Origin of the sequence: Streptomyces diastatochromogenes (assembly GCF_002242805.1) — a bacterium.
Taxonomy (GTDB): Bacteria; Actinomycetota; Actinomycetes; order Streptomycetales; family Streptomycetaceae; genus Streptomyces; species Streptomyces diastatochromogenes.
Genome location: NZ_MCGQ01000009.1, coordinates 1 through 57,671, shown reverse-complemented (window position 1 = coordinate 57,671; position 57,671 = coordinate 1). Strand labels below are relative to the sequence as shown.

Below are 57,671 nucleotides of genomic sequence, written 5' to 3'. Positions count from 1 at the left end.
GCCTCGGGCTTCGACGTCGCTCCGGTGCTGGGCCCGATCCACGGCGTGCTGTTCATCCTCTACGTGATCTTCTGGGCGGACGCCTGGAACCGCACCAAGTGGGCCAAGGGCAAGGCCGCCCTCTACTTCGCCTACTCGATCATCCCGGGCGGCGGCTTCATCATCGAGCGCGCGCTGCGCCGTGAGGCCGAGGACGCCGTCATCGCGGCCCGCGCCCGCAAGGAAGAAGGGGCCGTCGCATGATCGTCGCCTTCTCCGTGACGCCCCTCGGCGTCGGTGAGGACGTGGGGGAGTACGTCGCCGACGCCGTCCGCGTGGTGCGCGAGTCGGGCCTGCCCAACCGCACCGACGCCATGTTCACCTCGATCGAGGGCGAGTGGGACGAGGTCATGGACGTCGTCAAGCGCGCCGTCGCCGCCGTGGAGGAGCGCGCGCCGCGCGTGTCGCTCGTCCTCAAGGCCGACATCCGGCCCGGCGTGACCGACGGGCTCACCTCCAAGGTGGAGACGGTCGAGCGGCACCTGGCGCCGTAGCGCCGGCCGCATCCCCGTGAACCTCGGCCCTGTGTGGGGGCCGGGGTTTTCCCAACCGCTTTCTTTGAGCGGTCGCTCAAAGATGGGTACTTTCCCTCCCAGACGATTTGAGCAGTCGCTCAAACACCACTCTGACGTGGGGGAACACCATGGGTCTCTACATAGAGACGCATATCCGCACCGACCTGGACGATCTCTGGGCGCGCACTCAGGACCCCGCCCAGCACCAGCGCTGGGACCTGCGGTTCATCGAGATCGACCACCTCCCGCGCGCGGAGGGCGAACCGCAGCGCTTCCGGTACGCCGCGCGCGTGCTGCCGTTCCTCAAGGTGTCCGGCACCGGAGTCACCGCGGGCGAGACGGAGCGCCCCGACGGCACCCGTACCTCCGCCCTGCGCTTCGTCTCCCCGCACCCCCTCTCTCTGCTCGCGGAGGGCAGCGGCTACTGGCGCTACGTGCCCGACGCACAGGGCGTCCGCTTCCTCACCGGCTACGACTACCGCCCCCGCTGGGGCGCCTTCGGCGCGCTCGCCGACCGGCTGCTGTTCCGGCCCCTGACGGGCTGGGCCACCGCCTGGTCCTTCGACCGGCTGCGGCTGTGGCTGGAGCGGGGCATCACCCCCGAGCGGGCCCTGGCCAACTGGCTGGCCGAGCTGGCGGTGCGCGCGCTGGTGCTCACGGCGTGCCTGGCCGGTCTGGGGCGGGAGTCCGGCATCCGCGTCTTCGGCCCGTTCGCGGCCACCGTGGCCTTCCTGTGCCCGCTGCTGCTGATGGTCGCGCTCTCGCTCGCCCTCCTCAAGGCGCCGCTCGCCTGCACCCCGGCCGCCCGCCGCTGCCTGCGCACCCCGGTCACCCACGCACGCGCCCCCCGCCTCCTGGCCGCCCTGGAGAAGCACGGGTGATCGCGAACGTGCCGCACGCCGGCACCTTCGGCCGTGAGACGGTGACCTCTGTGCGCACCTTCGACCAGCCCGGCCGCTCCCGCCCCTTCGACCCCCGGACGGTGATCGACCCGGTGCGGGAGGAGGCGCGCGCATGAGCCCGGAGACGGCCAAGGCCCAGGAGACCAAGACGAGACTCCTGGAGGGCGCGCTGCGCACGCTCACCGAGCAGGGCATCGCCAGGGCATCGGCCCGTACGGTGGCCTCGGCGGCCGGCGTCAACCAGGCGCTGGTCTTCTATCACTTCGGCTCGGTCGACGAACTGCTCGCCGCCGCCTGCCGCTACGGCGCGGAGACGTCCGTGGCGCGGCATCGCGGCCGGCTCGCCGCCGTCACCTCTCTCTCCGAGCTGCTCGCCGTCGGGCGGGAGATCCACGAGGAGGAACGGGCGGGGGGTCAGGTAGCCCTCCTGGGCCAGCTGCTGGCGGGCGCCCAGACGCATGCGGCTCTGGGGCCGGCGACGGCCGCCGGGCTCGATCTGTGGATCGGGGAGATCGAGCAGGTGTTGCGGCGTGTGCTGGTGGCTACGCCGTTAGGCGGGTTTGCTGATCCGGCGGGGCTTGCTCGTGCCGTGGCTGTGTCCTTCGTCGGGATCGAGCTGTACGAGGGGGTGGACGAGGGTGGTGCCCATGCTGCCCTTGATGCTTTGGAGCAGCTCGGTGCGTTGGTTGCTGCGCTGGAGGATTTGGGGCCGGTTGCTCAGCGGGCGGTGCGGCATCGGCTGCGCCGGGCTGGCGGGTCGGCGCCGTAGGGGTGCCTGTCGTGTCTTGGGTGCGGGTGCGTGGTGGCTTGTCGCGCAGTTCCCCGCGCCCCTAGGTGGGCTGCCCACACCCGGCACATCAAGGTCAGCCCCCCGACGCCAGTGCCATCCCCAGCGGTGTTCGTTCGTACAGGACCTGGTGGCCGTACCGGCGTGCCGTCAGTAGGCCCGCGTCGCGTAGGACCGTGAGGTGGGTCGATACCGACGACGGGGCGAGGCGTAGGCGGTGGGCCAGGGCTGTGGTGGTCGCGGGGTCGTCTAGTGCGGTCAGGACGGCGGCGCGGTTGGGGCCGAGCAGGCGTACGAGTGCCTGGGGGGTTCGGTCGGCGGGCTCGGCCCAGAGACCGGCGATGCCCCGGGCGGGGTAGACGACCGTGGGCTGCCACGGGGGGTCGAAGCCCGTGATCACGTCGGGCCAGGAGAAGACGCTCGGCATCAGGACCAGGCCCTGGCCGCCGAGGTCGCGCGCGTACTCGCCGTGCAGCGGGAGCGTCAGCGTCCGGCCGTCCCAGGACAGCCGTGCGTCGAGTTCCGGCAGCAGGGTGCCGAGTCCCACCTCGGCCAGCCGCCGTGAGTGGAAGGCCACGTCCGCCTCCAGCAGCGCCCGCAGCCGGGGCCACTCCGGCTCGACCAGCACCCGCCAGGCCTCCTCCAGCGCGTCCGCCAGCTCCCGCACCATCCGTGCCGGATCCGCGAGCCACGCCCGGCCCCGCGCCGACTCCCGCGCGCCCGGGGTGCAGGCGAGCGAGCGGGCGGTGTCGTCCCGGGCCGCGTCCGGGTCGGCCCCGCGTACGGCCGCGATCTCCTCCTCGAAGCCGGCCGCGGGACCGATCGGCGGTGGCCCGAGCCAGTCGGGCGAGTGTCCCCGCCGCGGCATCAGCAGCCACAGCGGTGTCAGGTCCAGCCCCGCCGCCGTACGGATCCGGCGCAGCCAGGGCACGTGATAGCCCTGCCGGTCGGGCCGCTTCAGCGTCCGCACCGCCTCCTGCGTCTCCCACAGCGGTGAGACGGCGAACCGGCAGCGCAGGAAGTCGTCCTCACCGAAGTGGAGCTGCGAGGGCACGGCAGTCCTTTCGGAGGGGCGGAACATTCGGCCTGAGCCGAAACTCTACGGTGCTCGCCGTCGGCCCGGGCACGCTGCGCGGCATGTCCGCATCCTCCGAGGCCACGGCGTCCGCGCGCGCCGGTTACGGCCGCGTCCTCGCCGTGCCCGAGTTCCGAGCCGTCTTCGCCGCGCACATCCTGTCCATGCTCGGCGTGATCATCAGCGAGATCGCGCTCTCCGTGCTCGTCTACGACCTCACCCGCTCGCCCCTCATGAGCGCCCTGACCTTCGCGCTCGGCTTCCTGCCCTACGCCGTCGGCGGCACCCTGCTCGCCTCGGTCGCCGACCGCTTCCCGGCCCGGCGCGTGCTGGTGACGTGCGACCTGGTGTGCGCGGGGTGCGTGGCGCTGATGGTGGCCCCGGGGACGGACATCGGCGTGCTGCTCGCGCTGCGCTGCGGCCTCGCCCTCGTCGCCCCGGTGTTCGCCGGCACCCGCATGGCCACGCTCGCGGACGTCCTCGGCGACGGCGAGCCGTTCGTGCTGGGCCGCTCCCTGCTGCGGATCGTCGCGCAGAGCGCGCTGCTCGTCGGATACGGCCTCGGCGGCCTGCTCCTCACGGTCGTCAGTCCACGGCACACCCTGCTGATCACCGTCGGCACCTTCCTCGCCTCGGCCGCCCTGCTGCGCCTGGGTACCCGCCGCCGCCCCGCCCGCGCCCGGCAGACGCGGGATCCGCTGCCCGGCGCCCGCCACCTCCTCGCCGACCGGCGCATCCGCGTGCTGCTCCTCCTCTTCTGGGTGCCGGCGATGTTCTCCGTCGTCCCCGAGGCGCTGGCCGCCCCCTACGCCGACACGCTCGGCGCCGGGTCCACCGGCCTCGGCCTGCTGATGTGCGCGCTGCCCGTCGGCACGGTGGCCGGCGAGCTGTACGCCGGGGCGCGGCTGCGTCCCGTGGCCCGGGAGCGGATCGCGCTGCCGCTGGTCTGCCTGACCCTGCTGCCGTACCTCGGCTACGCGCTGCACCCCGGCCTCGGGCTCTCCCTGCTGCTCCTGCTGCTGTCCGGGGCGGGATCGGCGTACACCCTGGGCCTGGACCAGTGGTTCGTGCGGGCCGTGCCCGAGGAACTGCGCGGTCGGGCCATGACCCTGCTCAGCGCCGGACTGATGACGATCCAGGGCGTCGGCATGGCGCTGGCGGGGGTCGCGGCCCAGGTCATGGGGGTGCGGGCGGCCGTCGTAGGGGCCGGTGCGCTGGGCGTGCTGTGCTGCGGCGGGCTCGCCCTGGCCTGCCGGGCGACCGAAAGCCGAGACAGGGCTGAACGGGATATGACCGGCGGGTAGGGTCTGATGACGTGCCGAAGCCTCTCAGCCTCCCCTTCGACCCCATCGCCCGTGCCGACGAGCACTGGAAGCAGCGCTGGGGAAACGTGCCCTCGATGGCCGCGATCACCTCGATCATGCGGGCGCAGCAGATCCTGCTGGCCGAGGTCGACGCGGTGGTCAAGCCGTACGGCCTGACCTTCGCGCGCTACGAGGCGCTGGTGTTGCTCACCTTCTCCAAGGCCGGTGAGCTGCCGATGTCCAAGATCGGCGAGCGGCTGATGGTGCACCCCACGTCCGTGACGAACACCGTGGACCGGCTGGTGAAGTCGGGGCTCGTCGCCAAGCGGCCCAACCCCAACGACGGGCGCGGCACGCTCGCCGTCATCACCGACAAGGGCCGCGAGGTGGTCGACGCGGCCACCCGCGACCTGATGGCGATGGACTTCGGCCTCGGGGTGTACGACGCCGAGGAATGCGCGGAGATCTTCGCGATGCTGCGCCCGCTGCGGATCTCGGCACACGATTTCGACGAGGAGTGACCCGGGGCAAGATCTCCCGGAACGGACGGTTACGCTCGACCGCATGAAGAAGAGCGTGCTGACCCGCTACCGCGTCCTGGCCTACGTCACCGGTGTGCTGCTGGTCCTGCTGTGCCTGAGCATGATCGCCAAGTACGGGATGGATGTCGACGGCGCCGCCGACTTCACCCGGGTCGTCGCCATCGCGCACGGCTGGCTGTACGTCGTGTACCTGGTCTTCGCCTTCGACCTGGGCTCCAAGGCGAAGTGGCCGGTCGGCAAGCAGCTGTGGGTGCTGCTGGCGGGGACGATCCCGACGGCCGCCTTCTTCGTCGAGCGGAAGATCAGCCGCGAGCTGGACGCCAAGGTCGCCGACCCGGCCCCGGCCGTCGCCAAGGTCTGACCTCCACCGGCCAACACCGCCGTACGGGTGCCGTACAGGTGCCGTACGGCGGTTGCCCATCGACATTTACTAGGACGTCCTAGTAAATTCGATGGTATGGACGCTCACGCCATCGAGGAGGGCCGCCGACGCTGGCAGGCCCGATACGACGCCGCGCGCAAGCGCGACGCAGACTTCACCACGCTCTCCGGTGATCCCGTGGAGCCGGTGTACGGGCCCCGACCGGGCGACACGTACGAGGGATTCGAAAGGATCGGCTGGCCCGGGGAGTACCCCTTCACGCGCGGGCTCCATCCGACCGGCTACCGCGGGCGTACCTGGACGATCCGCCAGTTCGCCGGGTTCGGCAACGCCGAGCAGACCAACGAGCGCTACAAGATGATCCTCGCCGCCGGTGGCGGGGGTCTGTCCGTGGCCTTCGACATGCCGACCCTGATGGGACGCGACTCCGACGAACCGCGCTCGCTGGGCGAGGTCGGGCACTGCGGGGTGGCGATCGACTCGGCCGCCGACATGGAGGTCCTGTTCAAGGACATCCCGCTCGGTGACGTCACGACGTCGATGACGATCAGCGGGCCCGCCGTACCCGTCTTCTGCATGTACCTGGTCGCCGCCGAACGGCAGGGTGTGGACCCCGGGGTGCTCAACGGGACCCTGCAGACCGACATCTTCAAGGAGTACATCGCGCAGAAGGAGTGGCTCTTCCAGCCGGAGCCCCATCTGCGCCTCATCGGCGACCTCATGGAGTACTGCGCCGCCGGCATCCCCGCCTACAAGCCGCTGTCCGTCTCCGGGTACCACATCCGCGAGGCCGGGGCCACGGCCGCACAGGAGCTGGCGTACACGCTCGCGGACGGGTTCGGGTACGTGGAGCTGGGGCTCTCCCGCGGGCTCGACGTGGACGTCTTCGCCCCTGGGCTGTCCTTCTTCTTCGACGCCCACGTCGACTTCTTCGAGGAGATCGCCAAGTTCCGTGCGGCCCGGCGCATCTGGGCCCGCTGGATGCGGGACGTGTACGGGGCGAAGAGCGAGAAGGCGCAGTGGCTGCGGTTCCACACGCAGACCGCCGGTGTCTCGCTGACCGCGCAGCAGCCGTACAACAACGTGGTGCGTACGGCCGTGGAGGCGCTGTCCGCCGTGCTCGGCGGGACCAACTCGCTGCACACCAACGCCCTGGACGAGACGCTGGCGCTGCCGAGCGAGCAGGCCGCGGAGATCGCGCTGCGTACGCAGCAGGTGCTGATGGAGGAGACCGGGGTCGCCAACGTGGCGGATCCGCTGGGTGGTTCGTGGTACGTCGAGCAGCTGACGGACCGGATCGAGGCGGACGCGGAGAAGATCTTCGAGCAGATCAGGGAGCGGGGGCTCAGGGCTCACCCGGACGGGCGGCACCCGATCGGGCCGATCACCTCCGGGATCCTGCGCGGGATCGAGGACGGCTGGTTCACCGGGGAGATCGCGGAGTCCGCGTTCCGGTATCAGCGGGCGTTGGAGAAGGGTGAGAAGCGGGTGGTGGGCGTCAACGTCCACACCGGGTCGGTGACCGGGGATCTGGAGATCCTGCGGGTCAGCCATGAGGTGGAGCGGGAGCAGGTTCGGGCGCTGGGTGCGCGGAAGGCTGCGCGGGACGAGGCGGCGGTTTCCGCGGCGCTGGACGGGATGCTTGGCGCTGCGCGGTCCGGGGCGAACATGATCGAGCCGATGCTGGATGCGGTGCGTGCCGAGGCGACCCTCGGGGAGATCTGTGGGGTGCTGCGGGAGGAGTGGGGGGTGTACACGGAGCCGGCCGGTTTCTAGGCGCCGTTGCTCGGTACGGGCGTACCAGGGGGCTCCGCCCCTGGTACGCCCGGCCTATGTGGACGGGTCAGGAGTCGTCAGGCCCGTCAGTAGTACCCGGGTGAAACTGTGTACCCATTCCTCGTCCGCCGGCTTGCCGCTCACCAGGGTGCGGTGGACCACCGCGCCCGCGACCATGTCGAAGATCAGGTCACCCGTGCGGGCGGATTCCGCGGCGTCGGGTTCCGGGGGGAGTTCGCCGCGGCACTGGGCGCGGGCGCGGCCCTCCAGGACCAGGCGCATCTGGCGGTCCACGATGGAGGCGCGGATGCGTTCGCGCAGGGCGTCGTCGCGGGTCGACTCCGCGACCACCGCCATCAGGCCGCTGCGGGCCTCCGGGCGGTCCAGGATGGCCGCGAACTGCAGGACCACGCCCTCGATGTCGGCGGCCAGGCTGCCCCGGTCGGGCATCTCCAGCTCGTCGAAGAGTTCGGCGACCGCGTCGACCACCAGTTCGTGCTTGCCGGCCCAGCGGCGGTACAGCGTCGTCTTCGCAACCCCGGCCCGCGTGGCCACGTCTCCCAGCGTGAGCTTGGACCAGCCGAGCTCCACCAGTGCCGCACGGGTGGCCGCCAGGATCGCGGCGTCAGCGGCGGCGCTGCGCGGGCGTCCGGTACGGCTGGCGGGGGTGCGGCTCTGCATCCCACGACCATAACCGGCCGTTTCTGTGAGGCCGTGAGGGAGATCACCGGGGCGTGGTGTCGCGGGGGCCCCGCATGCCATTACGCTACGACTCGTAGCGAAAGCTCGTGAGGGACGTACACGGGCGACGATCACCGGCGTGGGGTGGGGACCCCGGCGCCCACCACATCGCTTTTTCATTCATGCGCGGGAACGGGGGAGGATAGACGCATGCAGCCACGGAACATGTCCACGAGCGGCGTCGTCGACCTCGCCGCGGTAAAGGCGGCCCAGGAGGCCAAGACCAAGGCGGAGCAGGCGCGCGCCGAAGCCGCCCGGCAGGGCGGGGCGGGGGCCGTCTCTCCGGCCGATCTCGTCATCGATGTCGACGAAGCCGGTTTTGAGCGCGATGTCCTGCAGCGCTCCGCCGAAGTCCCCGTCGTCATCGACTTCTGGGCCGAGTGGTGTCAGCCCTGCAAGCAGCTGAGCCCGGTCCTGGAGCGACTGGCGGTCGAGTACGACGGGCGCTTCCTGCTCGCCAAGATCGACGTCGACGCCAACCAGATGTTGATGCAGCAGTTCGGGGTCCAGGGGATCCCCGCCGTGTTCGCGGTCGTCGCCGGGCAGGCGCTGCCGCTCTTCCAGGGGGCCGCCGGCGAGCAGCAGATCCGGGAGACCCTGGACCAGCTGGTGCAGGTCGCCGAGCAGCGCTTCGGGCTGACCGGTCTGGTCGTCGACCCGGACGCGCAGCCGGGCGCCGCCGCCGAGCGCGAGGTGCCGGCCGGGCCGTACGACGCCCTGCTCGAAGCGGCCGTACAGGCGCTCGACGCGGGCGACTTCGGCGGGGCCGTCCAGGCCTACAAGAACGTACTGAGCGACGACCCGGCCAACACGGAGGCCAAACTGGGCCTCGCGCAGGCCGAGTTGCTCCAGCGGGTGCAGGGCATGGACCCGCAGCAGGTGCGCAAGGAGGCCGCCGAGAAGCCGGGTGACGTGGACGCGCAGATCGCGGCCGCCGACCTCGACCTGGTGGGCGGTCATGTCGAGGACGCCTTCGGGCGGCTCATCGAGACCGTGCAGCGCACGGTGGGTGACGACCGGGACGCGGTGCGGCGCCGGCTGCTGGAGCTGTTCGAGGTCGTGGGCCCCGAGGACCCGCGGGTGGTCGGGGCGCGCCGCGCCCTGGCCCGCGCCCTGTTCTGACCAGTTACTAAACGCCACGGCTTGTGATGCCGGGGTGAAAGATTTGCCGACGTGGCGTCAGGGCGGCTGCGCTTTACCAAATCTTGGTAATCGCAGCCGCTGTTACTCGCAGTAAATCAGAGCCGTTGATCTGTCTGGTTTCGTCCAGGGATCAACGGCTTTGCTCTGCCCCTGGATGCGACCGAGTGTTGCCCTCCGAGACCGGCGGGTCGTTGTTCGGTTATCCGGCCGTTACTAGCGAGTAACGAACCCCCTTGTGCCGGGCGCGAGAATGCACCACGATCGGCGACGCTCGGTCCATTCCCGTACCCCGACAGCCGGTCGGGTCACGGGAGACTCTGGGTCCCCACCGAGCAGAGCCGGCGGCAGTGGCGCCGGCTCTAGGACAGGGGGGTCTTCGCCGGACCGGCGAAGCCTGTCCAGAGGTTGTGCGTGATGCGTGTCAGGCGCGACCAGTGGTTGTCGCTCGGGGGTGATCGCCGGTGATTCGGGCGCGGTTCGCGCCTCCGAGTACGGGCGCTCTCCTTCCCGAGGACGTAGCACTTCTCCCATCCCTGCCTGGCTGAGCCGCCGACTGGGGCGAGTCCGGGCCAGGAGATGTACGTCCGAGAAGGAGGAAATATGGAGTCCCAGGTGCGTGGCGGGACCAGATGGAAGCGGTTCGCTGTGGTCATGGTGCCCAGCGTCGCCGCAACGGCCGCGATAGGTGTCGCCCTCGCGCAGGGCGCTCTCGCTGCTTCGTTCAGCGTTTCGGGTCAGTCGTTCAAGGTGACGGCGCAGTCGCTCCACGGTGACGGCTTCGCTCAGTACGGGGCGATCGACCAGGGCTACACGATGTCCGGCGGCAAGACGGCTCACGCCGTCGCGGTCTCGGCGTTCAAGAACGCCACGATCCAGAAGATGTGCCAGTCGGTCGTCACCCCGGACATCCCGCTGCTCGGCGATGTCACCCTGCGGCTGGAGGCGGGTGACAGCTCCGACAAGGACAAGCAGGTCCAGGCTGACAACCTGTACATCGACGTCGAGGACCTGCAGGCCGACGCCACGTTCCACGGCCTCGACATCGGCGTGGCCGCCAAGGACGCCAGCAAGGGTCCGGGTATGAAGGGCAACGGCGAGCAGGCCAACCCGTTCGGCTTCGCCCAGCAGGCCGACTCGGTGGACCTGACCGACGTGAAGCAGACGGCGTGGGCGACCACCGCCGGAACCTTCAAGCTCAGCGGTCTCCACATGTCGCTGAAAAAGGGCAGTGGCAAGGGAATCGAGTGCTACTAAGCACTCGGTGATCGGGCGGGGGAGCCTACGGCACCCCCGCCCGTCCTGACTCCGGCCGCGTCTTCACGCGCGGCACACATCACCACCACAGCAACGCCGCACCAGGGAGCTGTTTTCCATGAGCGCCGAGACTCCTGCCGCCGAAGCCGGCCAGTTCACCCGCCGGAGGCTGCAGTTCCGCGCATGGCGGGGCACCCGTCCGTTCTGGGCCGGGCTGTTCGTCCTGCTCAGCGGTCTTCCGATCATGTACTTCCCGTACTTCCATCTCCAGATCGGTCATCTGACGCTGGCGATGGCGACCACGGCGGGGGCCGGCTCCCTGATCATCGGCGTGCTGCTCATCGTGCTGGGCGTCAGCCTCTGGTTCCAGAAGCACGTACGGACGTTCGCGGGAGTCGCCGCGATCCTGCTCGCGCTGGTGTCCCTCCCCGTGTCCAACTTCGGCGGCTTCATCATGGGCTTCCTGCTCGCCCTCGTCGGCGGAGCGATGGCCGTGGCGTGGGTGCCGGGCGCGCCGCCGCAGCCGGAGCCGCCGGCCGGGCCCGGCCCGGGTGAGGGCGCAGCCCCCGAAGCCGCACCGCTGCCGCGTCAGGCCGCGGACGGGGTGAGCGAGTCGTACGACCTGTCAGGGACGAGCCCGGCCAACGAGGCGAACGGGAGGCACAGTGCCGGCTGACGAGGTGGCCCACGGGACCGACGTGGACGGGTCCCGTACCAGAACCGGGCCACGCCACGCGGCACCCAAGAAGCCGCTGTTCACCAGGTTCCACATGCCGGGCGGCAAGGCGATCGCCTCCGTGGCGATGCCCACGGCGGTCATCGTGGGCATGGGTTTCACGTCGACCTTCGCCCTCGCCGACAACGGCAGCACGCCGTCGACGTCCAACAGCCAGAAGGCCGCCGACTACAAGGACTGCGTCACGGCACTGGACGACTCCAAGGACGCCTCGGCCTCGCCGTCGCCGTCCGCGAGCGAGTCCACCGCCACGGCCACGCCGACCCCCACGGCGTCCGCCGGCACCCAGGACGGCAAGGACACGGGCAAGACCTCTTCGTCGGATTCAGGTTCCGGCGACCAGGCCACGCCCAAGCCGACGGCGACCTCCGGCTCCTCCGACTCGGGTTCGGACTCCGGCTCCTCGGGCTCCGGTGGCGGCAGCACGGCCACGCCGACCCCGTCGGCGTCCCAGAGCAGCGGCGGCACCATCCTGGACACCATCGGCGACACGATCGGTGACATCGGTGACGTCCTGACCGGCGGCAAGAAGGACTCCGGTACGTCCGCGAGCCCGACGCCGTCCGCGTCCGAGTCGTCGTCACCGGCCACGTCGTCCTCGTCCGGCACGTCCGGCTCCTCGGGCACGGGCAGCGCCTCCGACACCGTCAAGGACACCGCGACCAAGGCCGCCAAGACGGTCGAGGACACGGTCAAGGACACCACCGGCACCGTCTCCAAGACGGCCGAGGACGCCACCAAGGCGGCCAAGGACGCGGCCGAGTCGGCCACGCCCAGCCCCTCCGCCAGCTCCTCGACCTCCGCGGACGACTGCCCGGCGGCCACCGACGACGAGAGCGGCGTCGACAACAAGGTGCCGGTGGCGGACGACCCCTGGTACCTGAACGCCAGCTCGCTGCTCCTGAAGGGCGCCGACTACCAGGGCATCGTCGAGGTGAAGACGGCCGACGGCACCAAGAAGAAGGTGCTGAAGTACGTCATCTCCGGCGGCACGGACATCGGTGACCTGCACCAGACGGTCAACGACAAGCAGTCCGGCAAGACCTACCACGTGCAGGCCTCCAAGGGCTCGACGTCCACCATCCGCAACGGCGACACCGTGATGTACACCCAGAGCATCTCGGGCAACCTGTTCGGCCTGATCCCGGTGACGTTCAGCCCCGACAGCCCGCCGCCCCTGAACATCCCGCTGATCTACTTCACCAACGTGAAGGTGGTCCAGGCGGCCCAGTTCGGTGGCGACCTCCACGTGCCCGGCATGCACGTGTACACGACCGACTGAGCAGCCGTTCAAGCCCGTTCGGGAGCCGCACGCCGTGGCCCGGTCCTCCGCTTGTGGAGGGCCGGGCCACGGCCTTTGTGACCCTTTACAGGCTTCACACCTTCCTCATAGTGTGCTCTTGCCGTGGGCATGACCAGCCCCGGTACGGGGGCACCACACCAGGAACAGCACAGCCGTGACGCGAAGTTACGGCCTACAGGTGTGCACATCCCCCGCCCACCGAGTGAGGGGGACCTCGCGCTCCATGTTCAGTCATGTCAGCCGCCCGGTGCGCCGGGCGGCCTCGGTCGCGGCGGTGCTCGCCACGGCCGCCGTCCTCGCGATGACGACGGCGAAGGTCGCACCGACCTCGCCCACCGCACCCGGAACGGCAGCACACGCGACACGCCCCGAGCGGGCACCGCTCCTGCAGCAGGCCGCCGGCACCGGTACCGGGATGTTCCCGCTCCTCGCCCGTGCCAAGGACGGCCACCTCTACGACTACGAGCCCACCGGCACCGGCGGCTTCGAGCCCAGGTTCGACCTCGGCGGCGGCTACACCGACGCGACCGCCCTGGCCCAGGCCAACATCTCCCGCAACCTCACCGGCACCGACCTGTACGCCGTCATCGACGGCACGCTCTACTACACGGCCGAGCGCGGCGCCGACACCAAGGTGCTCGGCACCGGCTGGGACGCCTACGACCTCCTCGTCTCCGCCGACAACCTGGCCGGCACCGCCCACCCCGACCTGCTCGCCCGCGACAAGGACGGCGCGCTCTGGCTCTACCAGGGCAAGGCCGACGGCACCCTGACCGCCAAGGTCCGTGCCTCCGCCTCGGGTTGGGACGCCATGAACGAGATCACCGGCCGGGGTGACTACACCGGCGACGGCAAGGCCGACATCATCGCGCGCAGCAGCACCGGGACGCTCTACCTCTACCCGGGGACCGGAAACGCCACCGCGGACGCCGTGTTCGGCACCCGGGTCACGGTCGCGGCGGTCGGCGGCACGGCGTGGAGCACCTACGGCGACCTCGTGTCCGTGGGCGACAACGACGGTGACGGCAAGGCGGATCTGACCGCCGTGGACAAGCTGGGCATCGTGTGGCTCTACAAGGGCACCGGGAAGTCCTCGGCCCCCTTCGCCGCCCGTACCCAGATCGGCGCGATGACCTGGTCGGGGTACAACTTGCTCTTCTGAGCAGCCGTCACCCTCCCTTTTCTTTTTCGCAGAACGTTTCTTTTCAGCAGAACGGCTGATTTCCGTATGCGCTCACACGCGTCTCAGAACCGGCGCAGACGCCGGAACGGGGCCCGGCCTCCAGGCATCTGGAGCGGGCTGCTCACCACCGCCACCGCGCTGAGTACCGCCGCCGTCATCGCGGTCACCGGCGGCCACCTTCCCGACATCGTCCAGCCCGTCGCGGCCACCGCGGACACCCCGGGCACCACCCCTGCCGACCTCAAGCAGGCCGCACAGCTGCGCGAGGACCAGTGCCGCCTCAACTACGTCCTGCGCAAGGCCGGTCCGGCCATGAAGGAGGTGGCACGGACCGGCCTCTACGGCACTCCTGAGCAGCTGCACACCGCGGCGAACGCGGAGTACTGGACGGACACGCCGCTCTCCCTGGCCTACGACAAGGACAAGGCCGGCTCGGACGCCAAGCTGACCGAGCTGCACGCCCGCCCCGACGCCTGGGAGAAGTCCCTCGCGGTCGCCACTCCGCCCCCGCCCTACACGGTCACCGGGTTCCAGTGGGTCGAGCCACCGACCCCGTTCGACAAGATCGGCCTCAACGGCTGGATCGCCGACCAGTTCTGGAAGGACGAGGGCGACTTCTACGCCGACGTCCAGCCCACGGCCAGCAAGGACTCCGTCGACGCGGCCACCACGGTCTACAAGGCCCGTTACTCACCCGACAGCACGGCCGACTACGACGACCGCCAGGCGTGGGAGTCCCTGCAGTTCATGCACGGCATGTACGCCGACGACGCGCGTATGTTCCTGCAGTACGGAGGCTTCCCGACCAGCGCCCCCGACCCGGACTCGATGGAGTTCCGGATCGACGTGGAGAACCTCAAGTCCCGGTTCGCCTCCTGCACCTGGAGCAACCCGCAGGACCCGCACTCGGTGCTGGGCGAGGAACTCGGGGTCGCCGCCACGGAGTGGCAGAGCGAGCTGGACGGCCAGAAGGCCCAGCGCAACGCCATCCTGGTGTCCGAGGCGCAGGCGAACACGGACCTGAAGGCGGCCTCGCAGGCGCTCGGTGAGGCGCTCGGTCAGTCCCTGATCGCCGCCCGGCTCACGGACTGGCAGGCGTACTGGACCAAGCAGAAGGCGGCCGACCACCCGAACGACTACCCGACGAAGGCGGAGTTCGACAAGGTCAAGAAGTGGATCACGGACGCGCAGGGACGCGCCTCCGGTCGTCTCTTCGTTGCCTCCCGTGCCGCCCTCGATGCCAAGAACGCCGCTGCCGACGTCAGCAAGGCGCAGGACGAGGCGTACGCCATCGCCGACAAGGCCGGGCTGCCGCGCGGCCGGGGTCTGATGTACGGCCAGCAGGCCGCCCAGATCGCCAAGGCGTCCGCGGCCGCGGCCCAGGCCGCCGCGAAGGCGACCGACACCGCCTTCCAGGCCACCCGTGCCTCGGCCGGTGACAGCAAGACGCTGAACGACCTGGCCAACACCCAGGCGCACGCCACGAAGGCCGAGTTCCGGCGCAAGGCCGCCCAGGAGGCCGAGGCCCAGGCGAAGGCCGCCGCCGAGGGCGCCGCGGCGCAGGCCAAGGAGGCCGCCCAGCACGCCTCCGACGCGAAGGCCGCCGAGAACAAGGCCAAGGCCGCCGAGCAGACCGCTAAGGACGCGGCCGCCGACGCCGACGCCAAGCGGCAGAAGGCCGAGTCCGAACGCGACTACGCCAAGGCGCAGAAGGACCTCGCGGCCGCCGAGCGGCAGAAGGCGAAGGACGCCGACGCGCGGGCCCAGTCGCAGCGCACGGTCGCGGCCGACAGGCTCTCCGACGCGCAGGCCGCGGGCCGGACGGCGGCCGACAAGAAGGACGCGGCGGTCGCCGCCGAGGGCCGGGCCGCGGACGCCCGGGCCGACGCGCGAAGGGCCGCGCAACGGCGCGACAGCCTGGCGGCGAAGGCCGACGCCGCGGAGGCCCTGCTGGCCGCGGTGGACAGCACCGGGGACTCCATCGAGGCGCGCGACGCGGCAACCAAGGCCCGCAAGGCGGCCGACGACGCCACCGACGCGGCGACCGCGGCCCGCAGCGCGGCCGACGACGCCACCGAGGCGGCCACCAACGCCCGAGAGGCGGCCACCAAGGCCGAAGGCGCGGCCAAGCGCGCCCAGGCCGCGGCGGACGACGCCAAGGCGGACGTCAAGGTGACCGAGGCAGCGGTGAAGAAGGCCCACGCGGCCGCCGCCGACGCCATCGACGCCTCCGCCGCCGCCAAGTGGAACGCGATCACCGCCAAGGCGGAGGCGGAAACCGCGCAGAAGGCGGCCACCAAGGCCCGGGGCGACGCCACGGTGTCCCGCTCCGAGGCCAACCTCGCGGGCGCCGACTCGATCCGCGCCGCGGGGCACGCCTACGCCACCGCGCAGGCCGCGGCGGCCGCCCGTGACTCGGCGGCCCGGGTGGTCAAGCCCGCCAACGACGCCATCGAACTCGGCTCCCCGTACGCGGAGACCGACTCCTCGGCGGGTCTCGCCGTGCTGACCGGTCAGGCCTCGAAGACGGCCGCCCAACAGCAGGCGGCGCTGGCCAAGGCCAAGGCCGCCCAGGCGGCCAAGGCGGCGGCCGAGGCCAAGGCGCAGGCCGCGAAGGCGGACGCCGACGCCAAGGCGGCGGCCGAGGCTGCGGCGAACGCGGCCGACTACGCGGCGCAGGCCGCCGGCTCCGCGGCGGACGCCCAGGCGTCGGCCGACGCGGCGGACGCGTCCGCGAAGGCGGCCAAGAAGTCCGAGGCCAACACCGTCGAGTACGACAAGCAGGCCAAGGAGGACGCGGAGGCGGCACAGACGGCCGCCGACTCCGCCGGCGACTACGCCACCCAGGCCGACGCGGAGGCCGACGACGCCGAGCGGGACGCGGCCAGCGCCCGCAGCGCGGCGAGTGACGCGGAGGGCGACGCCGCCAGTGCGCGGGGCGTCGCCGACCAGGCCGAGAAGGACGCGACCACCGCGGAGGCGGCTGCTGCCAAGGCCCGCGACCTCGCCGTCGAGGCCGCCCAGGACGCCATCCGCACCCAGCAGGCCGACTTCGAGGACGCGGAGGAGCGGGGCCGCACGGCCGACGGCGGCGGCACCGGTGTCGAGGGCGTCGTGATGAAGCCCAGCGGCGACACGCTGGTCGACATCGATCCACAGAGCGACTGCGTGGGCACCGGATCGGGTCCCAACGCGGGCTGCGACATCGACCTCAAGTACCACGTGTACGGCGAGATGGACTTCTACCTGGAGACCTGCTCGCTGCCCGGGGTCGAACGCAGCAAGTGCGGCGCCGGCCTCAAGCACGACTACCTGACGAGCATGCCGCTCGATGTGAAGTTCGAAGAGAAGAAAGTCCACATCAACGGCTACAAGCTCACCGAGCAGATCCTCAAGTCCGTGGCCCTGGCCGCGATCGACGACATCGTCGGCTGCTCCAAGGGCAAGATCAGCAGCTGTGCGTGGCTCGTGGGGAGCATCGTCATCCCCGGCCTGCTCGGGAAGATGGCCGAGGCCGCGATCGCGGTGCGCATGGCGCTGCGGGACGGCACCAGGATCAGCACGGCACTGTGGGGGCTGCGCGGCTCGGGACTGGCCGCGGCCGCGATCGCGCAACTGGAGAAGCTCGGCGGCAAGGCCCTGCTGACCAAGTGCTTCCCCGCGGGGACCAAGGTCGCGACGGCCGACGGGCCCAAGCCCATCGAGGACATCGAGGTCGGTGATCGCGTCTGGTCGCAGGACCAGGCGACCGGCAAGAAGTCGCTGCAGCCGGTGCTGAAGCTGTTCCACCGGACGGTGGCGTCCCTGGTCCGGATCAGAACCGCTGACGGTCAGGTCGAGGCAACCGACTCGCACCGCTTCTGGGTGCGGGAACGGGGCTGGGTCGAGGCCGGGGAACTGCGGGCCGGAGACACCTTCGAGACCCGGGACGGCGGCTCCACGCAGGTCCTCGGCACCTCTGTGGCCGAGGGACCCGTCCGGGTCTTCAACTTCGAGGTCGAGAACAACCACACGTACTACGTGTACGCGGGGTCGCAGCCGGTCCTGGTGCACAACGACTGCGTCCAGGCGGTCCTCGACGATCTCGTCCACGAAGGCGACCACATCGTCCTCGGCGTCAACCCGTTCTCCGACGACCTGGCCAAGAAGACCCTGGAGAACACCGGGGCGAGGACGTTCAACGGTGACCCCTTCGGCATGGAGATACCCGAAGGAATGGGTATGGGCCGGGGACGGCCGGTCTGGACGGTCGGTGTCGCGCGAGCGGTGGAGAATCCGAACATCGAGCTCTCGGTGACGCTGGACGGTGTGAAGGGTGCCAACACGGCGAACGAGGCGCTTGACGCCCTGCTGGCCCGGGGCGAGACGATCACCTCGGGCGACTGGGCGACCATCTCGAAGTCCGGCTACGGAACCGCGTGGGAGATGACCGAACTGCGCCGTGCGGTGCGCCTGGAGAAGCGCCCGTGGTCCTCGATCAAGTGGTACATGACCAACGAGGAGGGCCAGGTCGTGAGGGTCTTCCCGGAGCGGTTCAAGTACGCCAACGGCGAACCGGTGCCGGAATAGAAGGGAGGATTGCGGCCATGCCAGATTTCATCCGCGAGGGTCGGCTGTTCAGAGTCGTGGGATTCCATCCCTCCCACCGGCAGCTGTTCCTGACCAGCGAGCCGCTCGCCGTCGACCGGACCACGTCACAGGTGGAGGTCTACATCGGCCATGTCCGGTTGATGTTCCTCAAGCCCATCTACCGCGACGGCCTGCACATCCGCCGGGCCGGCGCCGAGGAGTTCGCCGTGCTGCGGGAACGGCACGGGCTCGAACCGGGCGATGCGGAGTACACCTGGATGCTGGAGCCGAACGGCGACAGCTTCGTCATCGGCAGCAACCCGAGCTGGCGCGAGGCCGAGTACAAGCTGATGGCTGACCGGGAGGAGCTGTACGACACCTCCAAGCCCTGGCCCCCGGACTACCCCGTGGAGTCGGGCACCGTCGGCTGACGGATGAACCACCGAGGGCGCCCCCTGTCACAGGGGGCGCCCTCACTGTCGTACAAGACCCTTGCGGGGAGCGTTACTTGGTCTCGCCGCCCACGTGGTGGACCCGGACCATGTTGGTGGTGCCGGGGACGCCGGGGGGCGAGCCGGCGGTGATGATGACCGTGTCGCCGGGGTTGAAGCGGCCCAGCTTGGCCAGCTCCTGGTCCACCATGTCGACCATCTCGTCGGTGCTGTTGACGAACGGCACGACGTTCGGCTCGACGCCCCAGCTGAGGGTCAGCTGGTTGCGGGTGTCCGCGTCGGTGGTGAAGGCGAGGATCGGCTGGGACGCGCGATAGCGGGACAGACGCCGGGCGGTGTCGCCGGACTGGGTGAAGGCGATCAGGCCGCGGCCGCCGAGGAAGTCGGCGATCTCGCAGGCCGCGCGGGCGACCGAACCACCCTGGGTGCGCGGCTTCTTGCCGGGGACCAGCGGCTGCAGGCCCTTGGAGAGCAGCTCCTGCTCGGCCGCGGTGACGATCTTCGACATGGTCTTGACGGTCTCGACCGGGTAGGCGCCCACCGAGGACTCCGCCGAGAGCATGACCGCGTCGGCACCGTCCAGGATCGCGTTGGCCACGTCGGAGGCCTCGGCGCGGGTCGGCCGGGAGTTGGTGATCATCGACTCCATCATCTGGGTCGCCACGATCACCGGCTTGGCGTTGCGCCGGCACATCTCCACCAGGCGCTTCTGCACCATGGGGACCTTCTCCAGCGGGTACTCGACGGCGAGGTCGCCGCGGGCCACCATGACGGCGTCGAACGCCGCGACGACTTCCTCCATGTTCTCGACCGCCTGCGGCTTCTCCACCTTGGCGATCACCGGGACCCGGCGGCCCTCCTCGTCCATCACGCGGTGGACGTCCTGCACGTCCTTGGCGTCCCGGACGAAGGACAGGGCGACCATGTCGCAGCCCATGCGGAGGGCGAAGCGCAGGTCCTCGATGTCCTTCTCGGACAGCGCCGGGACGTTGACGGCCGCGCCGGGCAGGTTGATGCCCTTGTGGTCGGAGACGACACCGCCCTCGATGACGATCGTCTTCACCCGCGGACCCTCGACGTCCAGGACCTTCAGCTCGACGTTGCCGTCGTTGATGAGGACCTGGTCGCCGCGCGACACGTCGCCCGGCAGCCCCTTGTACGTCGTGCCGCAGATGTGCTTGTCGCCCGGCACGTCCTCGGTCGTGATGACGAACTCGTCACCCCGCTCCAGCTCGACCGGACCCTCGGCGAAGGTCTCCAGGCGGATCTTCGGGCCCTGCAGGTCGGCGAGGACACCGATGGCCCGGCCGGTCTCCTTCGAGGCGGCACGGACGCGGTCGTACCGCGTCTGGTGCTCGGCGTGGGTGCCATGGCTGAAGTTGAAGCGGGCCACATTCATGCCGGCCTCGATCATCGAGACGAGCATCTCGTGGGAGTCGACCGCGGGGCCGAGAGTACAGACGATTTTCGAACGGCGCATGGGGGCGATCCTATCGGTTTGTTTCGCTGCGGAATATTCCGTCTGGCGGAAGATACAAATGGGCGGACATGCGCTCAGGCGTGTTACTGCCGTGTATTACTCAACTCCACTGCTCAGCTGTACCGCCTTTTGCTCAACTGACCACGCGGCGGAGCCGCATATTGTTACTGCCCGACCAGCGCGTACGTCTGTGTGGCGATCTCCAGTTCCTCGTCGGTCGGCACCACGGCGACCGCGACCCGCGCGGACTCCGGCGAGATCAGCCGCGGCTCGTCGCCGCGTACGGCGTTCAGCTCGCCGTCGACCGCCAGGCCCAGGCCCTCCAGGCCCGCGATCGCCGCCTCCCGCACCGGCGCCGCGTTCTCGCCGACGCCGGCCGTGAACGCGACCGCGTCCACCCGGCCGAGTACCGCGTAATAGGCGCCGATGTACTTCTTGATCCGGTGAATGTAAATGTCGAAGGCGAGCGCGGCCGCTTCGTCACCCTCGTCGATCCGGCGGCGGATCTCCCGCATGTCATTGTCCCCGCACAGGCCGAACAGACCGCTGCTCTTGTTGAGAAGAGTGTCGATCTCATCCATGGACATTCCGCCAACACGCGCCAAATGGAAGATGACGGCGGGATCCAGGTCGCCGGACCGCGTCCCCATCACCAGGCCCTCCAGCGGCGTCAGCCCCATGGAGGTGTCCACGCACCGGCCCCCCTCGACCGCCGACGCCGAGGCGCCGTTGCCGAGGTGCAGCACGATCACGTTCACCTCCGCCGGGTCCTTGCCCAGCAGGCGTGCCGTCTCCCGGGAGACGTACGCGTGCGAGGTGCCGTGGAAGCCGTAGCGGCGGATGCGGTGCCGGTCCGCGATCTTCGGGTCGATCGCGTAGCGGGCCGCGGACTCCGGCATGGTCGTGTGGAACGCCGTGTCGAAGACGGCGACCTGCGGCAGATCGGGGCGCAGCGCCTGCGCGGTGCGGATGCCGGTGAGGTTGGCCGGGTTGTGCAGCGGCGCGACCGGGATCAGCCGCTCGATCTCGGCGAGCACCTCGTCGTCGATGACGGTGGGCTCGGTGAAGAACATGCCGCCGTGCACCACCCGGTGCCCGATCGCGGCCAGTTCCGGCGACTCCAGGCCCAGACCGTCCCGGCCCAGCTCCTCGGCCACCGCCTTGAGGGCCGCGTCGTGGTCGGCGATCGGGCCGGTGTGCTCGCGGGTGTCGCCCGTGGTGAGGCAGGTGTGCTTGAGCCGGGAGGTCTGCTCGCCGATGCGCTCGACCAGACCCACCGCCAGCCGGCTGCTGTCCCGCATGTCCAGCAGCTGGTACTTCACCGACGAGGAGCCGGAGTTGAGAACGAGGACACGGATGGGGGAGGTCACTGCTGGGACGCCTTCTCGCTCGGGTTCTGGGCCTGGATCGCCGTGATGGCGACGGTGGAGACGATGTCCTGGACGAGTGCGCCCCGGGACAGGTCGTTGACCGGCTTGCGCAGCCCCTGCAGGACCGGTCCGACGGCGATCGCGCCGGCCGACCGCTGCACGGCCTTGTACGTGTTGTTGCCGGTGTTGAGGTCGGGGAAGATCAGCACGCTGGCCTGCCCGGCGACATCGGAGTCCGGCAGCTTGGTCGCGGCGATGGACGGCTCGACGGCCGCGTCGTACTGGATCGGCCCCTCGATCTTCAGGTCGGACCGCCGCGAGCGCGCCAGCTCGGTCGCCTCGCGCACCTTGTCGACGTCTGCGCCCGAACCCGACGTACCGGTGGAGTACGACAGCATCGCGATCCGCGGCTCCACGCCGAACTGCGCCGCCGTGGCCGCCGACTGGATGGCGATGTCCGCCAGCTGCTGGGCGTTCGGGTCCGGGTTGACCGCGCAGTCGCCGTACACCAGCACCTTGTCGGCCAGGCACATGAAGAAGACGGACGACACGATCGAGGACTCCGGCTTGGTCTTGATGATCTCGAAGGCGGGCCGGATGGTGGCCGCCGTGGAGTGCACCGAGCCCGACACCATGCCGTCGGCCAGGCCCTCCTGGACCATCAGGGTGCCGAAGTAGTTGACGTCGGAGACCACGTCGTAGGCCAGCTCCACCGTCACGCCCTTGTGGGCGCGCAGCGCCGCGTACTGCTCGGCGAAGGCGTCCCGCAGGTCGCTGGTGGCCGGGTCGATCAGCTGGGTGTCGCCGAGGTCGATGCCCAGGTCGGCGGCCTTCTTGCGGATCTGGTCGACCGGACCGAGCAGGGTCAGGTCGCACACCCCGCGGCGCAGCAGCACCTCGGCCGCGTGCAGCACCCGCTCCTCGGTCCCCTCCGGGAGAACGACCCTTCGCTTGTCCGAGCGGGCCTGCTCCAGCAGCTTGTGCTCGAACATCATCGGGGTGACCCGGTCGCTGCTCGGCGCCGAGACCCGGCGGGCCAGCTCGGCGGTGTCGGCGTACCGCTCGAACAGGCCGAGCGCGGTCTCCGCCTTGCGCGGGGTGGCCGCGGTCATCTCCCCCTCCAGGGAGAAGAGCTGCTCGGCGGTGGGGAAGCTGGTGCCGGAGACCGAGATCACCGGGGTGCCCGGGGCGAGCCGGGCGGCCAGCGTGAGGATCTCCTCGCTCGGCACCTCGTTCAGGGTGAGTACCACGCCGGCTATCGGCGGGGTGCCGGCACTGTGCGCGGCCAGCGAGCCGACGACCAGATCGGCCCGGTCGCCCGGGGTCACGACCAGGCAGCCCGGGGTCAGGGCGCTGAGGAAGTTCGGCAGCATCGCACCGCCGAAGACGAAGCCCAGCGCGTCCCGGGCGAGCCCGGAGTCGTCCCCGAGCAGCACCTTGGCGTCGAGGGTCTGGGCGATCTGCGCGACGGTCGGAGCGGACAGCGCGGGCTCGTCGGGCACCACGTAGCAGGGCACCGGCAGGCGGTCCGCGAGCCGTACGGCGATCTCGTCGCGGTCCTCGCGGCCCACCCGGTTGGTGACCACGGCGAGGACGTCGCAGCCCAGCCCGTCGTACGCGCGATAGGCGTTGCGCGTCTCGGCGAGCACGGACTCGGCCGTCTGCCCCCGGCCGCCGACCACCGGGATCACGGACGCGCCGAACTCGTTGGCGAGGCGGGCGTTCAGGGACAGCTCGTCCGGCAGCTGGGTGCCGGCGAAGTCGGTGCCGAGGACGAGGACGACGTCGTAGTCCCGGGCCACCAGATGGAAACGGTCGACCAGCGCGGAGACCAGTTCGTCCGTGCCCTGTTCCGCCTGGAGCGCGGACGCCTCCAGGTAGTCCATGCCGTAGACGGTCGCCGGGTCCTGGGAGAGGCGGTAGCGCGACCGCAGCAGTTCGAACATCCGGTCGGGCCGGTCGTGCACGAGCGGACGGAACACACCCACCCGGTCGACCTGCCGGGTCAGCAGCTCCATGACCCCGAGTTCGACGACCTGCCGGCCGTCGCCGCGGTCGATCCCGGTCACGTACACGCTGCGCGTCACGTGTGCACTCCGTTCCCTGTGTCTCGGCAGAGATGACTCGTCTGCGATGTCGTCTGCGATGTCTCGTCTACGGCATAAAAATCGCCCACCAAGGTGAGCAGAACCCTCTTGACAATACCCCCGGTGCCGGATAAGGCGCCCGTCAGGACTTCACCGCTCCGGCGGACGTGAAACAATCGGCACTGGCTCACCGGCACCGACAGCGAGCAGGAGACACAGCACGATGCGCATCGGAGTTCTCACCGCAGGCGGCGACTGCCCCGGCCTGAACGCCGTGATCCGGTCGGTCGTGCACCGAGCGGTGGCGCAGTACGGCGACGAGGTCATCGGCTTCGAGGACGGCTACCGGGGTCTGCTCGACCGCCACTACCGCTCCCTCGACCTGGACGCGGTCAGCGGCATCCTGGCCCGCGGCGGCACCATCCTCGGCTCCTCCCGCCTGGAGCGCGACCGGCTGCGCGAGGCCTGCGAAGGCGCCGCCGACATGGTCGAGGAGTTCGGCATCGACGCGCTGATCCCGATCGGCGGCGAGGGCACGCTGACCGCGGCCCGCATGCTCTCCGACGCGGGCCTGCCGGTCGTCGGCGTCCCCAAGACCATCGACAACGACATCTCCTCCACGGACCGCACCTTCGGCTTCGACACCGCGGTCGGCGTCGCCACCGAGGCGATGGACCGCCTGAAGACCACGGCCGAGTCCCACCAGCGCGTGATGGTCGTCGAGGTGATGGGCCGGCACGCCGGCTGGATCGCCCTGGAGTCCGGCATGGCCGCCGGCGCCCACGGCATCTGCCTGCCCGAGCGTCCCTTCGACCCCGCCGACCTGGTCAAGATGGTCGAGGAGCGCTTCGCCCGCGGCAAGAAGTTCGCGGTCGTCTGCGTCGCCGAGGGCGCCCACCCCGCCGAGGGCACCATGGACTACGGCAAGGGCGAGATCGACCAGTACGGCCACGAGCGCTTCCTGGGCATCGGCACCGCGCTCGCCTACGAGCTGGAGCGGCGCCTCGGCAAGGAGGCCAAGCCGGTCATCCTCGGCCACGTCCAGCGTGGCGGCGTCCCGACCGCGTACGACCGTGTCCTCGCCACCCGCTTCGGCTGGCACGCCGTAGAGGCCGCACACCGCGGGGACTTCGGCAAGATGACCGCGCTGCGCGGCACCGACGTCATGATGGTGCCGCTCGCGGAGGCGGTCACCGAGCTGAAGACGGTCCCGAAGGACCGCATGGACGAGGCGGAGTCGGTCTTCTAACCGTTCCGGCCTCTAACCGTTCCGGCTTCTAACCGTTCCGGCTCTCGACCGCGGTCCAGAAGATCTCGACGATCTGGTCGATGAAGTCCCGGCCGGACACACTGGCCTCCTTGGTGCCGCCGCCCCAGCTGAGGGTGGCGGCCATGTGCCCCTGGTAGTCCTCGTGCAGCTCCTGCAGCACGTCCTCCAGGACCCCCCGGTCCAGGGGCGCAACCTTCGCCACCGGGCGCACATAGGCCTGCCAGCGGGTGGTCACCGCGCTGTGCAGCAACTCGGCGAGCTTGGTCTCGCGGTCCGTGACGGTCACGAAGTCGGGCAGGGACAGCTGCAGCACGTCCGCGAGCACGGCCGACTGGCGCTCGTTGCCGCGCCATGTCCCGCTGTCCTCCATGTGCAGGTACCCGGGCAGGTCCATGCCGACGGCACGGGCGACGTCCTCCGGGGCGATCCCGCGTGAGACGCGGTGCTCGCGCAGGGTCCGCGGCCGGCCGATCAGTTCGCCCGGCGAACACCAGAGCACGCCCGCGAGAGCGGTGAGTTCGGGGTTGCTGGGCGCGGCGGCGCCGCGCTCCCACGCGGCCACGAGGTCGGGCGTGACATAGGGCATCCCGTACGACGCACGCATCCCGTAGGCGACGTGCTCGGGCCCCATGCCGAGGGCGGCACGGAGCCTGCGGGCGGCCGGGGCGTTGAACGGGGGAGTCGAGGGGTTCGGTTGGGCTGAGGGCTGGCGCACTCAGCACAAGGTAGGGAGCTACCCATGAGTTGACTACAGGCCGTTCCGACAGGATCACTAATTGTAGGAACGTACGGTTCCGGCCGTTCGGTATGTTCCGGCCGTTCGGTAGGTAACGGACGGATCACCCGTTCCGGCTATCCCTTGACCGCGCCACCGAGTGCGAACCCACCCCCCAGCCGGCGCGCCACGAGCACATACAACAAGATCACCGGCGTCGAGTAGATCACGGAGAAGGCGGCGAGCTGCCCGTACGCCACCATTCCCCGGTTGCCGAAGAAGTCGTTGATGCTGACCGAGGCCGGCATCTGGTCGGGGGCTGAGCAGGGCAGTTCACACGTACGTGTGATGTTCGGGGTCCAGGGGCTTTCATATACAGATGGCGTTTGTATATTCGTCGTGTGGCTGTGGACAGGAAAGTTCGCCGGTTCTCGGGCGGCGTGTACGACCTTGGGCTGCACGTGGTGTGGTGCTCGAAGTACCGCCGTCCGGTGCTGGATGGACGGGTCGCGTCACGCCTTGAGGAACTGATCCGGGCCAAGGCCGACGAACGGGGGTGGGGGATCGTGGCGCTCGAAGTCATGTCCGACCACGTCCGCCTGTTCGTCAAGCACGATCCGAAGTCATCGGCCTCGTACGTCGCGAACCAGTTCAAGGGCTTCACCTCCCGCGTCCTGCGCGAGGAGTTCCCGCACCTGCGGTCGAAGCTTCCGACCCTGTGGTCGTCGTCGTACTTCGCTGCCTCGGTGGGCGCGGTGAGCGCCGAGACGGTGCAGCGGTACATCGACACCCAGTGGGAACGCCCCCGGAAGATGGGGGGCGGCTTGTGATCCGCGCGTACAAGTTCCTGCTGCGGCCCACGGCTCGTCAGGCGGTCGCGCTGGGCGAGATGCTGCGGGATCACTGCTCGCTGTACAACGGCGCCTTGCAGGAGCGCCGGGACGCCTGGCGGCACAGCTCGAAGACGAGCATCAAGTACGGGGACCAGTCGGCTCAGCTGAAGGAGATCCGGGCGTTCGACCCGGAGCGTCAGGGCCGCTGGTCGTTCTCCTCCCAGCAGGCGACCCTGCGCCGTCTCGACAAGGCATTCCAGGCGTTCTTTCGGCGAATCAAGGCCGGGCAGGCGCCGGGATATCCCCGCTTCAAGGGCGTCGGGCACTTCGACACCGTGGTGTTCCCGAAGGACGGCGACGGCTGCCGCTGGGACTCCACCCCGCACGACCCGCACACCCGCGTGCGTCTCCAGGGCGTCGGGCACGTCCGGGTGCACCAGCACCGGCTCGTGCAGGGCCGGGTGAAGACGATCAGCGTCAAGCGCGACAGGAACCGCTGGTACGTGGTCCTCTCCTGTGACGACGTCCCCGCCGAGCCGCTCCCGTCCATCGACGCGGTCGTCGGCATCGACATGGGCACCACGCACTTTTTGTCCACATCGGACGGCGAGCACGTCGCCAATCCCAAGTTTCTCGACGCGGCGGCCGTCGAGCTGGCCGACGCGCAGCGGCACTTGGCGACCTTCCCCAAGCGCACCCGGCAGCGCACCAAGAAGCACCGCGCCGCAGCCCGCAAGGTCGCCAAGCTGCACGCCAAGATCCGCAGACAGCGCCTCGACTTTCACCACAAGACCGCGCTCGCCCTGGTCCGCGACCACGACGCGATCGCACACGAGCGGCTGAACACGGCGGGCATGACCCGTGCACCCAAGCCCAAGCCCGACCCCGAGACGCCAGGCGTCTTCCTGCCGAACGGCGCCGCCGCGAAGGCCGGGCTCAACCGCAGCATCCTCGACGCGGGTTGGGCGCAGTTCCTCGGAATCCTGGCGAACAAGGCTGAAAGCGCCGGTCGCCTCGTGGTTCCGGTGGATGCGCGCAACACCTCCCGCACGTGCCTCGCATGCGGGCACGTCGCGAAGGGGAACCGCGCCACCCAAGCGAAGTTCGAATGCGTCACGTGCGGCTTCACAGCGAACGCCGACCACGTCGGCGCGACGAACGTCCTCAACAGGGCCGGGCTGGTCCTCTGCAAGGTGGCCTAACCACCGATACAGGAAGCCCGCGACTTTAGTCATGGGTGGAGTCACGAAGTTCTTCATCAGCCGAAGCCGAGGATGAGCCCGTCGGGCACTTTTGCCCCCCCCAGATCCGCCTGCGGGTTCACGGAAGACGGCAGCACCCAGGCGAGGGACAGCGCGAACGCAAGGGCCACGGCGAGCAGTCCGGCGTCGGCGGCGAGGCGAGGGGCGGTTACTGGCCGGAGCCGGTGCCGCCAGCGGTGAGGGCGGTTGCGGCGAGGGTGAGTGCGATGAGGGTGGCGGCGGCGGGACGTTGGCTTGGGTGACGGCTGGGCGGCCTGAAGACAGGCGGAGACCGGCCGAGGAACCTCTCCCGCTGAGGTGTTCGGCCCGAGACAGGAGGGGCGTTCGGTGCGACCTTGACCCTGCGGTCGCCATGGGGGTGCGGTCAGCAAGGTGCCCGCGTCTTCACGACTCGTGAGCGACAGCCGCCCTCACTACCGATCACTGCTGATCTTCTCGTAGTGGTCGCACAGGGCGTTCAGGGCGCGGGCCAGACGCCGGGCGTGGCCGGCGGCTCCGCCGTACCGGCGGCTCGGTTCGGCCTGGAGCCGACTGCGTGCGTCGCCGATACAGGCGAGCGCGCAGTAGCGAGGGATGCTTTCCTTGTCCAGCTTCTTGGCTGCTACCTCGACCTCTGGGATGAGCAGCTCCAGTTGGCCGCGTACCGCCAGGGTCAGCGTTTCGATCTCGGCGCCGGACAGGGGCAGTACGTTCGGGACGGCATCCGGGTCCAGCAGGATGTTCACGGTCTCGCGCATCGTCGCGAGGTCCAGCGGGACTCCCTGACCGTGATCTGCCACGGCAGCCGATCGGGTTGTAGCTTTCATGGTGTCGGCGCTCCCTCGAAGCGTTGGCCACGCCCCGGGGCCCTGCCAGGCCGCCGGGGTCTTGAGGCTTCGACCGTAGAAGCGCCAGTGCGGTACTACCGACCGTAATCCGGTCGCTACTCTCAGGCAGCGAGCAGGCCGACCTTCACCGCGAGTTCCGATGCACGGCGACGACGAGGAGCCTGCGTCGACTCGACCTGTTCCAGGAGGATCGCCCGCGCGTAGCCGTTGTACCGGATCGTCTCCGGTGCGGCCTCGTACGCCTTCTCCAGCGAGGCGACTGCCACGTCCGGCTGGTTGTCGAGGTGGTAGCCGCGGGCCTCCTCGATCCGGTGACGGGCACGGCGGGGACGGGACTGGATGGTCGTCTGATCGGCGCGGGCCGCCTGCCGCACAGACTCACCGCCCTGATGCAGCTCCACAGCCACAGTAACCGCGTGCGCGCCCATGACGGCCTGGCTGAAGCTGGTGACCGGGTGGTAGTAGTCGGCCGGCAACCGCGCCGCCATGTCGTTGGCCTTGTCCCAGTGCCGCCATGCCGTTCCGGTTTCGTGTCGCCGGGCGGCGGTGTAGCCAAGTTCGAACTCAAGGGCTCCCGCGATGGCGAGGACGTCGTCCGAGGCATCGGGCAGCAGGGGCTCAAGGAACCGCACTGCCTCCGTGTTGACGGCGTCGGCAGTGTCGTAGTGCCTCGGCCCCGAGTCGCGGTGTGCTTGCGCCAACAGCCACGAGGCGACGCCGATGGCATGGGGGTCTTCGCTCTCCTGGGCGGCGATCATGCAGCGTTCGGCGACGCGCCACAGCAGGGACGAGTCGGGCTGGTAGGCGATGAAGAACTGCGAGAGCGAGTATGTCTGGGCGAGCTGGGCTTGCGCGGCGCGTCGGTCAGCTGCGCTGTCGGCATGCCGGACAAGGGCTTGTGCGTCGCGGATCAGGTCGGGCAGCAGTTTCCCGATCGCCTCGCGATGGTTCTTCGACGCGTGCCGTGCCTTCCATGCAGCGTGCAGCCGGGCCTCAAGATGCGCCACCGGTGGCGGCTCGACGCCGGTGCTGAGCGGGAAGCTGTCGACGGCGGCCTTGACGGCCGCGAGGCGTGGATGGCCGGGGCCGATGAACAGGTCCACGTGTGTGTCGGAGCGGCCAGTCAGCTCGGCCAGGTCCGCGACGCGCAGAGCTTCAGCGATGCGCAGCACCGTGTCGAGACCAGGTGTCTTCTGCTGGCCGTTCTCGATTTTCCGCACAGTGTGCTCCGACAGACCGATGAGACCACCGAGTTGAGACTGGGTCATCCCACGGCGCTCGCGGAGGATTTGCACCCTCTGACCGAACCGCAGCGGATCGGTGTACGGGCCCGGAGTAGCTTCTGAGGACATCACGGCCTGCCCCTCTCAGCAGCATCGTCACTGTCAGGGTAGGGGTAGAGGCCGTCTCATGTGACGGCCCAGCCGTGCTTGTACGTCCCCGGTTATGCCGGTAGTTCGGCGGCGCGGGTGCGGGCTTGGACGGCTCGGTCCGGGGCGTTGGCGCGGGTGAAAGCCTCGGCGGCCTGGAGGTAGGCGGAGCGGGCTTCGGCGGGGCGGTGAGCGGCGTTGTGGACGTGGGCCAGGTTCTCGAGGGTGCGCCCCTCGTCGTACCAGTTCTCGAACTCCCGGAGGATGTCCCGGGACTTGCCGTACGCCTTGATCGCTTCCTCCGTCCGGCCCATCTGCCTCAGGGTATTTCCGAGGTTGTTCCATACCCTGCCCTCACGGTGGCGGTCTCCGGCGGCTTGGTGCAGGTTGCGGGCGCGGGTGTGGGCGTCGATCGCCTCCTCGGTCCGGCCCACCTGCCTTAGGGCGTTGCCGAGGTTGTTCCACGCCCCGGCCTCGAGGTGGCGGTCTCCGGCGGCTTGGTGCAGGTCGCGGGCGCGGGTGTGGGCGTCGATCGCCTCCTCGGTCCGGCCCACCTGCCTCAGGGCGTTGCCGAGGTTGTTCCACGCCCCGGCCTCGAGGTGGCGGTCTCCGGCCGCTTGGTACAGGTTGCGGGCGCGGGTGTGGGCGTCGATTGCTTCCCTCGTCCGGCCCGCCCCCCGCAGGGCCAAGCCGATGTTGCCCCACGCAATCGCCTCGCCCAGCAGGTCCCCGGCCCGGTGGGTGGCATCCCGCGCTGCTTCCGTGGCGGCGGTCCAGTCGTCGAAATACCGCCGCCAGTACAGGTACATCCCCAGGCACTCGGCCAGCCGCACCCCTGCGTCCGCGAACCGCTCCTCTTGTGCCCATCCCGCTGCCGCCACGAGCCCCGCCCGCTCCCTGTCCAGCCACGCCAACGCCTGCGCCCTGTCCATGAATCGCTCCGGCTCTGCCATCCCCGGCAGCCACCGCAACCGGCGATCGGCCGCAGCCGCCCAGCGGACGTAGAACTCCAGCACCCGCTCCCGTGCCGCCTCCCCCTCCTCTCGCAACCTTGCATCCCCCGCCACCACACCCGCCCCGAACACCCGCACCAGGTCATGCAGCCGCCACCGCATGTCGGGAGCTGTCCCGTCGGAGGGCCGAACCGGTGTGACGATATGTGCGGCGGCTAGGTCCTCCAGCAGCAAGAGCACCGCTTCCGTTTCGACGTCGGCCAGAGCGGCGATCGCCTCCGTGCCTGTCTCCGCAACCGGAGCAAGACAGAGCAGCCGCAGCAACCGGGCCTGCTCCGGTGGTAGTCGGCGATACGACGTCTCCAACACAGGCCGAATCACGAGTGACCGCCCGTACAGGTCTGTGCCCGGGCTCCCGTGGTCGAGAACAGCGGTCGGGTCCCCGGCATCCCGGATATCGGCCACCAGAGAGTCGATGCCCCGATGGCGACGCCGGCGCAGCATCCCTACCGCGATCTGAAGCGCCAGGGGCAAGTGGCCACAAAGATCGGCCAGTTCGTGCAGGGCGTCGGGCTCGCACCCCGGACGTTCGTCGCGTTCGTCGGTGTCGTGCAGGGCGCGGGCCACCAGGGCAACCGAGTCGTCCGAGGCAAGAGTTTCGAGGTCGATGAGCCGCACCGGAAGAGCATCGGGACGGTCCCGGGACGTGATGAGTACCCGGTGATGGTCCGTACCGGGCAGCAGCGGCACGTACTGCGACGGATCCGACGCGTTGTCCAGGATCAGCAGCATCCGGTCTTGCCGTTCGGCGAGGAGCGCCCGGTACGCGTCGTACTGGCGCTCCGTCGTCGGCGGCAGATCTCGGTCCCGTACGCCGAGTGCGTCGAGGAGCGCCAGAACGGCCTGATCAGCTGTGACCGGGTCGTCGTCGTACCCGCGCAGGTCCACGAACAGAGTCCCGCCCGGGAACCAGCCCTCCGCACGCGCCCGATGCGCCGCCTCCACCGCCAGCGCGGTCTTGCCGATGCCGCCCATGCCGGTGACGGCGAAGATGAGGAGCGGGAGTGCGGTCGTATCGGACTCGCCGGGTGCGAGGTGGGGGAGCAGGCGGTCCAGTTCCGCCGACCGGCCGGTGAAGCCCAGCGGGCGGGGCGGCAGGGTGGCGGTCGCGCGGGGAACCGGGCCGTGGATCGTGCCCTTACCGGCCTCCGACCTGCTTCCCGATGACGGGCCCGTAGAAGGTCCCGCCCCGGAAGTCGATGTGGTCGCCCCCGGAACCCGCTTGGGGACCCTCCTCGGAGTCGCCGGAACCCCCGTCGCGAGGCAGATGCTTGCGCAGCACCGCCACCGTCACCGAAGCCGCCTGCGCCGCCGCCCGCTTCTGCGAGCCGCCGGCGTCGGCCTTGCGCTTGTTCGCGTCCGCGCGGTCGCTGATGCCTCGGATGACCAGGGCGTCCAACTGTCCGTTGAAATGGGCCGCGTTGGCCGCTCCGGACCCCTCCATCTCGATCGCACCGGCGTCGTTGTAGTGCGACTCGATGTGCCGTGCGATGTCGGACTCGGAATCGGCCAGTACGACGTCACCGGTCGCGATCGGCGCGAAGTGCACCTCCACGCCCTCCAGGTCCCGCGCCGCCGAACGGGCCGCCTGCTCCAGTGCGTGGGAGCTGGGCAGGGCCTTGGGGCGGACCTTGAAGCCTTCGTCTGTCTGCTTGCCGCTGTGGATCTCGTACACCTGGGTGCCGACGACGACGTCACCGATGTTGATGTCGTCCTTCAGACTGCCGGCCACCCCCACGAAGAACACAGCCTGTGGATGCAGCCACTCGATGAGCTGTGTCGCGAGCGCCGCGGCGCGCTCGGCGCCCACACCCAACTCGCTGACCGCGACCTGCCAGGGGCTGTCGGGCAGCCTGCCGATCTCGACGCGGGTTCCTTTCGGGTGGACGCGTTCCTCGCGGTCCTCGATGTACGCCCGCACCGCCGTGTACTCCAGCGCCAGTGCGGTCAGGATCAGAACAGTCGGCTTCGTCTGCGGCACACTCTTAAGGTACTGCCGGGGGAAGGGGCGCGAGTGGCGGAACGGGACGTAACGGTGGGGCAGTTGCTGCTCACCGAGTACCAGACGATCAAGGACGAGCAGAAGACGCGGATCGGGTTCCGGGACAATCTGCTGTACGTCACCCTCACCGTCGTGGCTGCCGTGATCGCCGCCGCCGCGCAGGCCAAGCAGGCCGCGATGTTGCTGGCGCTGCCGCCGGTGTGTGTGGTGCTCGGGTGGACGTATCTCGTCAATGACCAGAAGATCTCGGCCATCGGGGCCTATGTGCGGGGGGAGTTGGGGCCTCGGCTCGCTGAGATGGTTCAGGTGGAGGGGGGTGAGGTCTTCAAGTGGGAGGTCGCCCATCGGGGGGATGCGCGGCGGGTTTCGCGGAAGGTCATGCAGTGCGTGATCGACCTGCTGGCTTTCTGCGTCGTGCCGTTGAGTGCGCTGATCGTGTACTGGGTGGGGGATGACGCCTCGACCGGGTTGGTGATTCTCTCCGTTCCGGAGGCGGTCTCGGTGCTCGGGCTGGGGGTGTACATCGTTCAGTACGCCCTGCCGTTCAGGAGTGGAGGCCGGGCGGGGTGAGCGATCACATCCACTTCCAGGACGGGGAGTTCAGAGGGACGGTCATCGGGAAAGCGGAGTACCTGCAGCAGGCTCCGGCGCCTACGGCGTTGGATGCGTTGCCTGCGAGAGCGGCGGGGTTCACGGGTCGCGAACGGGAGATGGCCCGACTGCGCGATGCGCTGAACCCGGCGGCCGGTCCGGGTGAGCCTCAGGCCGTGCTCGTCACCGCAGTGTCGGGGCTGGGCGGCATCGGCAAGACCGTGCTGGCGGTGGAGGCGGCGTACGCGGCTCGGGCGGAGGGGTGGTTTCCGGGTGGGGTTCTCTTCGTGGACCTCCACGGTTACGACGATGCTCCGGTTACGGCGAACCAGGCACTCCAGTCACTGCTGCGGGCTCTCGGGGTCGAGTCGAAGCACATTCCGGCTACGGCGGATGAGCGGGCCGTGCTTTATCGGTCGCGGCTGGCCGAGCGGGACGCGGTGCTGATCCTGGCCGACAACGCGTCCTCGCCGGATCAGGTACGGCCCCTGCTTCCGGGCGGGACCCGGCACCGGGTCATCGTCACGTCCCGGGACCGCCTCGCTCAACTCGGCGCCAGACGGGTGCCCTTGGAGCAGCTCACGCCCGATGGTTCGTACGACCTCCTCGACCTCTCCCTGAGGATCGCCGATCCGGACGACAGACGTGTCGCCGACGACGCCGAGGGCGCCGGGCGGCTTGCCCTTCTGTGCGGGCATCTTCCGCTGGCCCTGCAGATCGCCGCAGCCCTGTTGGCGGAGGACCAGGACAAGCCACTTTCGGAACTCGTCGACGAACTCACCGAGTCCCGGGACCGCCTCGACCATCTCGACGACGGCGAGCGCAGCATCCGTGCCGCCTTCGACCTCTCCTACCGCCGTCTGCCACCCGAACAGGCCCATCTCCTGTGCCTGCTTGCTCTCGCGCCGGGGCCCGAGGTGAGTGACGAGGTCGCCGCCGCGCTCGTCGGGGCCGAGGCTCCTCCGCTGCGGGACATAAGGGCGCTGGCCCGCGCGCACCTCGTGGAGCGGGGGAGCGGGCGTGGGCGGTGGCGGTTGCATGACCTGGTACGGGCGTTCGGGACTGGTGTGGTGGCGGGGGATGCGGGTTTACGGGACGAAGGGGAGGCGGCGCGAGAGCGGGTGCTGGCGTTCTACCACCGGTGGGCGTACGCGGCCGATGACCGGTTGCGGTGGCTGCCGGGGATGGCGGAACCGGAGCGGTTCATGGACCGGGGGCAGGCGCTGGCGTGGCTCGACGGGGAGCGGGCGGGGCTGGTGGCGGCGGTGTTGTGGGCGCGGGAGGAGCGGTACGCGGCCACGTCAGTGCAGCTGGCTCTCTGCCTGACGGAGTATCTCGACAGGCGTCGGTACTTCGACGACAAGATCACCATCACCCGTGTTGCTCAGGACGCGGCTCACCGCGCCGGAGACCGCGTTGCCGAGGCCTCTGCCTGCACCAGCCTTGGCATCGCCCTGGAGGAGGTGGGCCGCGTGGAGGAGGCGATCGAGGCACACATCCGTGCCCGCGACCTCTTCCAGGCCGTCGGACACCGCCTTGGTGAGGCCGTGGCGTGGAAGAACCTCGGCATCGCTCTGCGGGAGACGGGTCGGGTCGAGGAGGCGATCGAGGCTCATATTCGTGACCGTCACCTGTGCCAGGCCGTCGGGGACCGCCACTTGGAGGCCGGTGCGTGGAATCACCTCGGCAACGCTCTGCGGGCGGCGGGGCGCGTGGAGGAGGCGATCGAGGCACACGTCCGTGCTCGCGATCTCTTCCGGGCGGTCGGGGACCGCCAGCGCGAGGGCACGGCATGGATGAACCTCGGGAATTCCCTGCGGGCGGCGGGGCGTGTGGAGGAGGAGACCGAGGCGTACGGCAAGGCCCTGGACATCGCCCGGGAGAGCGAGGATTGGTACGGAGTAGGCCTGACTCTCGAAAACCTCGGCCTCGGCCTCGCGGATGGCCCCCAGGCCGAAGACGCCCGCACCTACTGGCTTCAGTCCGCCGACGCCTACACCAGCGCCAACGCCCCAACCGAAGCCGCCCGAGCCCGCGCCCAAGCCGAAGCCCTCACCGCCCCTGAGAAACCCACCGATAAACCAACTCCGGCCTCCCCACCTGCCCATAAACCGGCTCCCGCCCAGCCCTCCCCGCCTCCACCAGGTGCTCCAGATACCGCCGAGCAGTGATCCGCGAAATCCCCACCGCCTCGGCAACCCCCGCCGCCGTAAGCCCCGCCGAAGCCTCCCGAAGCACCCCCGTGACCCGCTCCAAAGTAGGCCCGCTCAACCCCTTGGGAAGCGCCGCAGGCGAAGGTGCCCGAAGCGCGCCCAGGGCCCGGTCCACCTCGTCCTGCCCGCTCGCCTCGCCCACCGCCGCATGGAACTCGGCGTACCGCACCAGCCGGTCCCGCAGCGTGGCGAAAGTGAAGGGCTTCAGGACGTACTGGACGACCCCCAGGGAGACGCCCTCCCGCACCACGGCCAGGTCCCGCGCCGACGTCACCGCTATCACGTCCGCGTGATATCCGGCCGCCCGCAGCGACCGCGCGAACTGCAGCCCGTGTACGTCCGGCAGGTGCAGGTCCAGGAGCAGCAGGTCCACCGGCGTGCGGTCCAGGATCCGCCGTGCCTCCGCCCCTGTGTGTGCCTTGCCCACCGCCACGAACCCCGGCACCCGGCCGACGTACATCACATGCGCGTCCGCGGCCACCGGATCGTCCTCGACGACGAGAACCCGAATGGGTTGCGAAACAGAACCCGCCATCAGCCGCCACCCACCGATGTGCGCAACGGCAACCGCACCTCGAACACCGCTCCGCCCTCCTCGGCCTCCGCCACCGTCAGCGTCCCGTCGAGCCGGGCGACCGCCTGCCGGACCAGGGCGAGGCCGAGGCCGCGCCCGCCGGGTCCCGCCGGCTTCGTCGAGAACCCCCGTTGGAATACCAGGTCGGCATGGGCGGGGTCGACCCCCGGTCCCGTGTCGGACACGCGCAGCACCAGTTCGGCGGCCGAGGCGTACGCCGTCACGGTCACCCGGGCCCGCGCACTGCCCTGTGCCGCGTCCACCGCGTTGTCGATCAGGTTGCCGAGGACGGTCACCAGGTCCCGCGCCGACAGCTCGGGCGGGAGTACGCCGTCGTCGAGCCGGCTGTCCGCCGAGACCACCAGCTCCACGCCCCGCTCGTTGGCCTGGGCCGTCTTGCCCAGGAGCAGTGCGGCCAGTACAGGCTCGCTCACGGCGGCCACCACCTGGTCGGTGAGGGCCTGGGCCAGCTCCAGTTCCGCCGTCGCGAAGTCCACGGCCTCCTCGGCCCGGCCCAGCTCGATCAGCGAGACGACCGTGTGGAGGCGGTTCGCCGCCTCGTGGGCCTGGGAGCGCAGGGCCTGGGTGAAGCCGCGCTCCGAGTCCAACTCGCCCATCAGAGATTGGAGTTCGGTCACGTCTCGCAGGGTCACTACCGTGCCCCGACGCTCTCCGCCCGACACCGGTGAGGTGTTCACGACCAGCACCCGGGACGCCGTCAGGTGCACCTCGTCCACGCGTGGCTCCGACGACAGCAGTGCGCCGGTGAGCGGTGCCGGCAGGCCCAGGTCCGCCACCGACCTGCCGATGACGTCCTCCTCCTCGCCGACCCCGAGCAGCTCCTGGCCGCCGTCGTTGATCAGCGCCACCCTGAACTGCCCGTCCAGCATGAGCAGCCCCTCGCGGACCGCGTGCAGCGCCGCCTGGTGGTAGTCGTGCATCCGGCTCAGCTCGGTCGCGTTCATGCCGTGGGTGTGGCGGCGCAGGCGGGCGTTGACGACGTACGTGCCCACCGCGCCCAGGAGCAGCGCGACGCCGGCCACTCCGAGCAGGGCCGTGACCTGGCCGCGGACCCGTGCGCTGATCGCCTCCACCTTGATGCCGGCGCTGACCAGGCCGATGACCCTGCCGTTCTCCTCCACCGGGGTGACCGCGCGGACGGACGCGCCGAGCGTGCCGGTGTAGGTCTCGGTGAAGGTGCGGCCGTGCTGGGCGGGGCCGATGCGGCCGAGGAAGTGCTTGCCGATCTGCTTCTCGTCGGGGTGGGTCCAGCGGATCCCGGACGGGGTCATGATCGTCACGAAGTCGACGTTCGCGTCCCGCATGACCTGCATCGCGTAGGGCTGGAGGTCCTTGGTGGGGTCGGGGGTGTGGATCGCCGTGCGGACGGAGGGGGAGTCCGCGATCGAGCGGGCCACGGCCGTCGCGTGGCGGGCCGCCGCGTCCTCGGCCTGCCGTTCGTCGCTGACGTAGGTGAACAGCGCGTACCCGGCCACGACCACCGCTATCAGCACGGCCTGCATGGCGAACAGCTGGCCGGCCAGGCTGCGGGGGCGGGGGAGGGACGGGAAGCGCATGTCAGCAGTGTGCCTCTCGGGTTAAGCATGAACTAAATGAACGGAAGGGTGACCGCCCTCACAGAGCGGGAGATAGTCACGGCATCCCCCACAACCCCCGGACGTGAGCCGCACGCCGGTGATGCCGACGAAGACGTCAAGGAGGGCAGCCGTGGCCGCCAGTTCCCCCGATACGGCACCTGCCGCACCCCGCGTGAAGCGGGACCGGACCCACTACCTGTACATCGCCGTCATCGTGGCGGTCGCGCTCGGTATCGCCGTGGGGCTCATCTGGCCCGATGCCGGAGTCGAGCTGAAGCCGCTGGGCACCGGCTTCGTGAACCTGATCAAGATGATGATCTCGCCGATCATCTTCTGCACGATCGTGCTCGGCATCGGTTCCGTACGGAAGGCCGCGAAGGTCGGTGCCGTCGGCGGTATCGCCCTCGGCTACTTCCTCGTGATGTCGCTGGTCGCGCTGGCCATCGGGCTCGTCGTCGGCAACGTGCTGCACCCGGGTGACGGGCTGCACATCACCAACGCCATCAAGGCGACCGGACACGAGCAGGTGTCCCCGGACGCGCTGCCGCCGGTCGACTTCGTGCTGTCGATCATTCCGACGACCTTCGTGTCCGCGTTCACCGAGGGCCAGGTGCTGCAGACCCTGCTGGTCGCGCTGCTCGCCGGGTTCGCGCTGCAGGCCATGGGGTCGGTCGGGCAGCCGGTGCTGCGGGGCATCGAGCACATCCAGCGGCTGGTCTTCCGCATCCTGTCCATGGTCATGTGGGCCGCGCCGATCGGTGCCTTCGGTGCCATCGCGGCCGTCGTCGGCTCCGCGGGTCTGGACGCGCTGAAGAGCCTCGCTGTGCTGATGCTCGGCTTCTACGTGACCTGCTTCCTGTTCGTCTTCATCGTGCTCGGCACGCTGCTGCGGGTCGTCGCCGGACTGAACGTCTTCACGCTGTTCAAGTACCTGGCCCGCGAGTTCCTGCTGATCCTGTCGACCTCCTCCTCCGAGTCCGCGCTGCCGCGGCTCATCGCGAAGATGGAGCACCTGGGCATCAGCAAGCCGGTCGTCGGCATCACCGTGCCGACCGGCTACTCCTTCAACCTCGACGGCACCATGATCTACATGACCATGGCGTCGCTCTACATCGCCGACGCCCTGGGCACCCCGATGTCGATCGGCGAGCAGATCCCGCTGCTGCTCTTCCTGCTGCTCGCCTCCAAGGGCGCGGCGGGCGTCAGCGGTGCGGGTCTGGCCACCCTGGCCGGCGGTCTCCAGTCGCACAAGCCCGCGCTGGTCGACGGCGTCGGCCTGATCGTCGGCATCGACCGCTTCATGAGCGAGGCCCGTGCACTGACCAACTTCGCGGGCAACGCGGTCGCCACGGTGCTGATCGGTACCTGGACCAAGGAGATCGACAAGGGCCGGGTGCGGCAGGTTCTCGCGGGTGAGCTGCCGTTCGACGAGACGACGCTGCTGGACGAGAACGAGGGCGCGGCCGCTGAGCTTCCCGAGCCCCGCGAGGACGGGGAGAAGGAGCTGGCGAAGGCCTGATCCCTGAGAAAGCTCCGGACGTCCGGCCCCGCCTGAACCCGGGCCGGGCGTCCGGGTACCGCCGCCGGGCGGCTGGGTCTCCCCCGTTGACCCAGCCGCCCGGCTTCCCTGTGCGCTACGACCCCTCACTCACCTTGGCCACCAGCTCGGTGGCCGTGGAGGCGGGCACGCCCGCTGCGGTCAGAACCGTGACCGTGGCCGCGCGGCCCGCCTCCTCCGCTGTCACCAGCCCGTCGTTCACCGCTTCCGTCACCGCGAACAGCATCTGCTCGTGCACGTACGCGAGGGCCGACGCGGGCAGCGGGGAGCTGAAGACGCCCTCGTCCAGGCCGTGTTGGAGCAGCCGCACCTTGTTCTCGCGCAGGGGCGCCAGGCGTTCGCGGATGCCCTGCACGGTGACCGTGCGCTGGGCCAGGGCGACCAGCAGCCGGTAGCGGTCGGCGATCTCCCAGATCGCGAGCACCGAGCGGGCCACCGCCTCCGCCGGGTCGGCCACCCCCGCCCGGGCCCCCGCGTCCGCCTCCGCCAGCGCCTGGACCGCCCCGTCGACGAGCGTGCTGATCAGCGCCTCACGGCTCGGGAAGTGCCCGTACACCGTCCGCCGTACGACCCCTGCGGCGCGCGCGATCTGGTCCATGGAGGCGTCGGGATCGCGCAGCAGCTCGGCGAGGGCGACGTCGAGGATGCGGCGCCGGTTGGCGTCGGCGCGGCTGGAGCTACCGGTGGTCATGGCAGTCATTCTGCACACCCCTCCTCGACTTGCACAGTGCTGTGCAACGACGTACATTGCACATGGCTGTGCAATTGCACGGTGCTGTGCAAGCCTCGTCGCGCTGTGAGGAAGGCGATCCCTGCCATGCGACTCGTCATGAACGAACCGGTCGACAGGACGGACCGGCCCTACGCCCGGCGCTGGTGGGCGCTCCTCGTGCTCTGCCTGAGCCTGCTGATCATCGTGATGGCCAACACCGCCCTCACGGTCGCGGCGCCCGACATGACCCGGGACCTCGGTCTGTCCAGCGCCGACCTGCAGTGGGTCATCGACGGCTACACCGTCCCGTACGCGGCGCTGATGCTGCTGCTCGGCGCGATCGGCGACAAGTACAGCCGCCGCGGCGCCCTCGTCCTCGGCCTCGTCGTCTTCGCCGGCGGAGCGGTCGGCGGCTACCTGGCCGGCAGCTCCACGGCGGTCATCGCTGCCCGTGCCGTGATGGGTGTCGGCGCCGCGCTGATCATGCCCGCCACCCTGTCTCTCCTCGCCGCGACCTTCCCGCGCGCCGAGCGCGCCAAGGCCATCACGCTGTGGACCGCCACCGCCGGCCTCGCCATCGCCGCCGGACCGGTGGTCGCGGGCGCCCTGCTGCGCGACCACGGCTGGTCCTCGACCTTCCTGATCAACGTGCCCATCGCCGTGCTGGCGATCATCGGCGCCCTCGTCCTCGTACCGCCGTCCAAGGCCGGGCACCACGACCGGATCGACTACGTCGGCGGACTGCTGTCGGTGATCTGGACCGGTTCGCTGATCTACATGATCATCGAGGGGCCGCACTTCGGCTGGGGCGTCAAGGCGGTCACCGCCGCCGTCCTCGCGGGCCTGGGCCTGGTCGCCTTCGTCGCCTGGGAGTTGCGCCACCCCCGCCCGATCCTGGACGTGCGCCGCTTCACCGACCGCCGTTTCGCGGGCTCCAACCTCGCCGTGGCCCTCTTCTTCCTGGCCGTCTTCGGCGCCTTCTACTACCTCACCCAGCACCTGCAGTTCGTCCTCGGCTACGACGCCCTGGAGACCGGCGTCCGCATGCTCCCGCTGGCCGGTGCGGTCTTCGTCGGCTCGGCCCTCACCGGCTGGCTCACCCCGCGGGTCGGCATGAAGCTCACCGTCACCGCGGGCATGGTCGGCGGCACGACGGCCCTCGCGCTGCTGACCCAGGTCGACGCGGGCTCGGCGTACGGCGACTTCGTGGCGCCCCTCGTCATCCTGGGCCTCGCCATCGGCCTCGCCCTCTCGCCCTGCACCGACGCGATCATGGGCGCCTTCCCGGAGTCCGAACTGGGCGTCGGCGGCGCGGTCAACGACACCTCGCTGGAGCTGGGCGGCTCGCTCGGCATCGCGATCCTCGGCTCGCTGCTCGCCACCTCGTACGGCGACCACCTCACCGACGCCACCACGGGCAGCAAGCTCCCGGCGAGCGCTCTGGAGACCGCGCAGGACTCGGTCGGCGCCGGGTACGCCGTCGCGCAGGGCATCGGCGACAAGGCACACCAGCTGGCCGCGCAGGCCGCGCGGACGAGCGACCCGCAGCAGGCCGCGCAGCTCAAGCAGCAGGCCGCCCAGCTCGCCTCCGGCGCCCGGCAGATGGCGGACGCGGTCGGCTCCTCCTTCTCCGACGCCGTCGCCCACACCAGCCTGGTCGGCGCGGTGATCCTGGGCATCGGCACGATCCTGGTGGCCGTCCTGCTGCCGCGCCGCGAGGCCGCCGTACAGGCCGTACAGGAGGAGAAGGCCGAGGAGAAGGAACTGGCGGAGAGCGCAGCCGGCTGACCCCTTACCGCGTCTTCTCATGCGCATCCACTAGCGTGCCGCTCCGGAACCGGAACGGCACGTTCGTGCGTGTTCCCGAACGAACTTGGAGGCACGGGGGATGAAGATCGACTGGGACCGGCGGACCTGCGCGCGCAAGGGGCATGTGACCTACGCGCCCGACGATCCACGGCTGCGGGTACGGCTGCACGCGCAGACCGCGCTCGGCGAGGTATGGCGCTGCCTGCGCTGCGGCGACTTCGCGCTGGGCGAGCCGCACGGCTCGGGGCCGGCCGACGAGGCGCCGCTGGTGCCGCGCGGGAAGGTGCTGCGGGACCTGTTCATCCTGCGCTTCCTGGCGATCGAGCGGGCGGTGCGCGGGGTGTTCATCGTGCTGGTCGCGATCGCGGTGTGGAAGTTCAGCAACAGCCAGGACGCGGTGCGCCGCCTCTTCAACCAGAACCTGGACGTCTTCCGCCCGGTCTTCCGGCACTTCCACTACGACCTCGACCACTCCCCGGTCGTCGACTCCATCCAGAAGGCCTTCGGCTACCGGCACTCCACGCTGCTGCTGGTGGCGGCCCTGCTCCTGGCGTACGCGCTGATCGAACTGATCGAGGCGGGGGGCCTCTGGTACGCCAAGCGCTGGGCGGAGTACCTGACCGTGGTCGCCACCGCCGCCTTCCTCCCCCTTGAGATCTACGAACTCACTGAGCACATCAGCTGGTTGAAGATCGCCACCCTCGTCCTCAACATCCTCGCGGTCCTCTACATCGCCCTGGCCAAGCGGCTGTTCGGGCTGCGCGGCGGGCGCAGGAAGTTCGACGAGGAGCGGCACAGCGCGTCCCTGATGGAGGTGGAGGAGTCCGCCGGGGTGGCCGCCTGACCTTCGTGCGGCGATCAGGCCGTCAGGAGCCCGATCCCCACGCTGACCACGCCTATGGCGAGCGCGGCGGCCCCGGCCCACACCAGCGCGAACATCCCGTTCGGGCGGTCGACGTCGCCGCGGCCCGCTGAGGACGCGAAGAAGCCGCCGGGCAGCAGGATCGCCGAGGCCGGGACCCCGAGGCGCGCGATCCAGCCGACCGCCCCGGTCAGCCCGGCCGCGTCGGCGTACAGCAGACACACCAGGCTGAGGATGACGAGCACACCGGCGTGCGCGTGGCCGGCGCGGGCGAACGCCTTCTGGAACGGCGTCATCGGCACCAGGCCGCGCACGATGCGGGTCATGAACCAACCGCCGATCTCGATGGTCGGCACGGTGAGCAGGACGACGCCGGCGAGGATGCGGCTGGCGTCGGTGAGGTGCAGGGCGTCCATGCGAAACTCCTGGATTCACTGGCTTCATGGGGCGTCGGTGCGGGTCTTCGGTCGGTGCCACTGATCGGGCAAGGGGGATTCACGGCGTCCGCGTGGCCCGCGTCAGACGGGTCAGCTCCTCCTCGCCCAGCACCAGGTTCGCTGCCCCGGCCGAGTCCCGTACAGTCTCCGGACGGCTCGCGCCCGGGATCGGGACCACGGTCGGGGAGAGGGACAACAGCCAGGCGAGGCAGACCTGTTGGGGGCTCACCCCGTGCTCACGGGCCACCTGGTGGAATACGGCGAACCGGTCCGCAGAGTCCTCCAGCCGTGACGGCCCGTCCAGCGAGCTGCGGGAGATTCCGCCCAGCGGGCTCCAGGGCAGGAAGGCCAGACCCAGTTCCGCGCAGAGCCGCAGCTCGGGCTCGCTGTCCTGGACCTCGGGGGAGCAGCGGTTCTGGACGGACACCAGTCGGTCACCGAGGATCGCGCGGGCGCCGCGGATCTGGTCGGTGGTCACGTTGGAGAGGCCGGCCAGGCGGATCTTGCCCTCGTCCAGCAGGTCGCGCAGCGCGCCGACGGACTCCTCGAAGGGGACGGCCGGGTCGGGCTTGTGCAGCTGGTAGAGGCCGATCGCCTCGATGCCGAGGCGCTTCAGGGAGGCCTCGGCCGCCGCCTTCAGGTGCGTGGGCGTGCCCGTCACCGTCCAGTCGCCGCCGGCCGGTCGGCCCCGGCCGCCCTTCGTCGCCACCAGCACGTCGTCCGTGTCGCCGCCGTAGGTCGCGAGCGCGCGGGCGAGGAGGAGTTCGTTGTGGCCGGGGTCCTGGCCCGGCAGATGGTAGGAGTCGGCCGTGTCCAGCAGGGTCACGCCCGCGTCGAGCGCGGCGTGCACGGTGGCCAGGGCGCGCGTCTCGTCGGGGCGGCCCTCGACGGACAGCGGCATCGCGCCGAGCCCGATCGCGCTCACCCGCACGTCGCCGAGGGTGCGGTATCTCATGTCACACGTCCTGTCCGAGGGTCTCGGCGACGGCCTTCGGCAGCCACTGCCGTACGTCACCGAAGGCGAAACCGAGCTTCGTGGCCCGGGAGTTGTCCATGCCGTAGGAGCGGTAGAAGGAGAAGGGGGAGACCTCGCCGACCTCCACGGCCTGGAACACCGCCTCGCCGCTGGGCAGGTGCGCGGCCACCGCCCCGCACAGCTCCCCGGTCGTCAGCGTCCCGTGGGAGGCGGCGTTGACGGGTCCGGTGAAGTCCTGGGCCGTCGCCCAGGCCAGGAAGTCGGCGATCTCCTCGACGTGGATGTACGTCGCGGGGTGGTTCACGGCGGGTACGGCGATCGGGGCGCCGGTGCGGACGCGGTCGGCGTAGTGCTGGAGGCGGCCCGTGAAGTCGTCGTCGCCGCCCAGGACATGGGCCACCCGGACGGACGTGTACGGGAACTCCGGGCCGGCCGCCGCGAACACCGCCTCCGCCTGCCGCTTGCCCTCGCCGTAGTGGGATTCGAGGAACTCCTCGTCGTTCCAGGGGAGTTCCAGGTCGACCGGGACGGTGAGCGGATCGACGGCCGTCTCGCGCACCGGGTCGGCCGAGTCCTCGTACTCGTACACCTCGACCGTCGACGTCATCACATAGCGGGCCGTGCGGCCGGTGAGGACCCGGCGGGCGACGGCCGCCTGGCGCGGGGTGTAGCAGACCTGGTCGACGACCACGTCGAAGGTGCGGGAGCCGAGCGCCTCGATCAGTGACTTCTCGTCATTGCGGTCCGCGACCAGGTGAATCGCGCCGGAAGGCGGGGCGGAGGAGCCGCGATTGAGAACCGTGACCCGGTCTCCGGCGGCCAGCAGACGTGCGATCAGCCGCTTGCCGAAATAGCGGTTTCCGCCGATGACCAGTATGTCTCGTCCCTGTCTCATGGACCATAATTCTCCGGGCGTAACAGCGAAGTCTGAAGGGGAAGACATGGGAGTTCCGGCCACCGCACCGAAAGAACCACGGCAACTGCGCGCCGCCACCGGCGAAACGTCGGCGGCCTTCGACGCGCTGGACCGGCAGATCCTCGAACTGCTCCAGACCGACGGCCGGATCAAGCTGAGCGAGCTGGGGCGCCGGGTGCGGCTCAGCCCGGCCGCGGTCACCGAGCGGGTGCGCCGGCTGGAGGCGGCGGGCGTGGTCGAGGGGTACGGCGCCCAGGTCGCGCCCGCGCGTCTCGGCTACGGCATCCAGGCCTTCATCCGGGTCAACCCGCACGGCGGCTACACCCTCAAGCACCCGAGGACCCTGGAGCTGCTCGACCGCCCGGAGATCACCGAGGTGCACCACGTGGTCGGCGAGGACTGCTGGATCCTCAAGGTCGCCGTCGCCGACACCGTGCACCTGGAGGACGTCCTGGAGCAGACCTCGGCGCTCGGCCGTACGACGACCTCGATCGTGCTGTCCTCACCGGTGCGCCGGAAGCCGCTTCTGCCTCCCGTCTTGCCTTGACGCCGACGTCAACACCTACGGTCGTACTCATGCGAATCGGCGAGCTGGCCGCACGGGCCGGAACCACCACCCGCACCCTGCGCTACTACGAGGCACGGGGGCTGCTGCCCGCCCGGCGCGACGACAAGGGACACCGCGCCTACGACGAGGCCGACGTCCGGCTGCTCCGGCAGATCCGGACGCTGCAGGACTTCGGGTTCGACCTGGAGGAGACGCGGCCGTTCGTGGAGTGTCTGCGAGCCGGGCACCCGGAGGGCGACTCCTGCCCGGCGTCCCTCGTCGTCTACCGGCGCAAGCTGGACGAGCTGGACGCGCTCATCGGGCAGCTCCAGGCCGTGCGGGAGACGGTCGCGGGGCAGCTGGAGCGGGCCGAGCGGGCCCGGGACGAGCTGGCCGCCGAGTCGCAGGTTCCGGGGGGTCCGGAACCCGTGTGCGAGCTGGGAGAGCTGACGCGATGAGCTTGGTGAGCGGACTGGCCGAGGTGACGGACACGGACTTCGAGGCGGAGGTGATCGGCGCGGACCTTCCCGTGCTGGTGCAGTTCACCGCCGACTGGTGCGGTCCGTGCCGGCAGCTGGCGCCGGTGCTGAAGGACATCGCCTTCGAGGAGGGCGACCGGCTGAAAATCGTCCAGCTGGACGTGGACCGCAACCCCACGACGACGGTCGCCTACGGCGTGCTGTCGACGCCGACCCTCATGGTGTTCCGGGGCGGGGAGCCGGTCCGGTCCATGGTGGGGGCCAGGCCCAAGCGACGGCTGCTGGAGGAGCTGGCCGACGTGCTGTAGCGAGCCGCCCGCGCCCAGGACGAGGCGGCCAGGTAAAGACAGTGTATTTTCAGCCAAGATCCCTTGAATGAGAAGTGGGAGTGCTGTGAACATCCCTTGATCTTCTCCACTTGCTCAAGGAATCTTCTTTGCCATCCCTCAGAACCGTGAGGCGCACGGCGGTCCTGGCCGCCGCGGCGCTCACGCTCAACCTCACGCTCGCCACCGGACTCGCCGGTGCCGCGGCAGCCGCCGTACCGGACCTGTCGCAGAGCGGTACACCTACCGACGGGACGGCGGGGGACGCGGCCTCGGCCCTGTCCGAGGCCGCGGACACCGGCGAACCGGTCCACATCACGGGACTGGACGACGAGTTCTCGACCACCTACGCCAACCCCGACGGCACGCTCACCACACGGATATCGGAGGGCGAGCAGCGCATCGCGGGCCCGAACGGCACCTTCGCCCCGGTGAACCTGACCCTCAAGCGGGCCGGCGACCGCGGCTGGGTCCCCAGGAACTCACCCGTACCCGTGGTGGTGTCCGACGGCGGTTCGCGCACCGCCGCGACCCTGACCAAGAGCGACGGCTCGAAGGTCGGCGTCGGCTGGCCCACGAACCTGCCGAAGCCCAAGGTCCACGGCGGCGTGGCGACCTACCGGGTGTCCGCCACCGAGAACCTGGTCGTGTCGACCACCGCGAGCGGCTTCACGGCCCATGTCGTGCTCACCGCCCGGCCGTCCAGGTCCTTCTCGCTCACGCTTCCGCTCGTCCTCGGCGGCAAGCTCAGCGCCCGGCAGACCACGAACGGCGCGATCGCCCTGCGCCGCGGGCCGTCCGGCGCCACCGTCGCGTCGGCCCACCAGTTCACGATGTGGGACTCCGCGCACGGGGCCGAGGCCGCCCCGGATGCCGAGCACAAGGTCGCCACCACCCTGACCAAGGGCCCGGACGGCAGCACCTGGATGCGGCTGCGCCCCTCGACGAAGTTCCTGACCAGCCCGCGTACCGTGTACCCGGTCACGATCGACCCGGACATCTCCTCGCTCAGCCGCAGTGGTGACACGTACGTCTACACGGACAACACCACGCCTCAGATCAGCAGTTACCGACTGATGGTGGGCACGTTCGACAACGGCGTCACCAACTACCGCTCGTACCTGAACTGGAAACTCGACGCCATCCAGGGCAAGCACGTGGTCAGCGCCAACCTGAAGCTCTACCAGTACGACGCCAACACCTGCACCGCCCAGCCGATGTCCGTCCACCCGCTCGACGCGAACTCCTCGCCCTCGACGGTGTGGGCCAACAGGCCCGCCGCCGACTACTCCGGCACGTGGTGGATCAGCGACAGCTTCAACCACGGCGACGAGACCGACGGCTGCGCCAACGCCACCGAGTCCATCGACATCACCAAGATCATCAAGGGCTGGGTGGACGGCACCCACGCCCAGCACGGCATCCAGCTGAACAACGCCGCCGCCGACCTCACGTACGGCAAGCGCTTCTGCTCGATGAACCCGGACTCGTCGCACACCTCGTGCAACACCGCGACCCGCGAGCCCACTCTCGCCGTCACCTACAACACCCTGCCGGCCAAGCCCTCCGGCCTCCAGGCCACTCCGGGAAGCACCTCCGGCAGCGCCTCCTACGTCACCTCCACCACCCCGACCCTGGCCGCCCTGGTCAAGGACGCCGACTCCAACAGCCTCACCACCCAGTTCTCCCTCGCCACCAGCGGCGGCACCGTCCTCACCACGGGCTCCGGAGCCTCGGTGGCGTCCGGCGCCAAGGCCACCTGGACGGTTCCCGCGGGTGTGCTCGCCGACCACACGACGTACAAGTTCCAGGTCCGCGGCTATGACGGCACCGACTACTCGGCCTGGTCCAGCTGGCTGAACTTCACCGTGGACACCTCCAAGGCGCCCAAACCCCCGGCCGACCTGCCGACCGCACTCCAGAGCGGCGCCAGCCAGACCCTCACCCCCATCCTGTCCGGCGTGGTCTCTGCTCCTTCCGGGAACACCGTCCAGGCCGAGTTCCTGCTGTACGACAACACCGGCGCGGCCCTGGGGGGCAGCCCCCTGGCCACCATCGGCGCGGACAACGGCGAGCGGGCGGCCGTACAGGTCCCGGCAGGGCTGCTCAGCGACGGGGCCACGTACACCTGGAAGATGCGGGCCTGTTCCAACAGCCGCTGCTCCGGCTACACCGGGACCCAGAGCTTCACCGTCCATCTCCCCGCCGCGCCGACGACGCCCACCACGACCACGACGGTCATCGGCAGCTCGGCACTGACCCAGGCGACCGTGGACACGGGGGCCACCGACTGCGCCGGGGCCGCGTGCACCGGCTCGGCGGCGAGCACGCTGAAGGTCGGCGCCTCCGGCACCGCACACTGGCGCAGCTACATCCTGCCCGACCTGTCCGCCATCCCCTCCGGCGCCCAGATCACCTCGGCGACCCTCAGCATGGGCACCGCCGGTTGCATGGGCACCTGCGAGGCGCACGACATCGAGGTCCACCCCCTCAACGCCGACTGGACCGCCGCCGGCACCGGCCCCGATCTGGTCGCCGCCGCCGACGGCAACGCACTCGACCTGAGCACCGCCGACCCGGCCTCGCTCGACGTCACCTCCGCCGTACAGCTCTGGCTCGACGGCTCGAACCCCGACCAGGGACTCGCACTCCAGGCCGCCGACGAGGGTTCCGGCACCACCACAGGCGCCACCTACCCGGCCTCCGGCACCAAGCTCACGGTGACCTACATCGCCCCGGGCGCCCCCGACGCGCCCACCACCGTCACCGCCACGCCGACGGCCGCCGGACTGCTGGTCCACTGGAACGCCCCGGAGAACACCGGGTACTCCGGTGACATCTCCTCGTACACCGTCACCGCCTACGTGGCCGGCACCACGCAGCAGGCGGCGCAGACCTCGGTCGACGCCGCGACCGGCGGCACCACGGCCGTACTCACCGGCCTCACCAACGGCGTCAACTACACCGTCACCGTCACCGCGACCACCACCCACGGCACCAGCGCGCCAGCCACCTCCTCGTCGGTCAAGCCCGCCGCGACGCACGCCGCGAGCACCACCGCCTACAAGTCGATCCTCCAGCAGTACCTCGACGCCCGCAGCGGTCTGCTCACCGGTACCTACGCGAGTGCGGACGCCGCCGTCGCCGCCAGCGCCGACGGGGCCGCGTTCAGCGCCCAGTTGCATACCGACGAGGACGATCTGCTCGCCGAGAAGGCGCGTCTGTCCGGTGACGGGGTCGGTTACTCCGGCATCACCACGAGCCTGGCCGACACCACCGCCGGGCCCCTGACCAGCACCTCGGACCTGGTGTACACCCACCACACGGGCGCCACCACGATGACCGACGGCACCACTCAGAACGGAGAGGACGCCCATGAGGTCTACACCTTCGACACAAGCGGCCCGTCTCCGGTGCTGACCCAGCGGCTTGACGCCACCGACTTCCTGAGCAGCCTGTCAGCCTCCGGCACCGCGGCCGCGCAGGTCCCGCTCGACGGGGACGACACCGACGTCACGGCGCCCGGCATGGAGGCCTTCTACACCGACGGAGACGCCCTCCCCGTGGGCACCGCGCCCGCGGGCACCGCCAAGCGCGCTTCCTTCAGCCGCGGCGGCACCGTCTCCTGGGCCGCGGCCCACTACGCGGACGCGGACGAGCTGCGTACCGACTGCACCAACTTCGCCTCCAAGTCCCTGAACCGGGGCGGCGGCGCGCACATGGAGTACGGATCGGTCATCGACATCAGGCGCAGCCCGTACGAGTGGTGGCGCAAGTCGAAGTCGGACATGACCTATTCCTGGTCCGCCGCCAACAACTTCGCCAACTTCATGGGCAACGAGGACAGCGTCACCTGGGTCCGGAACCTCAGCAGCGTCTCGGCCGGTGACATCATGCTGCTGGAGTACGCGGGCGACGGTGACTCCAACCTCGACCACGCGGCCGTGATCTACGGCACCGGTTCCACGACCAGCTCCATCAAGGTCTACCAGCACTCCAGCCATTACCGGAACACGAATCTCGCCGCCATCATCAAGCGCCGTCCGGGCGTCACGGTCTACATCGCCCACATCACACCCCACTGGTACTGATATGAACAGAACCCGAAAGACCATTCTGTGGCTCGCGCTCGTTCTGGCCGTTCTGCTGGCCGGGGGCGCCGCCCTCGCCTGGGGTGCCCCGCGCGACCAGTGGGACTACCGCCGGGCGAGCCGGGCCGGCCTGCCCGCGGTGACGTACACGGGCGACTGGAGCGCCCCCAGCACACTGAAGCTCTATCTCGAGCTCTACGTGCAGCGCCTGAGTGACGGCGACGCGGACGGCCTGACGGACCTCTCCTGGCACCGCCGCTGGTTCGCCCGCCATGCCGAGGCGGCCGCCGCCCGCCGTGTCATCGGCACCTATGGCAAGGGGGCGGCGGGACCGGTCTCCATCGACCTCACTCCCGAGGACCCGTACGACGTCCGGGGCGGCACCATCCACTTCCGTCGCACCGGACAGCAGGAGACCTTCACCGTCTTCAAGCGCAACGGCCTGTGGCTGTTCGTCATCGGCTCGTCCTGACACGCGACCTGAGCGTCGCCTGACACAAGAAATCCCCCGAGCAATTGCGCTCGGGGGATTTCTTTGCGTATATTCGGTGGTTCGCGACTTCAATTCGATCGGGTCGCGGAGAAGTTCACTGGGCACAGTATATCCGGGCGGGAGCGGAATTGTCAAACACCGAATTTCCGGACGATGAATTGCGTCGCGAACAGGAATTCATCGACGGACTGTACGCGCGCGTGGACGTGCTGCGCGGCGAGGCCGGGACCTCGGTCGCGGAGGCGCTCGCCCAGGGCGACAAGCCCATGCAGGCCCGGCTGGAGCGGGACATCCTGGTCGCCGAGCGCTCGGGGCTGCTGGCCGCGCTGAACGCCGTCGACGGTTCGCTGTGCTTCGGCCGTATCGACCTGGCCTCGGGCACCAGCCACCACATCGGGCGCATCGGCCTGCGCACCGACGACACCGAGCGCACCCCGATCCTGATCGACTGGCGTGCCGACGTCGCCCGCCCGTTCTACCTGGCCACCGGCCACACCCCGATGGGCCTGCGCCGGCGCCGGCACATCACCACCGACGGCCGTACGGTGACCGCCCTGCACGACGAGATCCTCGACCTCGGCGACAGGACCAGGACCGGCCACGAGGACCCGACCGGCGACGCCGTGCTGCTCGCCGCCCTCAACTCCGCGCGCACCGGCCGCATGAACGACATCGTGCAGACCATCCAGGCCGAACAGGACGAGATCATCCGGGCGCCCTACCGCGGGGTGCTGGTGGTCGAGGGCGGCCCCGGCACCGGCAAGACGGCGGTCGCCCTGCACCGGGCCGCGTATCTGCTGTACGAGCACCGCGAGTTGCTCGCCAAGCGCGCCGTCCTGATCGTCGGCCCCAACCCCGCCTTCCTCGGCTACATCGGCGAGGTGCTGCCCTCGCTCGGCGAGACCGGGGTGCTGCTGGCGACGGTCGGCGAGCTGTTCCCGGGCGTGCGGGCGACCGCGACCGAAGGCCGGGAGGCGGCCGCGGTGAAGGGCCGCGCCGACATGGCGGACGTACTCGCCGAAGTCGTACGCGACTGGCAGTCGCTGCCCGATCCGGTGATCGCGATCGAGCACGACCGAGAGATCCTGATGCTCGACGACGGCCTGGTGAAGGTCGCCCGCGAGCGCACCCGCGCCGCCAAGCTGCCGCACAACGTGGCCCGGGAACACTTCGAGGGCCACATCCTCAACACGCTCACCGAGCTGTACGCCGAGCGCGTGGGGACCGACCCGTACGACGGCAGCAGCCTGCTGGACGCCTCCGACATCACCCAGATCCGCGACGAACTCGCCGAGAACCCCGAGGTATGGACGGCCGTCGACCAGTTGTGGCCGCGTCTGACGCCGCAGCGCCTGGTCGCGGACTTCCTCGCCGACCCCGTGGGCTATCTGCCCGACGACGACGCGGCCGCGATCCGCCGCCCGGTCACCCGGGCGTGGACCGTGGCGGACGTACCGCTGCTCGACGAGGCGGCCGAACTGCTGGGCGTCGACGAGCGGGTGACGCGGGCGCGGGCGGAGCGCGAGCGGGAGACGCAGGTGGCGTACGCGCAGGGCGTCCTTGACGTCTCGTACGCCTCCCGGACCTACGAGTTCGAGGACAAGGACGAGGAGGACTCGGAGGTCCTGTCCGCGCACCACATCATCGACGCCGAGCGGTTCGCCGAGCGGCAGGAGGAGGACGACCACCGCAGCGCCGCCGAGCGGGCGGCGGCCGACCGGACCTGGGCGTTCGGGCACATCATCGTCGACGAGGCGCAGGAGCTGTCCCCGATGGCGTGGCGGCTGCTCATGCGGCGCAGCCCGACCCGCTCGATGACCCTGGTCGGCGATCCGGCCCAGACGGCGGAGGCGGCGGGCGTCGGCTCCTGGTCGAAGATCCTCCAGCCGTACGTCGAGGACCGCTGGGAGCACACGCGCCTCGGCGTCAACTACCGTACGCCGGCGGAGATCATGGACGTCGCGGCGGCCGTCGTCCGCGCCGAGAACCCCGGCTTCGAACCGCCCAGCTCGGTCCGTTCGACGGGGGTACGGCCCTGGGCGCGCGCCACCGACGACCTGCCCGGCGCCGTCGCCAAGGCGGTCGACGAGCTGACGCCCGCCGAGGGCCGGCTCGCGGTCATCGCCCCGCGCTACCTGCACCGCAAGCTGGCCGCACGGCTGGCCGGGGTGACGGCGGACGCCGAACCCGACCTGACCCGGCACGTCGTCCTCCTCGACCCCCGCCAGTCGAAGGGCCTGGAGTTCGACTCGGTCCTGGTCGTGGAACCGGCCCGCTACGGCACGAGCGACCTGTACGTGGCACTCACCCGGGCGACCCAGCGGCTGGGGGTGCTGTACACCGGCGAACTGCCGAAGGCGCTGGCCGGCGCCTTTGCGTAGACGGGTGACCGGCGACGCGTACGAGGCCCCGGGCAACCGCTGCCCGGGGCCGGGGTTCAGAGGTGCGCGGACGCCGTCAGGCCGGCCGCAGCCACACCGTCGCCAGTGGAGGCAGGGTCAGGCGAATGCTGGCCGGCCGGCCGTGCCAGGGCTGGGGTTCCGGTTTGACCGGGTCGGGGTTGGTGACGGCACTGCCGCCGTACCGCTCGGCGTCGGTGTTGAGGACCTCGTGCCAGGCGGGGACGTCCTCGGGGACGCCCAGCCGGTAGTCGTGACGGACGACCGGGGAGAGGTTCGACAGCGCCAGCAGCGGGACACCGGCCGCGTCGAGCCGCAGGAACGCCAGGAGGTTGTCCTCGGCCGCGTCCCCGACGACCCACTGGAAGCCGGACGGTTCCGTGTCGCGCTCCCACAGCGCCGGGGTCGTCCGGTAGACGGTGTTGAGGTCACGGACCAGGTCCCGGACGCCCCGGTGGTCGGCCTCGGCGCCGTACGACGGATCGAACAGCCACCAGTCCGGCCCGTGCGCCTCGGACCACTCGGCGCCCTGCGCGAACTCCTGGCCCATGAACAGGAGTTGCTTGCCCGGATGGGCCCACATGAAGCCCAGGTAGGCGCGGTGGTTGGCGCGCTGCTGCCACCAGTCGCCGGGCATCTTCGAGACGAGGGACCGCTTGCCGTGCACCACCTCGTCGTGGGAGATCGGCAGCACGTAGTTCTCGCTGTACGCGTACACCATCGAGAAGGTCATCTCGTGGTGGTGGTACTTGCGGTGCACGGGTTCGTGGCTCATGTACTGGAGCGAGTCGTGCATCCAGCCCATGTTCCACTTCAGCCCGAAGCCGAGCCCGCCGAAGCCGCTCGGGCCCTTGTGGTGGGTGGGCCGGGTGACGCCGTCCCAGGCGGTGGACTCCTCGGCGATGGTCACCACGCCCGGGCAGCGCCGGTAGACGGTGGCGTTCATCTCCTGCAGGAAGGCGACCGCGTCCAGGTTCTCCCGGCCGCCGTGCTCGTTCGGCGTCCACTGGCCGGGCTCGCGCGAGTAGTCGAGGTAGAGCATGGAGGCCACGGCGTCCACCCGCAGCCCGTCGATGTGGAACTCCTCGCACCAGTACACGGCGTTCGCGACCAGGAAGTTGCGCACCTCGCGGCGGCCGAAGTCGAACTCCAGGGTGCCCCAGTCGGGGTGCGCGGCCCGCAGCGGGTCGTGGTGCTCGTAGAGGGGACGCCCGTCGAACTCGGCCAGGGCCCACTCGTCCCGCGGGAAGTGCGCCGGAACCCAGTCCATCAGGACGCCGACGCCCGCCTGATGCAGCCGGTCCACGAGGTACTTGAAGTCGTCCGGGGTGCCGAGCCGGGCGGTCGGGGCGAAGAAGCCGGTGACCTGGTAGCCCCAGGAGCCGCCGAAGGGATGCTCGGCGACCGGCATCAGTTCGACATGGGTGAAGCCCATCTCGGTGACGTACGCGGGGAGCTGGTCGGCCAGTTGGCGGTACGTCAGACCCGGGCGCCAGGAGGGCAGATGGACCTCGTACACGGAGAACGGTGCCTCGTGTACGGGGGTGTCGGCGCGGTGGGCCATCCACTCCGCGTCGCCCCACTCGTGGTGCGAGGCGTGCACGATCGACGACGTGGCCGGCGGGACCTCGGTACGGCGGGCCAGCGGGTCGGCGCGCAGGGTGCGCGAGCCGTCCGGGCGGGTGATCTCGAACTTGTACAGCTCGCCCTCGCCGATGCCCGGCACGAACAGCTCCCACACCCCCGAGGAGCCGAGCGAGCGCATCGCGTGTCCGCCGGCGTCCCAGAAGTTGAAGTTCCCCGCGACCCGCACACCGCGCGCGTTCGGCGCCCACACCGAGAACCGGGTGCCGGTCACGCCCTGGTGGGTCATGACGTGTGCGCCGAGCACCCGCCACAGCCGCTCGTGCCGGCCCTCGCCGAGCAGGTGCAGGTCCAGCTCGCCGAGCGTGGGCAGGAAGCGGTAGGCGTCCTCGGTCTCGTGGACCGTGCCGTCGTACGTCACGAGCAGCCGGTAGCCGGGGACCTCGGTGAGCGGGAGCAGCCCGGAGAAGAAGCCGTCCCCGTCGTCGTGCAGGTCCGCCCGCAGGTCGCCGGAGACCACGCTGACCGCCTGCGCGTAGGGACGGAAGGCACGGAAGGCGACCCCGCCCGGGACCGGGTGGGCGCCGAGGACGGCGTGCGGGTCGTGGTGCGTGCCGTGCAGCAGCCGCTCCCGGTCACCGGCGTCGATCGCGGGGGAGACGGCGACCTCCAGAGGGCGCTCCTGGGCGGGCGGTTCGGGCTTGCGGGCGCTGGGGATGACGGCGGAACCGGTTTTCTGGGCGGAACCCGTTTTCCCGGCCGAACCGGCGGCCGCGGCCTTCTTCCCGGCCCCGCCCTTCTCTGCAGTGCTCTTTTCTGCCGTGCTCTTCTCGGCCTTGCTCTTGCCGGACTTGTTCTTCGGGGTGGCTGGCTTCTTGGACGTCACTGACGGGTCTCCCGGGCGAGGGTCGGGTCGGACGTGGCGAGGCGGCGGACCGCGGCGAGGGGTACGGGCAGCCAGTCGGGGCGGTGGCGGGCCTCGTAGACGACTTCGTAGACGGCCTTGTCGGTCTCGTAGGCCCGCAGCAGGACGGGATCGGTGCGCGGGTCGCGGCCGGCCGCCTCCGCGTACCCGGAGCAGTACGCGGCCCGGCAGCGGTCCGCCCAGCCCGGCGCGGGCGGGCTCACCGAGCGGGCGGCGTAGTCGAAGGAGCGCAGCATCCCGGCGATGTCCCGCACCGGCGGCTGCGGCAGGCGCCGCTCGGCCAGCGGCCGGGCCGGCTCGCCCTCGAAGTCGATCAGCGACCAGGCGCCGGACGGCGAGCGCAGACACTGGCCGAGATGCAGGTCGCCGTGGATGCGCTGGGCGGTCCAGGTGCGCCCCTCGGCGGCCAGCCCGTCCAGCGCCTCGAAGGCGGAGCGCAGCCCCCGCTCGTACGGCCGGAGCGCCGGCACGGCCTGGACGGCCGCCACCAGCCGCTCGGTCATGCCGTCCACCAGCGATCGCAGCTGGGCGTGGCCCAGGGTGACCGTCGGCAGGGCGTGGGCGAGGGCGGTGTGCACCTCGGCGGTGGCCCGGCCCAGCGCCCGGGCCTCGGCGACGAAGTCCTCGCCCTTGGCCAGCTCGCGCAGCGCCAGCTCCCAGCCGTCGGCCGCGCCGCTCACGAACGGCTGGAGCACGGCCAGGACGTACGACGCGTCCGGCTCGTCGGCCGGCTCGGCCCGCAGCCACGCCGTCGGCGCGGGCACCCGGGCGCAGCCCTCGCGGGCCAGGGCGCGCGGTATCTCCAGGTCGGGGTTGACGCCGGGGACCACCCGGCGCAACAGCTTCAGGATGAACGTATCGCCGTAGACGATCGACGAGTTGGACTGTTCGCCGGTCATCAGGCGGGCCACCAGTCCCTCCCGGATCTCCTGGCCCGGTTCCCGGTCGAACCGAAGCCCGCCGACGCGCGCCTGGGTGCGCAGGGCCTCCAGGAGCACATCGGCGGGCCGGGGGTCGTACAGGGCGTCGTACACCGTGCGGCCGGTCAGTGGGCCCTCGATGACATGTCCGATGAGCGCGGGCGCCAGCCGGGGCGGCAGCGCCTCGCGCACGCCTATCACCAGCTGGTAGCAGTCGCCGGGGTGCGGCGGGGCGCCGAGCGCGGGCGGCTGGTGGACGCGCAGGAGCAGGTGGTACAGGCCCAGCCGGCCGTCGGGGGGCAGCAGTTCGGTGGCCGCCACCTGGGTGAAACCGGTGACCGGGCGGCCCTTGCCCGCGAACCACCGCTGCCTGGGCAGCCACTCGCGCAACAGCGGTGCGAGCGAGGCGAGGAGGTGACCGGAAGGGGGAGTGGTGCCAGAAGGGGTGACCTTGTCCGCCATGGGCGTCATGTCCTTTCCCCGGGTCGTCGGGGTGTTACTGATGCGTGCCCCGGGTGGGACGGCGGAAACCGCCGGCCGTCCCACCCGGCCGGACTACGCGTCCCGGCGCAGCCGGAACCAGTAGAAGCCGTGCCCCGCCAGGGTCAGCAGGTACGGCAGCTCGCCGATCGCCGGGAACCGCACCCCGCCGAACAGCTCGACCGGATGCCGCCCGCCGAACCGCCTCAGGTCCAGCTCCGTGGGCTGCGCGAACCGGGAGAAGTTGTG

The 57,671-nt window shown here is 70.4% G+C and carries 49 protein-coding genes and 2 pseudogenes (1 of these 51 running past the window's edge); 30 read left to right on the top strand and 21 right to left on the bottom strand.

Features of this window, described 5'->3' with window-relative positions; translation table 11 throughout:
- The 5 genes from BEK98_RS09875 to BEK98_RS09860 form a co-directional block, all read left to right on the top strand.
- On the top strand, positions 1-243 hold the 3' portion of the coding sequence (locus BEK98_RS09875) for a DUF3817 domain-containing protein (protein ID WP_094216053.1). The gene continues 108 nt to the left of window position 1, outside the view; 243 of the gene's 351 nt are visible here — the last part of the coding sequence; its start codon lies off the left edge, out of view; its stop codon occupies positions 241-243.
- Positions 240-533 carry an MTH1187 family thiamine-binding protein gene (locus BEK98_RS09870; RefSeq protein WP_094216052.1) on the top strand — a complete coding sequence of 98 codons (294 nt, stop codon included), beginning with the start codon at positions 240-242 and terminating at the stop codon, positions 531-533. Before BEK98_RS09875 ends, BEK98_RS09870 begins: the two co-directional genes overlap by 4 nt.
- 149 nt (positions 534-682) lie before the next feature.
- Positions 683-1,435 carry a hypothetical protein gene (locus BEK98_RS09865; RefSeq protein ID WP_094216051.1) on the top strand — a complete coding sequence of 251 codons (753 nt, stop codon included), beginning with the start codon at positions 683-685 and terminating at the stop codon, positions 1,433-1,435.
- A complete protein-coding gene (locus BEK98_RS48910) occupies positions 1,432-1,572 on the top strand; it encodes a hypothetical protein (RefSeq protein ID WP_167444122.1) in 141 nt (46 codons plus the stop codon). Before BEK98_RS09865 ends, BEK98_RS48910 begins: the two co-directional genes overlap by 4 nt.
- Entirely contained in the window at positions 1,569-2,225 is a 657-nt protein-coding gene (locus tag BEK98_RS09860; RefSeq protein ID WP_094216050.1) for a TetR/AcrR family transcriptional regulator, read from the top strand. Before BEK98_RS48910 ends, BEK98_RS09860 begins: the two co-directional genes overlap by 4 nt.
- Before the next feature lie 94 nt (positions 2,226-2,319).
- Here the strand turns inward: BEK98_RS09860 and BEK98_RS09855 are convergent, their stop codons facing one another.
- Positions 2,320-3,297, bottom strand: a complete 978-nt coding sequence (locus BEK98_RS09855) for an ArsR/SmtB family transcription factor (RefSeq protein WP_094216049.1) — start codon at positions 3,295-3,297, stop codon at positions 2,320-2,322.
- An 83-nt stretch (positions 3,298-3,380) separates the two neighbouring features.
- On the opposite strand from BEK98_RS09855, the gene BEK98_RS09850 reads away from it, so the two are divergent.
- From BEK98_RS09850 to icmA, 4 genes are all read left to right on the top strand, one after another.
- Positions 3,381-4,622 (top strand): MFS transporter, encoded by a 1,242-nt coding sequence (locus tag BEK98_RS09850; protein ID WP_094216237.1) that lies wholly within the window; start codon positions 3,381-3,383, stop codon positions 4,620-4,622.
- 11 nt (positions 4,623-4,633) lie between these two features.
- Positions 4,634-5,143: a MarR family winged helix-turn-helix transcriptional regulator gene (locus BEK98_RS09845; protein ID WP_094216048.1), complete on the top strand. Its 510-nt coding sequence runs from the start codon at positions 4,634-4,636 to the stop codon at positions 5,141-5,143.
- 43 nt (positions 5,144-5,186) lie between these two features.
- On the top strand, positions 5,187-5,525 hold the full coding sequence (locus BEK98_RS09840; protein WP_094216047.1) for a DUF3817 domain-containing protein: 339 nt from the start codon (positions 5,187-5,189) through the stop codon (positions 5,523-5,525).
- A 96-nt stretch (positions 5,526-5,621) separates the two neighbouring features.
- On the top strand, positions 5,622-7,322 hold the full coding sequence (icmA, locus tag BEK98_RS09835; RefSeq protein ID WP_094216046.1) for a coenzyme B12-dependent isobutyryl-CoA mutase large subunit: 1,701 nt from the start codon (positions 5,622-5,624) through the stop codon (positions 7,320-7,322).
- 54 nt (positions 7,323-7,376) lie between these two features.
- On the opposite strand, the gene BEK98_RS09830 is transcribed toward icmA, so the two are convergent.
- Positions 7,377-8,003 (bottom strand): TetR/AcrR family transcriptional regulator, encoded by a 627-nt coding sequence (locus BEK98_RS09830; protein ID WP_094216045.1) that lies wholly within the window; start codon positions 8,001-8,003, stop codon positions 7,377-7,379.
- 210 nt (positions 8,004-8,213) lie between these two features.
- On the opposite strand from BEK98_RS09830, the gene BEK98_RS09825 reads away from it, so the two are divergent.
- The 7 genes from BEK98_RS09825 to BEK98_RS09795 all read left to right on the top strand — a co-directional run bounded on the left by BEK98_RS09825 (position 8,214) and on the right by BEK98_RS09795 (position 18,682).
- On the top strand, positions 8,214-9,185 hold the full coding sequence (locus BEK98_RS09825) for a tetratricopeptide repeat protein (RefSeq protein WP_094216044.1): 972 nt from the start codon (positions 8,214-8,216) through the stop codon (positions 9,183-9,185).
- Between the two features lie 621 nt (positions 9,186-9,806).
- On the top strand, positions 9,807-10,460 hold the full coding sequence (locus BEK98_RS09820) for a DUF6230 family protein (protein ID WP_094216043.1): 654 nt from the start codon (positions 9,807-9,809) through the stop codon (positions 10,458-10,460).
- Between the two features lie 118 nt (positions 10,461-10,578).
- The gene (locus BEK98_RS09815) at positions 10,579-11,136 is read left to right on the top strand and encodes a DUF6114 domain-containing protein (protein WP_094216042.1); all 558 of its coding nucleotides are present in this window, start codon (positions 10,579-10,581) and stop codon (positions 11,134-11,136) included.
- Positions 11,126-12,478: a hypothetical protein gene (locus tag BEK98_RS09810; protein WP_208643062.1), complete on the top strand. Its 1,353-nt coding sequence runs from the start codon at positions 11,126-11,128 to the stop codon at positions 12,476-12,478. Before BEK98_RS09815 ends, BEK98_RS09810 begins: the two co-directional genes overlap by 11 nt.
- 244 nt (positions 12,479-12,722) lie before the next feature.
- Entirely contained in the window at positions 12,723-13,661 is a 939-nt protein-coding gene (locus BEK98_RS09805; protein WP_094216041.1) for an FG-GAP repeat domain-containing protein, read from the top strand.
- Between the two features lie 66 nt (positions 13,662-13,727).
- Entirely contained in the window at positions 13,728-18,251 is a 4,524-nt protein-coding gene (locus BEK98_RS09800; protein ID WP_094216040.1) for a polymorphic toxin type 27 domain-containing protein, read from the top strand.
- A gap of 17 nt (positions 18,252-18,268) precedes the next feature.
- Complete coding sequence (locus tag BEK98_RS09795) at positions 18,269-18,682, top strand: hypothetical protein (RefSeq protein WP_094216039.1); 414 nt, start codon at positions 18,269-18,271, stop codon at positions 18,680-18,682.
- Between the two features lie 73 nt (positions 18,683-18,755).
- Here BEK98_RS09795 and pyk read toward each other — a convergent pair whose 3' ends face one another.
- From pyk to pta, 3 genes are all read right to left on the bottom strand, one after another.
- Complete coding sequence (pyk, locus tag BEK98_RS09790; RefSeq protein ID WP_094216038.1) at positions 18,756-20,183, bottom strand: pyruvate kinase; 1,428 nt, start codon at positions 20,181-20,183, stop codon at positions 18,756-18,758.
- A gap of 164 nt (positions 20,184-20,347) precedes the next feature.
- Positions 20,348-21,553 (bottom strand): acetate kinase, encoded by a 1,206-nt coding sequence (locus BEK98_RS09785; protein WP_094216037.1) that lies wholly within the window; start codon positions 21,551-21,553, stop codon positions 20,348-20,350.
- Positions 21,550-23,640, bottom strand: coding sequence for a phosphate acetyltransferase (pta, locus tag BEK98_RS09780; RefSeq protein ID WP_094216036.1), 2,091 nt, complete (start codon positions 23,638-23,640; stop codon positions 21,550-21,552). Before pta ends, BEK98_RS09785 begins: the two co-directional genes overlap by 4 nt.
- Before the next feature lie 223 nt (positions 23,641-23,863).
- Between pta and BEK98_RS09775 the strand changes: the two genes are divergently transcribed.
- Complete coding sequence (locus tag BEK98_RS09775; protein WP_094216035.1) at positions 23,864-24,889, top strand: ATP-dependent 6-phosphofructokinase; 1,026 nt, start codon at positions 23,864-23,866, stop codon at positions 24,887-24,889.
- Positions 24,890-24,917: 28 nt separating this feature from the next.
- Here BEK98_RS09775 and BEK98_RS09770 read toward each other — a convergent pair whose 3' ends face one another.
- Both BEK98_RS09770 and BEK98_RS09765 read right to left on the bottom strand, forming a co-directional pair.
- Positions 24,918-25,625 carry a helix-turn-helix domain-containing protein gene (locus BEK98_RS09770; RefSeq protein ID WP_094216034.1) on the bottom strand — a complete coding sequence of 236 codons (708 nt, stop codon included), beginning with the start codon at positions 25,623-25,625 and terminating at the stop codon, positions 24,918-24,920.
- Between the two features lie 137 nt (positions 25,626-25,762).
- Positions 25,763-25,942: pseudogene (locus BEK98_RS09765) on the bottom strand (carbohydrate ABC transporter permease); the annotation flags it as partial.
- A gap of 84 nt (positions 25,943-26,026) precedes the next feature.
- On the opposite strand from BEK98_RS09765, the gene tnpA reads away from it, so the two are divergent.
- Entirely contained in the window at positions 26,027-26,455 is a 429-nt protein-coding gene (tnpA, locus tag BEK98_RS09760; protein ID WP_094216033.1) for an IS200/IS605 family transposase, read from the top strand.
- Positions 26,452-27,660 (top strand): RNA-guided endonuclease InsQ/TnpB family protein, encoded by a 1,209-nt coding sequence (locus tag BEK98_RS09755; protein WP_094216032.1) that lies wholly within the window; start codon positions 26,452-26,454, stop codon positions 27,658-27,660. Before tnpA ends, BEK98_RS09755 begins: the two co-directional genes overlap by 4 nt.
- 68 nt (positions 27,661-27,728) lie before the next feature.
- Here BEK98_RS09755 and BEK98_RS49900 read toward each other — a convergent pair.
- The 5 genes and pseudogenes from BEK98_RS49900 to BEK98_RS09730 all read right to left on the bottom strand — a co-directional run.
- Positions 27,729-27,839 (bottom strand): annotated as a pseudogene (locus BEK98_RS49900) (carbohydrate ABC transporter permease); the annotation flags it as partial.
- A gap of 294 nt (positions 27,840-28,133) precedes the next feature.
- A complete protein-coding gene (locus BEK98_RS09745) occupies positions 28,134-28,499 on the bottom strand; it encodes a DUF6415 family natural product biosynthesis protein (RefSeq protein WP_143684100.1) in 366 nt (121 codons plus the stop codon).
- Between the two features lie 149 nt (positions 28,500-28,648).
- Positions 28,649-29,899 (bottom strand): helix-turn-helix domain-containing protein, encoded by a 1,251-nt coding sequence (locus BEK98_RS09740; protein WP_094216029.1) that lies wholly within the window; start codon positions 29,897-29,899, stop codon positions 28,649-28,651.
- A 92-nt stretch (positions 29,900-29,991) separates the two neighbouring features.
- Positions 29,992-31,905 carry a tetratricopeptide repeat protein gene (locus BEK98_RS09735; protein WP_208643061.1) on the bottom strand — a complete coding sequence of 638 codons (1,914 nt, stop codon included), beginning with the start codon at positions 31,903-31,905 and terminating at the stop codon, positions 29,992-29,994.
- A 163-nt stretch (positions 31,906-32,068) separates the two neighbouring features.
- Complete coding sequence (locus BEK98_RS09730) at positions 32,069-32,911, bottom strand: 5'-methylthioadenosine/S-adenosylhomocysteine nucleosidase family protein (RefSeq protein WP_094216027.1); 843 nt, start codon at positions 32,909-32,911, stop codon at positions 32,069-32,071.
- A gap of 33 nt (positions 32,912-32,944) precedes the next feature.
- Here BEK98_RS09730 and BEK98_RS09725 point away from each other — a divergent pair, with 33 nt between their 5' ends.
- Complete coding sequence (locus BEK98_RS09725; protein WP_094216026.1) at positions 32,945-33,502, top strand: hypothetical protein; 558 nt, start codon at positions 32,945-32,947, stop codon at positions 33,500-33,502.
- 197 nt (positions 33,503-33,699) lie between these two features.
- Entirely contained in the window at positions 33,700-35,694 is a 1,995-nt protein-coding gene (locus tag BEK98_RS09720) for a tetratricopeptide repeat protein (RefSeq protein ID WP_341868960.1), read from the top strand.
- Here the strand turns inward: BEK98_RS09720 and BEK98_RS09715 are convergent.
- Complete coding sequence (locus BEK98_RS09715) at positions 35,576-36,271, bottom strand: response regulator (RefSeq protein WP_094216025.1); 696 nt, start codon at positions 36,269-36,271, stop codon at positions 35,576-35,578. The two genes, BEK98_RS09720 and BEK98_RS09715, sit on opposite strands and share 119 nt — an antisense overlap.
- On the bottom strand, positions 36,271-37,887 hold the full coding sequence (locus BEK98_RS09710) for a sensor histidine kinase (protein ID WP_094216024.1): 1,617 nt from the start codon (positions 37,885-37,887) through the stop codon (positions 36,271-36,273). Before BEK98_RS09710 ends, BEK98_RS09715 begins: the two co-directional genes overlap by 1 nt.
- Positions 37,888-38,008: 121 nt before the next feature.
- Between BEK98_RS09710 and BEK98_RS09705 the strand changes: the two genes are divergently transcribed.
- Positions 38,009-39,427: a cation:dicarboxylate symporter family transporter gene (locus tag BEK98_RS09705; RefSeq protein WP_094216235.1), complete on the top strand. Its 1,419-nt coding sequence runs from the start codon at positions 38,009-38,011 to the stop codon at positions 39,425-39,427.
- A gap of 115 nt (positions 39,428-39,542) precedes the next feature.
- Here BEK98_RS09705 and BEK98_RS09700 read toward each other — a convergent pair whose 3' ends face one another.
- Positions 39,543-40,166 (bottom strand): TetR/AcrR family transcriptional regulator, encoded by a 624-nt coding sequence (locus tag BEK98_RS09700; RefSeq protein WP_094216023.1) that lies wholly within the window; start codon positions 40,164-40,166, stop codon positions 39,543-39,545.
- Between the two features lie 117 nt (positions 40,167-40,283).
- On the opposite strand from BEK98_RS09700, the gene BEK98_RS09695 reads away from it, so the two are divergent.
- Together BEK98_RS09695 and BEK98_RS09690 are read left to right on the top strand one after the other, a co-directional pair.
- On the top strand, positions 40,284-41,966 hold the full coding sequence (locus BEK98_RS09695; RefSeq protein WP_094216022.1) for an MFS transporter: 1,683 nt from the start codon (positions 40,284-40,286) through the stop codon (positions 41,964-41,966).
- 100 nt (positions 41,967-42,066) lie between these two features.
- Positions 42,067-42,831, top strand: a complete 765-nt coding sequence (locus BEK98_RS09690) for a DUF2127 domain-containing protein (protein ID WP_094216021.1) — start codon at positions 42,067-42,069, stop codon at positions 42,829-42,831.
- A 14-nt stretch (positions 42,832-42,845) separates the two neighbouring features.
- Here the strand turns inward: BEK98_RS09690 and BEK98_RS09685 are convergent, their stop codons facing one another.
- The 3 genes from BEK98_RS09685 to BEK98_RS09675 all read right to left on the bottom strand — a co-directional run bounded on the left by BEK98_RS09685 (position 42,846) and on the right by BEK98_RS09675 (position 45,157).
- Complete coding sequence (locus BEK98_RS09685; RefSeq protein ID WP_094216020.1) at positions 42,846-43,265, bottom strand: hypothetical protein; 420 nt, start codon at positions 43,263-43,265, stop codon at positions 42,846-42,848.
- A gap of 79 nt (positions 43,266-43,344) precedes the next feature.
- Positions 43,345-44,241, bottom strand: coding sequence for an aldo/keto reductase (locus BEK98_RS09680; RefSeq protein WP_094216019.1), 897 nt, complete (start codon positions 44,239-44,241; stop codon positions 43,345-43,347).
- Between the two features lies 1 nt (position 44,242).
- Positions 44,243-45,157: an NAD-dependent epimerase/dehydratase family protein gene (locus BEK98_RS09675; RefSeq protein ID WP_094216018.1), complete on the bottom strand. Its 915-nt coding sequence runs from the start codon at positions 45,155-45,157 to the stop codon at positions 44,243-44,245.
- A 46-nt stretch (positions 45,158-45,203) separates the two neighbouring features.
- On the opposite strand from BEK98_RS09675, the gene BEK98_RS09670 reads away from it, so the two are divergent.
- From BEK98_RS09670 to BEK98_RS09645, 6 genes are all read left to right on the top strand, one after another.
- Complete coding sequence (locus BEK98_RS09670; RefSeq protein ID WP_094216017.1) at positions 45,204-45,725, top strand: Lrp/AsnC family transcriptional regulator; 522 nt, start codon at positions 45,204-45,206, stop codon at positions 45,723-45,725.
- Between the two features lie 29 nt (positions 45,726-45,754).
- The gene (locus BEK98_RS09665) at positions 45,755-46,183 is read left to right on the top strand and encodes a MerR family transcriptional regulator (RefSeq protein WP_094216016.1); all 429 of its coding nucleotides are present in this window, start codon (positions 45,755-45,757) and stop codon (positions 46,181-46,183) included.
- Positions 46,180-46,512 carry a thioredoxin family protein gene (locus BEK98_RS09660; RefSeq protein ID WP_279635456.1) on the top strand — a complete coding sequence of 111 codons (333 nt, stop codon included), beginning with the start codon at positions 46,180-46,182 and terminating at the stop codon, positions 46,510-46,512. Before BEK98_RS09665 ends, BEK98_RS09660 begins: the two co-directional genes overlap by 4 nt.
- Positions 46,513-46,658: 146 nt before the next feature.
- Positions 46,659-50,621, top strand: coding sequence for a DNRLRE domain-containing protein (locus BEK98_RS09655; protein WP_094216015.1), 3,963 nt, complete (start codon positions 46,659-46,661; stop codon positions 50,619-50,621).
- Position 50,622: 1 nt separating this feature from the next.
- A complete protein-coding gene (locus tag BEK98_RS09650) occupies positions 50,623-51,093 on the top strand; it encodes a hypothetical protein (RefSeq protein WP_094216014.1) in 471 nt (156 codons plus the stop codon).
- A gap of 179 nt (positions 51,094-51,272) precedes the next feature.
- Positions 51,273-53,495 carry a HelD family protein gene (locus tag BEK98_RS09645; RefSeq protein WP_208643060.1) on the top strand — a complete coding sequence of 741 codons (2,223 nt, stop codon included), beginning with the start codon at positions 51,273-51,275 and terminating at the stop codon, positions 53,493-53,495.
- Between the two features lie 76 nt (positions 53,496-53,571).
- On the opposite strand, the gene glgB is transcribed toward BEK98_RS09645, so the two are convergent.
- The 3 genes from glgB to BEK98_RS09630 all read right to left on the bottom strand — a co-directional run.
- Positions 53,572-55,983: a 1,4-alpha-glucan branching enzyme gene (glgB, locus tag BEK98_RS09640; RefSeq protein WP_094216013.1), complete on the bottom strand. Its 2,412-nt coding sequence runs from the start codon at positions 55,981-55,983 to the stop codon at positions 53,572-53,574.
- Positions 55,980-57,404: a maltokinase N-terminal cap-like domain-containing protein gene (locus tag BEK98_RS09635; RefSeq protein WP_208643071.1), complete on the bottom strand. Its 1,425-nt coding sequence runs from the start codon at positions 57,402-57,404 to the stop codon at positions 55,980-55,982. The genes glgB and BEK98_RS09635 overlap by 4 nt, the downstream gene beginning before the upstream one ends.
- A gap of 93 nt (positions 57,405-57,497) precedes the next feature.
- Positions 57,498-57,671: alpha-glucosidase C-terminal domain-containing protein (locus BEK98_RS09630; protein WP_208643070.1), on the bottom strand; the 174-nt coding region annotated here is incomplete at its 5' end.

Excerpts from the sequence above, each read along its gene's own strand:
- BEK98_RS09870 (WP_094216052.1), top strand. The coding sequence starts at position 240 with ATGATCGTCGCCTTCTCCGTGACGCCCCTCGGCGTCGGTGAGGACGTG.
- BEK98_RS09865 (WP_094216051.1), top strand. The coding sequence starts at position 683 with ATGGGTCTCTACATAGAGACGCATATCCGCACCGACCTGGACGATCTC.
- BEK98_RS09860 (WP_094216050.1), top strand. The coding sequence starts at position 1,569 with ATGAGCCCGGAGACGGCCAAGGCCCAGGAGACCAAGACGAGACTCCTG.
- BEK98_RS09850 (WP_094216237.1), top strand. The coding sequence starts at position 3,381 with ATGTCCGCATCCTCCGAGGCCACGGCGTCCGCGCGCGCCGGTTACGGC.
- BEK98_RS09840 (WP_094216047.1), top strand. The coding sequence starts at position 5,187 with ATGAAGAAGAGCGTGCTGACCCGCTACCGCGTCCTGGCCTACGTCACC.
- icmA (WP_094216046.1), top strand. The coding sequence starts at position 5,622 with ATGGACGCTCACGCCATCGAGGAGGGCCGCCGACGCTGGCAGGCCCGA.
- BEK98_RS09830 (WP_094216045.1), bottom strand. The coding sequence starts at position 8,003 with ATGCAGAGCCGCACCCCCGCCAGCCGTACCGGACGCCCGCGCAGCGCC.
- BEK98_RS09825 (WP_094216044.1), top strand. The coding sequence starts at position 8,214 with ATGCAGCCACGGAACATGTCCACGAGCGGCGTCGTCGACCTCGCCGCG.
- BEK98_RS09820 (WP_094216043.1), top strand. The coding sequence starts at position 9,807 with ATGGAGTCCCAGGTGCGTGGCGGGACCAGATGGAAGCGGTTCGCTGTG.
- BEK98_RS09815 (WP_094216042.1), top strand. The coding sequence starts at position 10,579 with ATGAGCGCCGAGACTCCTGCCGCCGAAGCCGGCCAGTTCACCCGCCGG.
- BEK98_RS09805 (WP_094216041.1), top strand. The coding sequence starts at position 12,723 with ATGTTCAGTCATGTCAGCCGCCCGGTGCGCCGGGCGGCCTCGGTCGCG.
- BEK98_RS09800 (WP_094216040.1), top strand. The coding sequence starts at position 13,728 with ATGCGCTCACACGCGTCTCAGAACCGGCGCAGACGCCGGAACGGGGCC.
- BEK98_RS09795 (WP_094216039.1), top strand. The coding sequence starts at position 18,269 with ATGCCAGATTTCATCCGCGAGGGTCGGCTGTTCAGAGTCGTGGGATTC.
- pyk (WP_094216038.1), bottom strand. The coding sequence starts at position 20,183 with ATGCGCCGTTCGAAAATCGTCTGTACTCTCGGCCCCGCGGTCGACTCC.
- BEK98_RS09775 (WP_094216035.1), top strand. The coding sequence starts at position 23,864 with ATGCGCATCGGAGTTCTCACCGCAGGCGGCGACTGCCCCGGCCTGAAC.
- BEK98_RS09740 (WP_094216029.1), bottom strand. The coding sequence starts at position 29,899 with ATGTCCTCAGAAGCTACTCCGGGCCCGTACACCGATCCGCTGCGGTTC.
- BEK98_RS09735 (WP_208643061.1), bottom strand. The coding sequence starts at position 31,905 with ATGGGCGGCATCGGCAAGACCGCGCTGGCGGTGGAGGCGGCGCATCGG.
- BEK98_RS09715 (WP_094216025.1), bottom strand. The coding sequence starts at position 36,271 with ATGGCGGGTTCTGTTTCGCAACCCATTCGGGTTCTCGTCGTCGAGGAC.
- BEK98_RS09710 (WP_094216024.1), bottom strand. The coding sequence starts at position 37,887 with ATGCGCTTCCCGTCCCTCCCCCGCCCCCGCAGCCTGGCCGGCCAGCTG.
- BEK98_RS09705 (WP_094216235.1), top strand. The coding sequence starts at position 38,009 with ATGCCGACGAAGACGTCAAGGAGGGCAGCCGTGGCCGCCAGTTCCCCC.
- BEK98_RS09700 (WP_094216023.1), bottom strand. The coding sequence starts at position 40,166 with ATGACTGCCATGACCACCGGTAGCTCCAGCCGCGCCGACGCCAACCGG.
- BEK98_RS09695 (WP_094216022.1), top strand. The coding sequence starts at position 40,284 with ATGCGACTCGTCATGAACGAACCGGTCGACAGGACGGACCGGCCCTAC.
- BEK98_RS09690 (WP_094216021.1), top strand. The coding sequence starts at position 42,067 with ATGAAGATCGACTGGGACCGGCGGACCTGCGCGCGCAAGGGGCATGTG.
- BEK98_RS09685 (WP_094216020.1), bottom strand. The coding sequence starts at position 43,265 with ATGGACGCCCTGCACCTCACCGACGCCAGCCGCATCCTCGCCGGCGTC.
- BEK98_RS09680 (WP_094216019.1), bottom strand. The coding sequence starts at position 44,241 with ATGAGATACCGCACCCTCGGCGACGTGCGGGTGAGCGCGATCGGGCTC.
- BEK98_RS09675 (WP_094216018.1), bottom strand. The coding sequence starts at position 45,157 with ATGAGACAGGGACGAGACATACTGGTCATCGGCGGAAACCGCTATTTC.
- BEK98_RS09670 (WP_094216017.1), top strand. The coding sequence starts at position 45,204 with ATGGGAGTTCCGGCCACCGCACCGAAAGAACCACGGCAACTGCGCGCC.
- BEK98_RS09665 (WP_094216016.1), top strand. The coding sequence starts at position 45,755 with ATGCGAATCGGCGAGCTGGCCGCACGGGCCGGAACCACCACCCGCACC.
- BEK98_RS09660 (WP_279635456.1), top strand. The coding sequence starts at position 46,180 with ATGAGCTTGGTGAGCGGACTGGCCGAGGTGACGGACACGGACTTCGAG.
- BEK98_RS09650 (WP_094216014.1), top strand. The coding sequence starts at position 50,623 with ATGAACAGAACCCGAAAGACCATTCTGTGGCTCGCGCTCGTTCTGGCC.
- BEK98_RS09635 (WP_208643071.1), bottom strand. The coding sequence starts at position 57,404 with ATGGCGGACAAGGTCACCCCTTCTGGCACCACTCCCCCTTCCGGTCAC.